The following is a 56,687-nucleotide window of genomic DNA, read 5'->3' on the forward strand; positions in this document are numbered from 1 at the left end:
CCCTATTCATAGGGGGTACAGAACTTCGTTAGGTTTTATATAAACTAAGGCAGGGTTTTAATAATTTTAATGTGTCTTTGTATGAGCATTGGTAGTGGGGACAAAGCAGAAGCGTTGCATTAGGTTTGTTTTAATGAAAAAGAAGGGAAAAATATGTCTGTACCTTTGGGGCTTTATTACGATTGTTTATCCTCCATAAAAAAAGCTCCCAACTAAATGGGAGCTTTTTCACTCAAAATAAAAATCGTTGTGAAGTCTATCGAAGTCTGTCTACAGATTTTACAAGCCTTTCGTCTTTCGCTATATACACATTTGCGATTAGCAAACATACAATAGAGATGAACGAAAATAGTGGCTCAATACCTTTCTCAGGAAAATCTATTCCTCCAGGTAAGTTTAGTAACCAGTAAATCAATACACCTATCAACAAAGCGTTTATAAAAATGCTGATACGGTTCAGCATCATTTGTCTTTTTCTATTTTTAAAACTGAAAATACTAAGGGGCAGAAGCACAGCTAATATCCCACATCCTAGTACAATAGGCTGGTTACCCATAGCCATAAACTCTACATCTTGAGATGAAACTAAAAGAAATACAGCCCCCATAGTAGCCAAAAACATCCAAATAGTTTGTATTCTCTGAAGCATTGGTATTTAGTATTGTTTTAAATTGTAGTGCAAAAGTAGTGATAATTTTTTGTATTTGTCAAAAATAATGTAGATTTGCAGTACAGATTCAGTATAAACTCTTACTCGACTCTTGAGTAGAGTTACACTTTTTAGATTAAATAATCCATTTTAATATTACAGAAATATAATTCAATTATGTTTGATATAGAAACCCTTGAGGCTAAATCTTCTGCTGAACTTACGAAGATTACTAAAGATTTAGGCATTAAAACAGGTAGAGGGGCTACGATGAAAGATAAAGTCTATGCTATTTTAGATTTTCAGGCCTCTAATCCACAACAAACCAAAGACTATTATAACGCTACGGAGACCGTTAGTGAAAAGAAAGAGAGTCATTCAGCTCAAGAACAAGAAACTCCTGAAGCGGTAGAGAAAAAAACAAATAGTAGAAAGAAAAGAACTGCTAAGACGAAGAACGAAGACAAAGGAGCAGTAGAGGGAAAAGAAACTGAAACTTCGCAAGTTGAAGAAACTGTTTTGCAAAATACTAAAGAGGAGCAACAAGAGGCTAATGCGCAGAGAAGAACTCAAAGAAAGCGAGTGAAGAAAAAAGCGGAGCAGTCATCAACATCTGATGATATGCAGGGGAATGCTACTCTAGTAGAAGCAGAGGCGAAAGAAGACAAGTCGCAACCACAACAGCCATCTAGAAATCCTAAAAATCAACCACAACCTAACACCAATCACAAGGAAAAGAACGAACAGGAAACAGAGAAGTCCTTTAATTTTGATAATTTAATTACTATAGAAGGAGTGCTTGAAATTCTGCCTGATAATTATGGTTTCTTGCGTTCTGCAGACTTTAACTACATTTCTTCTCCAGACGATGTTTATGTTTCTACTAATCAGATTAGAAATTATGGGCTAAAAACGGGAGATACGGTAAAAGGTACAGTAAGACTTCCTAGAGAGGGCGAAAAGTATTTCTCTTTACAAAAGCCATTGGAGGTTAATGGTAGAGACCTTAGTTTCATTAAAGACCGTGTGGCTTTTGAGCATTTAACACCGTTGTTTCCTCAAGAGAAATTCAATTTAACAGGGGCTAATGCTACTATTTCTACTAGAGTGGTAGATTTGTTCGCTCCAATAGGTAAGGGGCAAAGAGCTATGATTGTGGCTCAACCTAAGACGGGTAAAACAATGCTTCTTAAGGATATAGCGAACTCTATATCGGCCAATCACCCAGAGGCTTATATGATGATTTTGCTGATAGACGAGCGTCCAGAGGAGGTTACCGATATGCAAAGAAGTGTAAATGCCGAGGTGATAGCTTCTACTTTTGATGAGTCTGCAGAAAAACACGTAAAGGTGGCTAATCTAGTGCTTTCTAAAGCTCAAAGAATGGTAGAATGTGGGCACGATGTGGTGATTTTGTTAGACTCTATCACGCGTTTGGCTAGGGCTTATAATACAGTAACACCTGCTTCTGGTAAGATACTTTCTGGTGGGGTAGATGCCAACGCTTTACATAGACCTAAAAGATTTTTTGGGGCAGCAAGAAAGATAGAAGGCGGAGGCTCGCTTACCATTATTGCAACGGCTCTCATAGATACGGGCTCTAAAATGGACGAGGTGATTTTTGAAGAGTTTAAAGGAACAGGTAATATGGAGCTAGTTCTAGATAGAAAGATAGCGAATAAGAGAACCTTCCCAGCGGTGGATATTACGGCGTCTAGTACGAGAAGAGATGACTTGTTGCACGACGAAATTACCCAACAGCGTATGTGGATTTTGAGAAAATACCTTTCTGATATGAACCCAGTAGAAGCGATGGAGTTCGTTCAGAAGCAGATGAAGGGTACTCAAAGTAATGAGGAGTTCCTAATGTCTATGAATAAATAAATTAATTTTAAATAATATATTCGAAACCATCTTAGAGAAATATCCTAAGGTGGTTTTTTATTTTGATTGATGGAAGCTTTATGGCAAATTAAATTTCTGTATTTTTGCAGTTGATATACTTTTGCAGTGAAAAATATGTTTGTAAAGAATACGTTTTTATTGGTTTTATTGTGGTTTTTTGGCGGACTGTTTCATATCAAAGCCCAAAATAGAATGACAACACACCCGATGATATTTGTGGGATATAATTATCAAAATGCGAGTTTTGGAGAGGTGGGAGGAAGACTTCTATTCCTAAAAAAAGATAATGTTATGTACCGTTTGGGAGCTTCTGCTATGCTGGGGAGCCCTAACGGAAAGTTTGCAGTAATCCCTAAATTGCAGGGAGATATTTTATTTAACTTTCAGGAAGATAAAACGCTTAATCACTCATATTATGGTCTAATAGGCGTAGAAACTACCAACAAATATTTTGCTCCAAAGGTAGGGCTTAGTTTCTTCGGAATACTAGATTTTACCGTAGGATACGCTTTCCAAATTCCAAATCAAGCAGTTAATGATAAATCTTTAAAAGGGGTTAATATAGGGGTGAATCTAAATGTTCCGTTGTCAGTCTACCAAAAATAATCTCCTATCAACTGCATTGCAAAAGTCTGAAGTAATGCAATTAAAAATATATTTTGAACTACTTTCTCCTTTTTATATATAAGAGTAAGGGTAAGGTAAGGATATATATACATACAAGCTCTTGCAGTTTCTCCTGTTCCGTAAGCTCCCGTAGCAAACATTAGTAATAGTGTAAATAAAGCAATGAAAATGACTCCAGATAATTCTTTGGATACTATTGTTTTCCAAAAATTTATAGATAACATTAAGGCGAAGAAGGAGAAAGAAGAGAATAATAAAATCTCGCTAATGTCTTCTAGTCTTGTAAAAAAATAAACTAGAGGCTGGTGGAAGCCCATAAAACCGTTTGGATTTTCAGAGTGAGACGCCGTGAAGAAAGCCTTTATATGGTTGTAATCTATAAAGAAATACCAAGTTAGCATTATTATCCCAAAAGATATTATGCTAATGATAAAGGCTTTCAGTAGAAAATATTCTTTATGTTTTAATATATAGTAAAAGGATATAAAAAAGAAAAAAGCCCAAAAGAATGTACCGCTGAAAGATAAAGCATTGGTTAAGGTTATTCCTAGTATTATGGGTAATGTGTTTTTATAGGTTATACTTTTTTCTTTGATTAATCTTATTATGCCTAATAGAAATATTAAAGAAAAAGTGAGGAATATCCCATCTATGGAAACTATAGAATAAATATTGATAGCAGGGAGACACGCGAATGTTAATACAATTAGATTCTTATTTATTTTTGGAACGCAAAGCACCTCTAATATTCTTATCAGAGGGAATACGGCACACATACTTAAAAATGAAAATGTAAATGAAAGTATTAGTGGGGATTTAAACCATTCCCAAATTATAAAATGAAACCAAACTACGAATGGAGGGTGGGTTTTGGCGTGCATAGTTAAAGTTTCTTGTGTATTGTTGAAATTTTTAAGGAAATCAAGACCATCTTTTATACTAATAGCATCGTGGTAATATTGGAAATCGGTATCTAAAAAAGGTCTTAGAAAAGAATTGTGTAATGTTCCTTGAGAGAGATTACCTAGAATTATAAGTCCAAAGTAAAAAATAACCAACCCTAAATCAGATAGTTTAGAGTAGTTAAAAAAGCCAACTAATCCTAAAGTTAAAAATAGGCAAGAAAATAAAATACCCTCTAAATGGAATTCAGAAAAATACACCACACTCATAGGAAAGGTTATTCTTACACCTGTAAAATAACCATTATTTGTAAGGAAAAAATTCAAAAAAAGCATTATAATCCAACCTAGTATAAGGACTAATGTTTTTTTTAGAGGAGTATTTTTAATAGTATCTTTTAGAAGAGTTATCATAGTTTATGATGGCATTGATAGTTTCAAAGTTAAGAAAATCATAATAAAATTAAAAACAGGTTACTCTAGTGAGCAACCTGTTTTGTTTTATAGTGTCTAAAAATTTGATTAAGCATCAAAGTCTGCATCTTTTTCAGCAGAAACTTTTTCTTCTTTAGACTTTTCTTTTTCAGCTTTTCTTTGAGTTAACCCCTCTTTAATAGCTGCAGAAACTTGTCCTAAAATCATATCGATAGACTTAGAAGCATCATCGTTTCCAGGGATTACATAGTCTACTTTTCTAGGGTCAGAGTTTGTATCTACGATAGCAAATACAGGAATACCTAGTTTTTTAGCTTCTGTAACCGCAATGTGCTCTCTCATAATATCTACTACGAAGATAGCAGAAGGAAGACGCACCATATCAGCGATAGAACCTAAGTTCTTCTCTAGGTTAGCTCTTTGTCTATCAACTTGTAATCTTTCCTTTTTAGATAAAGTTTCAAAAGTGCCATCTTTCTTCATTTTATCAATAGCGTTCATTTTTTTTACCGCTTTTCTGATAGTAACGAAGTTAGTAAGCATACCTCCAGGCCATCTTTCAGTGATGTAAGGCATATTAAGCTCAGAAGCGTGTTTAGCTACAACCTCTTTAGCTTGTTTTTTAGTTGCCACGAAAAGCACTTTTCTACCTGCAGAAGTTATTTTTTCTAAAGCAGAGCAAGCCTCTTCTAATTTTACAGCTGTTTTATGTAAATCAATAATGTGAATACCATTTTTCTCCATAAAGATGTATGGAGCCATGTTAGGATTCCACTTTCTCGTCATATGTCCGAAGTGTACTCCTGCCTCTAAGAGGTCTTTTACATTTACTTTTGCCATTGTTTTAATGTTTGTTAGTTTACTTTCCGCTTTTTTGAGCAATCAACTATTTCTTAAGATGGGAGAAATGTTTGGATGCTAAACATAACGGGCAATTTTAATTTGTTGTGTAGCAGAACGTGTTTTTGCAATAAAATTGATTACAAAACCAAGCCATACCACAAAAATATTAACGCTTAGAGAATTGGAATTTCTTTCTAGCTTTCTTCTGTCCTGGTTTCTTTCTTTCCACCATTCTAGCGTCTCTAGTAAGAAGACCGTGTGGCTTAAGCACGGCTCTAAACTCTTCGTTAATTTCGCATAAAGCACGAGAAACCCCAAGTCTAATAGCTTCTGCTTGACCAGTAATACCTCCACCGAAAACATTTACAGTAACATCATACTGCTCTGCAGTTTCCGTAAGTAAGAAAGGTTGGTTTACTTTATATACAAGAACCTCTGTGTTGAAGTAGTCTTTTACATCTCTACCGTTTACTGTAACTTTACCTGCTCCAGGTTTTACATAAACTCTAGCTACAGAAGTTTTTCTTCTTCCTATTTTGTGTACTGTAGACATATCTTATTTTAATTCGTTAATGTTAATTACTTTCGGCTGTTGAGCTTCGTGCTTGTGCTCAGTACCTTCGTATAAGTAAAGGTTTTTAAGAATAGCAGCACCAAGTCTGTTTTTAGGAAGCATTCCTTTTACAGATTTTTCTAAAATTCTTAGGCTGTTTTTCTTTCTAAGCTCTTCTGCAGTCATAGACTTCTGTCCACCAGGGTATCCTGTATGCCAGATGTAAGTCTTATCTGCCCACTTGTTTCCAGAAAGTTCTACTTTCCCAGCATTCAAAACAATTACATTATCTCCGCAATCTACGTGTGGAGTAAAGTTTGTTTTGTGCTTACCTCTCAAAATCTTCGCAACTTTAGACGCTAGACGTCCTAATGGTTGCCCGGCAGCATCTACCACAACCCATTCTTTATTAGCGGTAGCTTTGTTTGCCGATACTGTCTTGTAACTTAATGTATTCACAATTTATCGTTTATGATTAAACATAGTTTTCCCTCTAAGGGTCTGCAAAGGTAAGAATATTTTTTTAATTGAAAAAATACAATGATGAAATTTTGAGCACTATAGCCGTTGATGAAATGCTTATACTGATAAATTTTGTTCTATTAAATAGATAAAGCCCTTTCAACGAAAAGGCTTTATAATTACAAATTTAGTTTTTTATAGCATTCCTAGTTCAAATCGAGCTTCTTCACTCATCATGTCTTTTGTCCACGATGGTTCAAATGTAAGTTCCAAATCAACTTCGGTTACGCCTTCTACTTCGCTAACTTTATCTTTTACTTCTTGAGGAAGAGTTTCAGCTACAGGACAGTTAGGTGTAGTAAGTGTCATAACTACTTTTACCTTGCCTTCGTCTGAAACTTGAACATCATACACTAGCCCCAATTCATAGATATCTACGGGGATTTCAGGGTCGTAGACTGTCTTGAGAGTCTTTATGATTTCTTCTCCTATCTCTGTGATTTGCTCATCTGTATATTTCATCATTTCTCTAAATAATCCGTTAGTCTTCTGACAAACTCAATAAATCTTCTTGTCTTAACTTTCTAAAAATATTCGCCAAAGTTAAAACATCTTTTTCACAATATTTAATAATTCTAGGTAAATCTTTTTCTTTGTAATAAATTTCGGCAACCATAGAGCCATCTATATCGTCTTTGGGAGTAGGAACGCCAAAAATATGAGCCATTAGTTCTAATGATATGAAACTTTTGTAATCGCCAAATTTCCATAATTCCAAAGTATCTAAATGCGGAACTTCCCAAGGTTTCTTTCCGAATAATTGAAATGGGGAAGGCGGCATCATACCATTAACTAAAAATCTTCGTGCAATCCAGGGAAAATCAAATTCTTTTCCGTTGTGTGCACATAGGATAACGTTGGTAAGGCGAGTGCTATTGAATATAGAACCAAATTCTTCTAATAATTTTTTTTCGTTGTCCCCTGCGAAACTTCTTATTTTAAGCGTTTCGTTTCGGTCTATCATTCCCACAGAAATACAGATTATTTTTCCAAATTCTGCCATTACGCCTGCCCTTTGATGATAGAAATCTTCTGCGGTTATCTCTTCCTTGCGTTGATGTAAGGTTTTTTTATTCCAAAGGTTTTGCGCTTCCGTTGGGAGATTTTGCCAGTCCTCCTCTTGAGGTACGGTTTCTATATCTAGGAATAGGATTCGTTCTATGGGGATTTGTTTAATCATATTCTATCCAAAAAATAAATAAGCTAATGTAATGGAAGTAATAATCCCTACTAAGTCTGCTAGAAGCATAGTGCCAACTGTGTAACGAGTATTTCTGATACCTACTGCTCCAAAATAAACAGCAATAACATAGAAAGTGGTATCAGAACTTCCTTGTAAAATTCCAGCCAATCTAGAAGGGAATGAGTCGGCTCCGAAGGTAGCCATCGTATCTACCATCATACCTCTTGCTCCAGAGCCCGAAAGTGGTTTTATGAGTGCGGTAGGAAGTCCATCTACAAATCTAGTGTCTAGACTTACCATATCAGCAATCCATTTCATTCCATCTATAATGATGTGGAATACTCCCGAAGTTCTCAAAAGAGAAATAGCAATGAGCATTCCTACTAAATAAGGTATGATTTTAACACATACTGAAAAACCTTCTTTGGCACCTTCTATAAAGGCATCAAAAATGTTAATTTTTTTATAAATACCTCCAAGCACAATAGCGAAGAATATTAAAAGGATAATACCATTACTTAAAACTTTACTGAAATTATCGAGTTCTTCTTTATTTAATTGAACAAGAAATAAGACCAATCCAGCTATAACAGCAGAAATACTTCCTAAATACATCAACACTACGGGTTGAAGTAAATTGATTTTCTGTCTTATAGAAACCAATATCATTGATGCCATAGTGGCTGCAAAGGTGGCTATCATACAAGGTAAGAATATATCCGTAGGTGTGGCAGAGCCCATAGATGCCCTTATAGCAATAATGGATACGGGAATAAGGGTGAGCCCACTAGCGTGCAGACAGAGAAACATAATCTGGGCATTACTGGCTTTATCTTTTTCTGGATTTAGAGATTGTAGACTATCCATTGCCTTAAGACCAAAAGGGGTGGCGGCATTGTCTAGCCCTAAAAGATTGGCGGAAAAATTAAGCATCATATGTCCAAATGCAGGGTGGTTTTTAGGAACTTCTGGGAAGAGTTTAGAGAAAAAAGGCTGTATCATTCTACTTAATAAGTTGATGCCCCCAGCTTTCTCGGCTATACTCATAAAACCCATAAAAAGGGTCATAATACCTATAAGACCTATACATATATCTACAGCGGTTTTGCTCGTGCCTATTACCCCATCGGTTTCTTGTATTCTGTAAACTTTAACATCATTACTGTTAGGTTGATATTCGTAATAGATACCATCGTTTACAAAAACAGGAGTCGTCTGAAAATTTTCTATAGCGTTAGGATGGAACTCGTCGATTGGTTTAGTAGTGATATTGATGGTATCTCCACCTTTGCCCACTACCATATCATTATAGATAGCTTTGTAGTTGTCTGATAATATATACTTTACTCCAGCTACCACGATGGCTACTAAAATAAATGCACTCCAAATTCTACTTAAAACCATAATCTGAAAAAAATTTGGGTAAAAGTAAGTGTTTTTAGCTAAATGAGAAAGAATAAATTAAATAGACTAGAGGTATTCTCAATCTGAGGTAAGTTCAAAAAACGATATTATATGTAACGAATGCAAATCTAGTTAAAGCAGAATATTATTGATATTTTGGTTATCTTTGTGCGGTAAATTTTACACAATATAGATATTATGAATATTACCATCGTGGGGACTGGCTATGTGGGGCTGGTTACAGGGACAACATTAGCAGAGTTAGGAAATACAGTTTATTGTGTTGATATAGATGAGCAAAAAGTAGAAGGAATGAAGAATGGTATCGTTCCTATCTATGAGCCTAATTTGGAGGAAATGTTCTTGAGAAATATCCAAGCACAGAGATTATTTTTTACGACTAATTTAAAGGAAGCGGTTGACCAAAGTGAGGTGGTTTATCTAGCTTTGCCAACGCCTCCAGGGGAAGATGGTTCAGCGGATTTATCCTACGTTCTTAAAGTTGCTAACGATATAGGCGATATTATTACAGAATATAAAGTTATTGTTAATAAATCCACAGTACCTGTAGGAACGGCAGATAAAGTTAGAAGTGCTATTGCTGCTAAAACTCAAATACCGTTTGATGTGGTGTCTAATCCGGAGTTTCTTAGGGAAGGTTTTGCGGTAGAAGATTCTATGAATCCTGCTAGAGTAGTGGTGGGAAGTTCTTCTGAAAAAGCGAGAGAGGTTATGGCAAAAATATATCAGCCATTTACAAATACGGGCGTTCCGATTATATTTATGGATGAAAAGTCTTCGGAGCTTACCAAGTATGCTGCTAATTCTTTCTTAGCGGTTAAAATCACATTTATGAATGAAATCGCAAACTTCTGCGAAAGAGTAGGTGCTGATGTAGATAAAGTGAGGCTAGGAATGGGTAGTGATGATAGAATTGGACATCGTTTCTTATTTCCAGGCATTGGGTATGGTGGTAGCTGTTTCCCTAAAGATGTAAAAGCATTGATAAAGTCTGGTAAAGAGACTGATTTTGACTTCCAAATATTAGAGGCAACAGAAAATGTAAATCAAAATCAAAAGGTGATTTTGGTGTCAGAAATAGAAAAATATTTTGGAGGAAATTTAAAAGGTAAAAAAATAGCACTTTGGGGCTTGGCTTTCAAAGCAAATACAGATGATATTAGAGAAGCCTCCTCCTTGGATAATATTGAAATTTTATTAGAAAAAGGAGCTACAATTACCGCTTATGATGCTATAGCAGAATCTAATGTAAAAAAAGTGTTAGGAGATAAAATAGCTTATGCGAGTGATATGTATTCCGCACTAGACGGAGCCGATGCCTTGTTGATAGCAACAGAATGGTCGGAATTTAAAAATCCTAACTTTGACCTAATGGCAGAAAAAATGAATGGTAAAGCTATTTTTGATGGTAGAAATATGTTCGCTTTAGAACAAGTGGAAGAAACAGGATTTTATTATAAAAGCATAGGTAGGAAAACTTTAGGATAAAACCTAATGCTTTTAATGACAACTATGATGTCCCTTGTCTTCAGGGGACATTTTGTTTTCTATGCTAAGAGCTTCTTTTTTGGGTGATAGATAAGGAATTCCTAATTCTAGCCCCCTCAATATAAATAATCCTCCTAAAATAAGCATTACTAAGGGCATTATTTTTAAGATTTTATTTCTGGTAGCTATGCTCAACATATTACCCAACAAAACAGTAGCAAACATAAAAGGAAAAGTACCTAATCCAAATAACATCATAAACAGCCCTCCCTGTATTGTTCCACCTGTTGCAAGAGAAGCTGCTAGTGCTACATAAACCATTCCACACGGCAAAAAACCATTAAGAACACCTGTTAAAAATCTTGATGAATAATCGGTTTTGGATAGTAGCTTACCTAAGTTTAGTTTTATTTTTAACAAAAATTTAGAGAGCCAAGGTATTTTAGAGGCGAAGTTTCCGTTTCCGAAAGAAAAGAACGCCATTATAATCAGAATGACTCCTGCAAAAATGGTAAGCCAGCTTTGAACTCCAGCTAACTGAAAGCCTTCGCCAATGAATCCCAATAAAATTCCTAATATAGAATAAGTGAAAATTCTTCCTAGTTGGTAGGTCGTGTTTTGAAGGTGGAAATTAACTTGTTGTTTCTTTGAAAGTCCTAAAGAAAGAGCTATTGGTCCACACATACCAATACAATGGAATCCCGTTGTGAAACCTAAAGTAAGTGCTGCTATAATGAAGGTTATTTCCATATCAAATCGTAATCTATCTGATAATTTTTGCTATCCTTTGTCCACATTAACTTTAAAATATAGCCACCAGGAACCAAAATGTTTTTAGGTATTAGAAAAGAGTTATTAGCGTCTAAAGTCATTTCCTTTTTTACATCTAACCTTTGGTCATCTATTCTGTAGAGAATAAACTTTATTCTAGTATTCTGATTATTATTTTCAGAAGGAAATGTAATGTAGATGCCGTTAGGTGTCTGTTGATACTGTGGCGTGTTTTCAATCGTGGAAGCATTTTTCTTAGCGTCTATCACACTTTGATAAGCAAGTTCATCTTCGTAATAATTGTTAGAAACCAACTCGGAATTTTGCTGCCCATGAGAGAACACAAATATAAGATAAAGAATGAACAGCACGAATGAACCCAATGCCGCCACAACTCCATGTGCCCAAGTAAACTTAAAGTTTTTCATTTAAAATTGTAAATTAAATTCTCCTTCAAAATAAGTTTCAAAAGTAGTGAGTAGTTTACCATCCTTATCATAGACCCCAATTACTAAATTCTGTTTAGAAAGCTTTATTTCCTTTTTCGGGAAACTAATATTTATAGTTCCCTTTTCCATTTTATCCCGTTTTAATTCTATTTTACTAGAACTTCCATACTTTATGACTCCATTAGCGGGTTCTAAAACTTTGAAAGTAACTGTGTAATCCTTGCTAGATTTATTAAGTAAGGTGTAGTTATAGGTATTGGTAATTTTGTCCCCCGATATAAAGAATGTACTTCCTGCAGGTTTGATAAACTTAGCTTCCATATCTCCTCTATTGTATAGAAGAAAAGATAAAAAAGCTATTAGTGCTATCAAAACAGCAGTATATGCCTTCATTCTAGAGGTAAATTTAAACTTTCTACCTTGTTCTATTTCATCTTCAGTGGCATACCTTATCAATCCTTTAGGTAAGCCTACTTTTTCCATAACTTCATTACAAGCATCTATACACGCAGTACAATTAATGCACTCAAGCTGTTGTCCATTTCTGATGTCTATTCCTGTTGGGCATACTACCACACACTGATTGCAGTCGATACAATCCCCTTTGCCTTCTGCAGCTCTATCCTCATTTTTACGCCATTTAGAGCGATTTTCTCCTCTCTTAAAGTCGTAATAAACATTGATGGTTTGTTTATCTATAAGAACACCTTGTAACCTTCCGTATGGACAAACAAGTGTACATACTTGCTCTCTAAACCAAGCGAATACTAAATAAAAGGCTGCAGTAAAAAGTAGCATTACCAAAAAGTTGGTAGGATATTCTATGGGACCATCTTTCATTATTCTAAAAACCTCCTCGTACCCCACAATGTACATAAACATAAAATGGGTTACCACTAAAGAAATAATGAAATATATCGTCCATTTAAGTCCTCTTTTTCTTATTTTTTCAGAGTTCCAAGGTTGTTGGTCTAGTTTTATCTGCTTGTTTCTATCACCCTCAATCCAATATTCTATTTTACGGAAGACATTTTCCATAAAAATGGTCTGCGGACAAATCCAACCACAAAATATTCTCCCAAACACGACGGTAAAAAGAATGATAAATACTATCGAAGTAATTGCTCCTAGAGCAAGAATGAAAAAGTCTTGAGGATAAAAGGGCTGGCCTACAATAAAGAATTCTCTATCAAGAATATCTATAAGAAGAAATGGATTATCATTGATTTTAATAAACGGAAGAATAAAAAATATGGCTAATAAAAAAATACTAACATAGTTTCTGTAATTAGTAAACCTACCTTTGGGCTTTTTGGGATAGACCCATTTTCTTTTCCCTGTGTTATCCATGGTTCCTACAGAATCACGGAAAGTGGTAGCTTCTATTACACTTCCTGTACCTTGTACTTTTTTATCAGCCATATATGTAATATTTTACTTTAGGGTATTAGTTCTCCCACTTCACTTCATCACCTTGAGGAGCAGCACCTCCTTCAGATTGAGTGATAGGAGCTTTTTCTTGATTGATATGATAAACATAAGCAGCTACTTTTTCGATATCAAATCCAGTAAGAACTCCATTTTTCCCCCAAGCCTGCATTGCAGGGTTGTTTGGAGAACCATTTTCTACCATATGGAATACTTCTCTGAATAGAGTAGGTTCTGTATGGTTAATCCAATACTTATCGGTAAGGTTTGGACCAATACCACCTTTACCACCGTCACCGTGACAAGACACACAGTTAGTTTTGAAAATTTCTTCCCCTTCTGCGATATTGTCTGCAGAGTATACGGCGTTATCAATTGTGGGAGGAGGAGTATCTTTCATCCATTGCTCTATGCTTGCAAGTTGCTCTTTATGTTCTACATCATACTCTTTATCTGGGTGTGCAAAGTCTGTGAAAGAAAAAGCGAAGATATAGATAACGAGATATGCAAATCCTAACCAAAAAAGACCTAACCACCATTTAGGTAGTTGGTTGTCTAACTCCATAATACCATCAAAGCCGTGGTCTATCATGATATCTTTCTCTTCAGAAGCGGATTGCTTTTTGAATGCACTATTCCAAAGTCTTTTCCAGTAAGGAACTTTCTTCTCTTCTAAGTAAGCTCTTTTAGCTTCGTCAGATAGTTTAGCAAATTTCTGATTTTCTATTAGATCTCCAATAGCCCCATGTATCATTGCTAAAATGATACTAATAACTACTGTTCCCCAAAAATAAGGTGAAGTAATAAAAGATGCATTTTGAACGAACATATAATATACAATAAAAAGTATTGTAAGTATTACTAAAATGTTCACATAAACGGGCGTTCTTTGTTTCATAATTTCTTAATTTTTAGAACTGTTTTGTATTTCATCATCTAAAGGAGCATTAGCTTCGTCTTGATAAAACTTTTTCGGTTTGCTCATAACATAGTATACCACCCCGATAAAAAATATGATAAACAATATGAGTGCTAAACTCTGGTAAAATCCAGTACCTTCAGTATTAGACAATATATCTTTAAAGTTTTGTGGTATCATTACTATATGCTCCTTTAGTGATAATATAATTTATTTTACACTTGCTGTTTTAATTTCAGTAGTCTTAATATCAGTACCTAATCTTTGTAGGTAAGCGATAAGAGCTACAATCTCTCTTTTTTCAAGAGGAACAAAATCAGCTCCTTCTTCTTGTTGTTTTTTAGCAAATGCCCTCTTAACATCATCAGCTTCAGAATAAATTCTGTCTACAATTCCTTTAGCTTGATTGTCCATCCACGCATCTACAGTATCTATTTCAGCTTTAGTGTAAGGTACACTAAATACATTCTTCATAAGTTCTAGCTTATCTTTAGTCTGTGAACGGTCTAATGTATTAGCTATTAACCAAGGATAACGAGGCATTATAGAACCTGCAGATGTAGCTCTTGGGTTTAACATGTGTTTAAAGTGCCAAGAATCAGGGTTTTTGCCACCTTCTCTATGTAAGTCTGGACCAGTTCTCTTAGATCCCCAAAGGAAAGGTCTATCATATACGAACTCTCCAGCTTTAGAATATTGTCCATTTTTACCATTAAATCTAACCACTTCGTCACGGAATGGTCTAATCATTTGAGAGTGACAAGCGTTACAACCTTCACGGATGTATAAATCTCTACCTTCTAATTCTAGTGGTGTATAAGGTTTAACAGAAGAAATGGTTGGTACATTATCTTTTACTGTAAGCGTAGGTATAATTTCAATAATCCCACCAACTGCCAACGTTAAGAACGCCAATACTGTTAAATAAAGAGGCATTCTTTCAATCCAAAGGTGAACTGTTTCACCTTCTTTTCTTGCATCACTAATTCTAGCTAGTGCAGGTGCTTCTGCAGGGACTTCTTTTTGGAAAGAGCCTTTTCTTACAGTAGCTACAACATTCACTGCCATAAGGATAGCTCCCACTAGATAAAGAACACCTCCGAAGAATCTCATCCAATAGTAAGGGATAATTGCAGTTACAGTATCTAGCCAGTTTTTATAAAGTAGAGTTCCATCTGGATTGAATTGTTTCCACATTAAACCTTGTGTAAATCCAGAGATATACATAGGTACAGCATATAGGATAATACCCAAAGTACCTAACCAAAAATGCCAGTTAGCTAGTTTTACAGACCATAGTTTGGTTCTCCACATAATAGGGACTAGGTAGTAAATCATACCAAAAGCCATAAAACCATTCCAACCTAGAGCTCCAATATGAACGTGACCAATTACCCAATCTGTAAAGTGTCCAATTTTATTTAATGTTTTAGTTGCTAATAGAGGCCCTTCAAATGTAGCCATACCATAACAAGTAACCGCTACCACGAAAAATTTGAGTATAGGATTTTCTCTTACCTTATCCCAAGCCCCTCTCAATGTTAATAAACCATTAAGCATACCTCCCCAAGACGGAGCGATAAGTGCAATAGAGAATCCTGTTCCTAATGCCTGTGCCCAAGCAGGTAGAGATGTGTACTGTAAGTGGTGTGGTCCAGCCCAAATGTAAACGAAGATTAGAGACCAAAAGTGGATTATAGAAAGCTTATAAGAAAAGACAGGTCTCTCTGATGCTTTTGGCAAGAAGTAATACATCAGACCAAGTACAGGGGTTGTCAAGAAAAATGCTACGGCGTTATGCCCATACCACCATTGTACTAAAGCATCTTTTACTCCTGAATATGCAGAATAAGACTTCCAACCAGTAAAAGAAAGAGGTACCTCTAGATTATTGAATACGTGTAGCATTGTAATACCTACCCAAGTACCAATGTAGAACCAAATAGCTACATAAAGATGTCTTACTCTTCTTTTAGCGATTGTACCAAACATATTGATACCAAAAATAATCCATACCACAGCGATAAGGATATCAATTGGCCATTCGTGTTCAGCATACTCTTTAGAAGTGTTGATACCCATGAAGAAAGTAATCACCACCGCTACGATAGTAATTTGCCATCCCCAAAAGTTAATCCAAGAAAGTGTATCACTATACATTCTTGCCTTCAACAACCTCTGTAATGAGTAATAAACCCCTGCGAAAATCGCATTTCCTACAAAGGCAAAAATTACTGCACTTGTGTGCAACATTCTGATTCTACCAAAACCAAAAGCTCCCTGGGTGTTGATAAGACCTTGTAAATCACCACTTCTTAAACTGGCGATTGTAGTGTCATCAGTACCAAATAAAAACTCTGGTAGTTCTGGATAGAAAAGCATTGCCGCCGCCGTAAGTCCAAGAATGAAACCAACTATCCCGAAGACGATGGTTGCATAAAGGAACGCACGCACAATGCTGTTGTCATAACTAAACTTTTGTGTTTCCATATTAACTAATCACTTTTATTGTTTTTCTCTTTATTTTCTTTGTTTTTAGCTTCGTCATCAAGGAGTATCCTCACAGCAGGAGATTCATCATCTTCAAACTGCCCTTTCTTAGCTCCGATAATAAATATTATCAAGAAAACAACAGCTAAAGACACACTGCATATGACCATCAAATATAGTATCTCCATACAGTTCGCAAATATAAAATTAAATTGTCCCCAAAATTAAGGAAAATATACTGACTTAAATCAGTAACTGTTAAAAATAGTTAATTTATAACATTTCTAAATAAGATAAAAAGGTCTAATTTGATTTTTTCTTAAAATATCTAGTTGATGCCAACCAAGTGGTAGTAGAGGTAAATGTAACAACACTTATAGAACTCAAAGGCATTAGTATGGCTGCTACCAAAGGGGATAAATGTCCTGTAACCGCAAACCCTAAGCCAACAATATTGTATAGGATGCTTATAATGAAAGTGGCGGATACTATCTTAATAGCATCTTTACTCAAGGCTAAATAGTCTGGTAAAAAGCTGATAAATTTACCGTCCATAATAACATCAGAAGAAGGTGTAAAGGAGTTGGTGTCATCAGATACGGCTATACCTACGTTACTTTGTTTTAATGCTCCTGCATCGTTAAGACCATCACCTAGCATAGCTACTTTTTGACCTAAGTTCTGAAGTTTTTGTATATAGTCCAATTTGTCTTCTGGAGTTTGGTTGAAACTCATATTGGCTACATTTGGAATTATCTTTTTGAGCTGATTGGTCTCGGAAGTATTGTCCCCACTAAGAATATGGATAGGATAGGTGTTGAGTTTTCTGTACATTTCAGAAAGCCCCTCTCTATACTCATTTCTGAATATGAACTTGCCTATAAATTCATTATTTTTACTGATGGAAACAGCAGTCTCTAGGTTTTTACTTTCTTGTCCTGTAAACGAAGCTGAACCAATTTTATAAATTTGACTTCTAATTTGGGCGGAGTATCCTTTACCAGCTATTTCTTGGAAGTTTTCTATTGGGAAATATTCATCAGTTATTTCTATATGTTCGTATAAATTTTTCGATAGAGGGTGATTAGAGTTTTTAAGTAAAGTTTTGATATTTTTTAAATCAAATTCACTAATAGTATTGCCTTCATATTTGATATTAGATTTAGTGTTGTAGGTAATAGTCCCTGTTTTGTCAAAGACGAGTGTGTTGATTTTGGCAAGTTTTTCTATGGTAAGAGTATCTTTAACATAGAATTTTTTTCTGCCTAATATCCTCATAATATGTCCGAATGTAAACGGAGCGGATAGAGCTAACGCACAAGGGCAGGCTACTATAAGTATTGCAGATATTACTTGGAACATTTTTTCTAAATCAATTCTGTACCAATAGATTCCTGCAATTAGTGTGATGCCTAATATGATGAATGTAAAATATTTACTTATCTTGTTGGTAAGATTATCTAGACCTGTTTCTTTTTGTTTAAAGGCTTCTTTGTTCCATAGTTGGGTAAGGTAGCTTTGGTCTACAGTTTTAATAACTTCTAGCTCCAAAATAGCACCTTGTTGCTTAGCACCTGCGAAAATTTTATCACCCGGTTGTTTAGGTATTGTAGCTGACTCTCCAGTAATAAAACTATTATCAATATTGCCTTCACCGCTAATAAGAATAGCGTCTACGGGAATAATCTCTTGATTTCGCACTAAAATTCTATCGCCTACTTTAATTTCAGATAAAAGAATATTTTTTTGTTTACCCTCAAAATCCACTTTGGTTACGGCGATAGGGTAGAAAGATTTATAATCTCTATCGTAGGACAGTGCAGTGTAGGTTCTTTTTTGGAAAAATTTTCCCATCAACATAAAAAATAGCAATCCACACAAGGTGTCAAAATAACCAGGTCCATAATCTGTGGCTATCTCGTAGATACTTCTTCCAAATAGAACGAGTATTCCTAAAACGATAGGTATATCTATATTTACAATGTTATTCTTAAGTCCATACCAGGCAGATTTGTAGTAGTCTGAAGCAGAATAAGAAACAACAGGAATGGAAAGTAATAGGGTTAGAAACCTAAAGAAAGGAGCAAATTGGTTAATCCAATAATCGTTCTCTTTTGTAATCCAAGAAAGATATTCAGGGAGGGCAAACATCATTGCATTTCCGAATGCAAATCCTGCTATGGCAAGTTTGATGATTAAATCTCGGTCTGTTTTTTCTATCTTTTTTTCACTTGTTTCCAGGTTGATAACAGGTTTGTATCCAAGATTTGTTAAAAACTTAGCTAGTTCACTTAACTTTAGTTCATTATGATTAAACGAAATTTGTAATGTTTTCTTTGTGAAATTAGCTTGAGAATAGCGTATTTGTGGATTGATGTCTTTGAGGCTTTCTAGTAACCATATACATGACGAGCAGTGTATTACGGGTATTTTAAAAGTTACTAAGGTAGAATTGCCTTCTGAAAAATCTACAATTTTGTTGAATACTTCAAGGGTGTCCAAGTAATCAAACTGTGAAGAACCGTCTGTGTTTGGTCGGATTCCGGCGTTTTTATTTAATTTATAAAAATCGTTTAACTGATTGATATTTAGTATTTCATAAACTGATTTGCAACCATTGCAACAAAAAGTCTTTTCATCAAAAGAAATTCTTTCTTTCTTTATTTCTAATCCGCAATGAAAACATTTTTCTGACATTACTAAGTGAAGTTTAACACGCAAAAATATAATAAAAAACTTGGCTATACATATTAAAAAGTAGTATTTTTGCTGATAAATATCAGTTAAATGTCGTTTGAAAAACAGTTAGAAATCGAAAAAAAGTTTCAAGAAGTCTTTAGTGAGGCATTCTTTCAGAAGAATCTTAAATCCGAAGATTTTGAGAAGTATACCTCAAGTAAGCAAGTTTTAAAGTATGATAAGGGAGATGTGCTTTTTGACGATGGGGAGCTACCTAAAGGAGTCTATTTTATAGAGAAAGGTACAGCAAAGCTCTCAAAATCTGGAGTGTATGGTAAAGATCATATCCTAAGAATAGTAAAAGAGGGAGATATATTAGGGTACCGTTCGTTGCTTTGTAACGAGAACTTTCAGGCTAGAGCAGAGGCAATGACGGAGCTAGAAACTACTTTTGTGCCTTCTGATATTTTTATGCAATTGCTTGAGGCAAATTCTAGATTGTCTTTTGCTATGATGCAAAAGATAGCTTTTGAGTTGGGAGAATCGTCTAATACCATTACTTTTTTAGCTCAAAAAACAGTTAGAGAAAGGTTGGCCGAAATTTTACTTTTACTAGAGCTAAAGTTAGGTACAGACCCAGAGGGCTTTATTAAAATATGTCTTACTAGGGAGGAGGTTGCTAATCTTATAGGTACAGCAACAGAGAGTGCTATTAGGCTTATTTCTGAGTTTAAAAATGATGGACTTATCGAAGTGGAAGGTAGAAATATCAAGATAAAAGACCACGATAAGTTGAAGAAAGTGGGGCATGTGGTTTTATAATTTTTAGAGATAAAGATATGTCTGTACATTCTGAAATAAAAAAGGTAACTGTTGAGACCTTGCGAAAAATGAAATTTAGCAAGGAAAAAATTACGATGCTTACGGCATATGATTTCACTACTGCAAAAATGGTAGATGCTGGAGGGGTAGATGCTATTCTAGTCGGAGACTCTGCAGCTAATGTAATGGCTGGATATGAAACCACATTGCCAATTACTTTAGACCATATGATATATCACGCACAATCGGTGGTTCGTGGGGTAGAAAGAGCTTTGGTAGTGGTGGATTTGCCATTTGGAACTTATCAAAGCAATCCTAAGAAAGCCTTAGAATCTGCGGTGAGAATTATGAAAGAGTCAGAAGCTCACGCTGTAAAATTAGAAGGAGGAGCAGAAGTTTCAGACGCGATAAAAAATATCATCAATGCAGGTATTCCTGTAATGGGACATTTGGGGCTTACACCACAATCAATCAATCAATTTGGAACTTACAAGGTAAGAGCAAAAGAAGAAGCTGAAGCTGAAAAGCTAGTTAAAGATGCTCAGCTGTTAGAAGAATTGGGCTGTTTTGCCGTTGTCTTAGAAAAAATACCGTCCGAGTTAGCTAAAAAAGTAACCGAAAGTATCTCTATTCCTACTATTGGAATAGGAGCAGGTGTTAATTGCGATGGGCAAGTTCTGGTTTATCAGGATATGGTAGGTATGAATCAGGGGTTTTCTCCTAAATTTTTGAGACGCTATTTGGAGCTTTATTCAGAAATTACAGGAGCGGTGTCTCAGTATGTTAAAGATATAAAAACATTAGACTTTCCTAATGAGTCGGAAAGCTATTAAAATTTAGTTATGGACAAAAGAACTTTACAGAGCATTGTTTCTGTTGCAGCGATATTGTGTATTGTAGTGGGTTGGGTTAATCCTTTTTCTCCAGAGATTAACTATACTATTTCTAGACAAGTATTTTACATCCTTGTTGGAGGAAGTTTTATTCTTATGGGAGGAATGTTGCCTAATAAAAGAAACACCTATCTAATGTATCTAGCAGCTGGGCTTTGTATTGTGGGGGCTTTTTTACCTATGGGTTCTTCTTTTGAGGTTATTAAAACCGCGGGTTTACTTCTTGGGGTGGTTATTTCGTTTGTTGGTCGTAGAGGTTAATGATTATTTATGATTCAAGAACAAATTCTTTATGAGGATAATCATCTGCTGGTCATAAATAAGAAGGCGGGGCAATTAGTACAAGGAGATAAAACAGGTGATGCCTCGCTACTAGAACTGATAAAAGATTTTATAAAGTCACGAGATAATAAGCCAGGTAATGTTTTTTTAGGGCTGGTGCATAGGATAGACCGCCCAACATCTGGGTTGGTAATTTATGCTAAAACATCTAAAGCGCTTACGAGACTTACCCAAATGATTAAAAATAGAGAAATAAAAAAAACTTATTGGGCGATAGTTCCTAAAGAAATGATTTCTCCTTCTCAAAAATTGGTTCATTATCTCAAAAAGAATGAAAAAAATAATAAGGCGATAGTTTTTACTAAACCCACGGAAGGTGCTAAACAAGCTATTTTATCCTATAATTTAATATTTAGTTTAGATAATTACTTACTCTTAGAGATCGATTTAGAAACTGGTCGCCATCACCAAATCAGGGCTCAGTTGTCTAAGATAGGAGTTCCTATAAAAGGGGATTTAAAATATGGAGCCTCTCGTTCTAATTCAGATGGAGGAATTTCTCTTCACGCGAGAAGGTTAGAGTTTATTCACCCTGTATCCAAAGAAAAAATAACCATTGTAGCTCCTGTGCCATCTCAAGATTCTGTTTGGCGAGTGTGTGAGGAAGGAATTGTACAGTAATTTATTTTCTAAAATTAGTCATATCTAACTTTAGGGAGAAAAAATTAGAATAGAAATGGCTCCCTCCAATGCCAGAATTGGTAATGGCATAATCTAAAGTTAAGCCTTTATAGCGAATACCCACACCTGCACTTGGTTGAAATGATAATTGTCTTTTTTGACTTTCAAGGTCTGTGATATTTTGAAATCGGTTAACGCCTAATCTCACAAAAATCATTTTTTGAAAAGAAAGTTCACCTCCTAGATAAGGAGTAATACTAGCAAAGTCAGTAGAAATAAGTGCTGCAGTTCTTGTAAAATCAATATTAAGACCTGTCTCTGGAAGAAAGTCAAAATCACGATTGAGTTCAAAGTTTTTGCTGACTCCCAAGTTTAACTTCGGCATTGATAGTTCCATTTTGTTTTTAGGTGCAGGGTTGAATTCTTCTCCATTAACCACGGTAGAAAGTTCTTTTTCGTTTATGGACCAAAAATTAACGGTAGTGGTAGCATCTCTAAGCATCACACCGTAATTCCACCCTTTGTCCGAATGATAGATAGCTCCTATATCAAACCCAAATCCAAATCCGTTAGCAAATTTCCCTACATTTCTATAAACCAGTTTAGCATTAACACCAACATCTAATTTGTGGTTTAGATGAAAAGCATAGGAGAGTAAGGCTGCATAATCGGCTTGAGAAAATTTTGTAATTCTATCATAATCTATATTGCCTTCGCCGTCTATCATTTGAGTAGTGTTGAGGATGTTATCTACGCCTAACCTTACTAAAGAGAATGCAAAAACACCTTTATTGTAATCCAAAGGCTTTGCAAATGCTATATAATCATATTTAGCAATACTTTCGAAATATTCGGCGTGCATAGCAGAGGCTTGCCAATCGTTTTCAATTTTTACTAATCCAGCAGGGTTCCACATTGGAGAATAAACATCATCTTGGTTTGAAATAACAGCACCTCCCATGGCGAGACCTCTAGCACCAGCCCCAATGTTTAAAAATTCATTAGAATATTTCCTAGCGATTTGGGCGATATTTAGATTGAAAATTAGTAGTGATATTAGGCTGATAGTTTTAAATAAAATCTTCATATATTATTTTAATGACTTGGTTTTAATTTTTTTTCGTTTTGCTTTTATAATACCATTGGCAATTATAGAAAGAATCATAATCCCTGCTCCTACATAAAACATAGGGTTCATATGTTCGGATTCGCCGAAAATAAGATAGGCTAAAATAATTCCATACACAGGTTCTAAATTTACAGTTAGTATAAGTGTGAATGGCGAAATCACTTTCATTAAGCTGGTGGATTCTATCATAGGATATGCGGTGAAGCCAATAGCGAGAATTAGTACTAGCAGAGCATCTTTAATTCCTACCACGTATATATTATCAAGAGTTCCATTGATACCTAATATAACACTTACGAGAAGCCAACCACCTATCATTTCATAAAAAATAATATGACTAGCAGAGGTTGTTTGTGATAATTTCCCATTGAGAATAGAAAAAATAGTTCCTAGTAAGGCGCAGGTAGCTCCGTAGATGATACCCTCTACATATCTAAATTCTGTTTTAAAAATAAGTCCCATTCCTCCTAGTATCACAATACCTATGGCAACTTCCGTCCAGTCTAATTTTCTTTTATAGACGATAGGTTCTATTATAGAAGCAAAAATAGTAGAAAGAGCTACGCAACTAAGGGCAATGGATACATTGGAAACCTTGATAGATTCAAAGAAAAAAAGCCAATGAAGTCCCATGATAATACCAATACCTAGTAGCTGTAATAGGCGTGTAGATGAGAGTTTAATGCTTTTTCTCCTAATAAACCTCAAGAATACAAATAGTACTAAAGCGGTAAGTCCCATTCGATAGAAAACGAGAGAGTAGGTGTCCAGACTAATCATTTTTCCAAGAATAGCCGTAAATCCCCACATAAATACAATAAGGTGTAATCTAAAGGTTGTATTATTCCACATTTTTAATCTTAAATTAAACTGCAAAGAACGAAAATAAATGCTGAAACATCAATTTTTTAGGTAAAAAAATAGGCTAAATTTGGAATATAAAAATTAAAACCTTACTTTTGCACCCGAAAATGAGATGTAAACTATGCTAATAATTCCAGTAAAAGATGGAGAAGCCATCGACAGAGCGCTGAAAAAATACAAAAGGAAATTTGACAAGACTGGTGTTGTACGTGCTTTAAGAGCAAGACAACAGTATGTTAAACCTTCTGTACTTAGAAGACAGCAGATTTTAAGAGCGGCTCACAAGCAAAGAGCTTTAAGCAAAGAGGAACAAGCATAAAGGTTTCCTACTTAAGGTTTAAGTCTAAAAATCACTTCCTAATTTCTTAAATTAAGAAGTGATTTTTTTATATATTTGATAGATGTTTTTTTAGTATGATTGAAAAATTTTTAGATTATATTAGAATTGAGAAAAGATACTCATTACACACACTTGCTAGTTATGGTAGAGATTTGCAGGATTTTTCTGATTTTGTGAAAGAAACTGAAGGGGCAGATACTTTGCTAGGTGTAGATAAAAAAATAATAAGAAATTTTGTGGTCTATCTTAGTGAAAACAACCTAAGTAAGCGAACCATCAATAGGAAATTATCTACGTTAAGGAGCTTTTATGTTTATCTTGTTAAGCTAGAAATAATTTCCGCATCTCCTATGGAAACGGTATCTTCTTTAAAATTTTATGGAGAAAAGCAAATTCCTTTTTCTCAAAAGGAAATGGAAAATTTGCAAAATCTCTTAAACGAAGAAAAGTTATTACTAAATAAACTTATTATAGAATTACTTTATCAAACAGGAATGCGTAAGTCAGAGTTGTGTGGGCTTACGTTGAAAGATGTGGATTTTACTCAAAATATTATAAAAGTTGTGGGCAAGGGTAATAAAATGAGGAATATACCTATTTCAGAAGATCTGAAAAAAGAACTAAAACGGTATCTTGTGAAAGAAAGAAAGCCTAAAGAAGAGAATGTGGATTGTTTTTTTGTTCGAGAAAGTGGTCAAAAACTAACGGGGAAATTTGTGTATTCTGTGGTAAATGACTATCTTAGTGTTGTAACTTCCAAAAAAAAGAAAAGTCCTCATATGCTAAGGCATAGTTTTGCGACACATGTTTTGGAAAATGGTGCAGAAATTGCTCAAGTTAAAGAAATTTTAGGACATGCGAGTTTGGCATCTACCCAGGTATATACATCAGCAGATGTTAATAAGTTGAAGAAGGTACTTAACGCGTTTCATCCTAGAGGGAAAAAATAGAAAAATAACTTTATAAAAATAACTTTATGAAAATTACAGTTCAAGCAATGGGGCTTACACCTCATCAGCCGTTAGAAGAGTATTTAGATAAAAAATTAAACAAATTAGATACCTTTTATGATAAAATTTTAGAGTGTCAAGTCTTTTTAAAGGTAGAAAATACATCAGAAAAAGAAAATAAAACAACGGAGATTATTTTGGCTGTGCCAGGAGATGATATTGTGGTAAAGAAGACTTGTGCTACATTTGAAGAAGCAATAGATAAATGTTATGATATTGCTAAAAAATTGTTAATCAAGAAGAAAGAGAAAAATTAAAATATTTTTTTATTTTTTTTAATAAAATATTTGTGTATTTCAAAAAAAGTGTTGTATATTTGCAACCGCAAAAGAGAACAGTTGTTTACTTGAAATATACGAATATTTGCCTCCATAGCTCAGTTGGCCAGAGCACGTGATTTGTAATCTCGGGGTCGTGGGTTCGAATCCCTCTGGAGGCTCATAAAAATTGTTGGGGAGATACCAGAGTGGCCAAATGGGACGGACTGTAACTCCGTTGTCGTGAGACTTCGCAGGTTCGAATCCTGCTCTCCCCACATTTTTAAAAAAAAAATATTTGAAATATTTGTGAGTTTGAATAAAAGTTTTTAAATTTGCACACCGTTACCAACAAAGTAATTAGAATTAAATGCGGAAGTAGCTCAGTTGGTAGAGCGTCAGCCTTCCAAGCTGAATGTCGCGGGTTCGACCCCCGTCTTCCGCTCTAAGAAATCACAACCATTTTGGCTTGTGATTTTTTTATAAGCCGATATAGCTCAGCGGTAGAGCGCTTCCTTGGTAAGGAAGAGGTCTCGGGTTCAAGTCCCGATATTGGCTCTGAATCTCTCAATAATGAGAGATTTTTTTGTTTTTATTAGTTTCTCATTGTAGGGTTTATTATTTTTGTAAATCTAATAAATCCTAATAAAAATGTATAAAACAGTCATTCGTCCGTTATTATTTCGTTTTGACCCAGAAGAGGTTCATCATTTTACCTTTAAGTTTATAAAAACTCTTTTTAAGATACCGTTTATTTCTTCTTTAGTGAGTTCTCGCTATGTGATAGAGGATCCTAAATTAGAAAGGGAGGTTTTTGGATTAAAGTTTAAAAACCCTGTGGGGTTAGCGGCTGGATTTGATAAGGATGCTAAATTATACAAAGAGCTTTCGTCTTTTGGATTTGGTTTTATAGAAATAGGAACTATTACACCTAAGCCTCAACCCGGGAATGATAAACAAAGATTATTTAGATTGAAGGAAGATGAAGCAGTTATAAATAGAATGGGATTCAATAATGGAGGAGTAGATGAGGCAGTAAAAAGATTGAAAAAAAATAAGGGAGTACTTATAGGTGGAAACATAGGAAAGAATAAAGTTACCAATAATAATCATGCAGAGAAAGATTATATTATATGTTTCAATGCACTCTATGATTATGTAGATTATTTTGTAGTGAATGTTAGCTCTCCTAATACCCCTAATTTAAGAGATTTACAGGAGAAAGAACCACTTACAAAATTATTGAAACTACTTCAACTAGAAAATCAAAAGAAAATAAAACAGAAACCTATTTTGTTAAAAATAGCTCCAGACCTTACAGATTCCCAACTTTTGGATGTGATTGATATTGTCAAGACGACAAATACAGCGGGGATTATAGCTACTAATACAACTTTAAGTAGGGAAAACCTGAAGTCAAATTTAAAACCTGAAGTTGGGGGACTGTCTGGTAAACCTCTTCGAGAAAGAGCAACGGAGGTAATTAAATTTCTATCAGAAAAAAGCGGAGGTGCTTTCCCTATTATTGGGGTTGGAGGTATTCATTCTGAAGAGGATGCTTTAGAAAAAATAAAAGCTGGAGCTACCTTGGTGCAGCTTTATACTGGTTTTATATATGAGGGTCCAGCTTTAGTGAAAAAAATAAATAAGAGGATTTTATCAGAACTATAGAAGTTATATATTTATATGTTTTTTGAAACTTAATTAGATAGTGGGAAAATACATATTAAAATTAGGATGATAAAATTTTAATGAAAATGTTTTTGTTTTCAAAAAAAATACTATATTTGCAGACCGAAAAGGGATAAAATTAAAAATTAGTAAAATTAAATATTAAAATCATGGCAAAGGAAACGTTTAATCGTAACAAACCGCACTTAAACATTGGTACTATTGGTCACGTAGACCACGGTAAAACTACCTTGACTGCGGCTATTTCTAAAGTATTAGCAGATAAAGGTCTTGCTGAAGTAAAAGATTTCTCTTCTATTGACTCTGCTCCAGAGGAAAAAGAAAGAGGTATTACAATCAATACAGCTCACATTGAGTATGAAACTGAAAACAGACACTACGCTCACGTAGACTGTCCTGGTCACGCCGACTATGTTAAGAACATGGTAACTGGTGCTGCACAGATGGACGGTGCTATCTTAGTAGTAGCTGCTACTGATGGTCCTATGCCACAGACAAGAGAGCACATCTTATTATGTCGTCAGGTAAATGTACCTAGAATTGTAGTGTTTATGAACAAAGTAGATATGGTTGATGATCCAGAGCTTCTTGAGCTTGTTGAGCTTGAAGTGAGAGATTTACTTTCTACTTACGAGTATGATGGAGATAACTCTCCTGTAATCCAAGGTTCTGCTTTAGGTGCTCTTAACGGAGAGGCTAAGTGGGTAGCTACTGTAGATGCTTTAATGGAAGCAGTAGACACTTGGATTGAGCAGCCAGTTAGAGATCAAGATAAACCATTCTTGATGCCAATCGAAGATGTATTCTCTATTACAGGTAGAGGTACAGTAGCAACTGGTAGAATTGAGTCTGGTGTTATCAATACTGGTGATCCTGTAGATATCGTAGGTATGGGAGATGAGAAATTAACATCTACTGTAACTGGGGTTGAGATGTTTAGAAAAATCTTAGACAGAGGTGAGGCTGGTGATAATGTAGGATTACTTTTAAGAGGTATCGAAAAAACAGATATCAAGAGAGGTATGGTTATCGCTAAACAAGGTTCTGTAACTCCGCACAAAAAATTCAAAGCAGAGGTTTATATCCTTTCTAAAGAAGAAGGTGGTCGTCACACTCCTTTCCATAACAAATATCGTCCTCAGTTCTATGTAAGAACTACAGACGTTACGGGTGAGATTTTCTTACCAGAAGGAGTAGAGATGGTAATGCCTGGTGATAACTTAACTATTACTGTAGAATTATTACAACCAATCGCTCTTAACGTAGGTCTTAGATTTGCAATTAGAGAGGGTGGTAGAACTGTAGGTGCTGGTCAGGTAACTGAAATCTTAGACTAATCCTAGTTCTAAAACAATAAATAAAAGAGCTTTCAGATGAATGAAAGTGTTTTTCTGGAAGCTCTTATTTTTTTATTAAAATTAACTTACGGGCATCGTCCAATGGTAGGATACCGGTCTCCAAAACCGTTGATCTGGGTTCGAATCCTAGTGCCCGTGCAAATTGTTTAAAATGAGTTCGTTAGTAAGCTTTTTAAAAGATTCGTATATAGAGTTTAAGGATAAGGTGGAATGGCCTAAGTGGATGGATTTACAGTCTTCCACTACGGTTGTAGCTGTATCTACCTTAATATTGGCTTTATTTACTTTTGGAGTTGATACTCTTTTTAGTAGGTCAGTCAATAATCTTTTTAGTTTACTTATTAACTTATTTAATTAATTTATAATTGTTTTTATCCGATGAGTGAGCTTAAATGGTATGTGCTGAAAGCAGTAAGCGGACAGGAAAATAAAGTGAAAAGCTATATAGAAAATGAAATCCAAAGATTTAAGTTAGAGGATTTTGTTTCTCAGATAGTTATTCCTATGGAGAAAACAATTCAAATGAGAAATGGAAAGAAGGTGCAGAAAGAGAAACCTTACTATCCTGGTTATTTAATGGTGGAAGCTAATCTTGCGGGAGAAGTGCCTCATATTATAAAGAATATACCAGGTGTTATCTCTTTTTTGAGTCTTACTAAAGGAGGAGATCCTGTTCCTATGAGAAAGTCTGAGGTAAATAGAATGTTAGGTAGAATGGATGAGTTGTCACAGTTTGCTACAGATGTTGATATTCCTTATGTGGTGGGCGAGAGTGTTAAGGTGATTGATGGACCATTTAATGGATTCAATGGAACGATAGAGAAAATTCACGAGGATAAAAAGAAATTAGAAGTTATGGTTCTTATTTTCGGTAGAAAAACGCCTCTTGAACTCAACTATATGCAAGTAGAGAAGATATAGATTTATATATTTTTAGGTTAACAATAAACCACTTCGTTGTTGCGAGGTGGTTTTAGTTTTAATAAAATGTAAATTTATTTGCGTGCTAAAAAAAATATATATAATTTTGCACCTCGTAATCTGAGGAGAAGTGTATTCAGGTGAGAGAATTACAGTTCTAATTAACTTAGGTTATTAACAAAGAATGCTTCCACATTTTTTATATTTTTAATTTTTTAAAAAACAAACATGGCAAAGAAAGTCTTTAAAATGGTTAAGCTCCAGGTGAAAGGTGGTGCTGCTAATCCTTCGCCTCCAGTAGGGCCTGCTTTAGGTTCTGCAGGGGTAAATATCATGGAGTTTTGTAAGCAATTCAACGGAAGAACTCAGGATAAACCAGGACAGGTATTACCTGTAGTGATTACAGTGTATGAAGATAAATCATTTGATTTCGTAATTAAAACTCCTCCTGCAGCTGTGCAGCTTTTGGAAGCTTCTAAAGTGAAAAAAGGTTCAGGACAGCCTAACAGAGAGAAAGTAGGTAGCGTATCTTGGGAGCAAGTACAGAAGATAGCAGAAGATAAGATGTCGGATTTAAACTGCTTCACTCTTGATTCTGCAATGAGTATGGTTGCTGGTACAGCTAGATCTATGGGATTAAAGGTAACAGGAACTAAACCTACTAACGCTTAAAATTAAATCAAATGGCAAGATTAACTAAAAAGCAAAAAGAAGTTTCTACTAAGATAGAAAAAAATAAGTTTTACACTCTTGAAGAAGCTTCGGCTTTGGTAAAAGAGGTAAGTACTGCAAAGTTTGATGCTTCTGTAGATATCGCTGTGAGATTGGGTGTAGACCCGAGAAAAGCGAATCAGATGGTAAGAGGGGTTGTTTCTCTTCCTCATGGGACTGGTAAAGATGTTAAAGTTTTAGCTTTAGTAACTCCAGATAAGGAGGCTGAAGCAAAAGAAGCTGGTGCAGACTTTGTAGGTCTTGATGAGTATCTAGAGAAAATCAAAGGTGGTTGGACAGATGTAGATGTTATCGTTACTATGCCTGCTGTAATGGGGAAATTAGGTCCTCTAGGTAGAGTATTAGGTCCGAGAGGTCTTATGCCAAACCCTAAATCAGGAACTGTAACTATGGAAGTAGGAAAGGCGGTTTCTGAAGTTAAGGCAGGTAAAATAGACTTTAAAGTGGATAAGTATGGTATCGTACATGCTGCTATAGGTAAAGTGTCTTTTGATGCTGAAAAAATTAAAGAAAATGCACAAGAATTGGTGCAAACTTTAATAAAACTTAAGCCTACAGCTGCTAAAGGAACTTATATGAAGAGTATTTATATCTCTCCTACAATGGGGCCTGGTATAGCAATCGATACTAAATCTGTAAACTAAAATCTGTAAGACAATGACTAAAGAAGAAAAAGTATTAGTAATACAAGAGATAAAAGAATTGCTACAAGATGCTAAGAATGTATATGTAGCAAGCCTTGAAGGAATGAATGCTTCTGCGACTTCAGATTTTAGAAGAAGAGCCTTCAAGAGTAATATTAAGCTAAAAGTAGTAAAAAATACTTTACTTAGAAAAGCAATGGAGCAAATGGAAGGAGTAGATTACTCTGAAATGTTTGCAACATTTAAAGGTAACTCTGCTTTAATGATTTCAGAGACGGCTAATGCTCCTGCTAAGCTGATTAAAGATTTTAGAAAAAATGCAGAGTTTCCTGCACTAAAAGCAGCTTATTTAGATGAAACATTCTATATTGGAGATGACAAACTAGGAGCTCTTGCGAGTCTTAAGTCTAAGGAAGAGATGCTTGGAGAAATCATTGGATTACTTCAGTCTCCAATCAGAAATATTCTTTCTGCTCTTCAAAATCAAGACAAAATGAAAGAAGAAGGTGCTGAGTAAGCCTTTTTCACTATTAACAAAGAACACTCAAAAAAATAATATAAATCGTTTAACAACAAAAACATTAAGAAAATGTCAGATTTAAAAAATTTAGCGGAAACGCTTGTAAACCTTACAGTAAAAGATGTAAATGAATTAGCTCAAATTCTTAAAGATGAGTACGGTATTGAACCTGCTGCTGCTACAGTAGTTGCTGCTGCTGGTGGTGCTGGAGAAGCTGCTGAAGAAAAAACTGAGTTTGATGTAATATTAAAATCAGCTGGTGCTTCTAAATTAGCTATCGTTAAGTTAGTAAAAGATTTAACAGGTGCTGGTCTTAAAGAAGCTAAAGACATCGTAGATGGTGCTCCTGCTCCAATTAAAGAAGGAGTTTCTAAGGACGAAGCTGAAGCTCTTAAGAAGCAACTAGAAGAAGCTGGTGCAGAAGTAGAGTTGAAATAATTACTTTAAATGGTATAATAAAAAAGGCTAAAGCAAATTTTTGTTTTAGCCTTTTTTTTGGATTTTAATTAAAAAAATAGTTTTTTTAGTTATTGACAAGCAAGTCTATAAATACCGTAACATTTAGGGTTTTGTGCTAGTTTAATCATAGCTCTCTTAATGTTACTATTAGAGAATTGCTGGTCTGTAGCGTGTACACCATCATCTATCACGAAGAAGTAGATAGGGTTTGTAGCGTTGGAATATTCTCTAAAATAGAAATCTTTGTCTGATGTGGCAGAACTTCCCTTTAGATATTTTATTTCTACAGGTTGGGAAAGTCCTAGATGAGAAGCCCACTTGTCAACGGTAGTTTTTATAGATTCAAAATTAGGAGCGATAATACCATACTTCCCGCTTCCACCCTGATAAGGTACGGTTTCGTCTGCTGTACCGTGAATAAATATCATAGGAACTTTAGAAGCTGTAGATGAAATGTTATGTCCGCTTTCAAAACTCATAGAACGGATAACAGCAGCTTTAAATAAAGAAGTTTCCTCTACCATAGCACCTCCGTTACTGAAACCATATACATATACTTTATCAGCATTGAACTTACTGCCTAATTTAGTTTTAATATCGTTGTAAACAGCAGTAATGTAGTTTACATCATCGCCAAAAAAACTTTTGGTAGTACCCCAAGAATTCCAAGCTCGTACCCCAAGTACACTGGTTCCTTCGGGACGAACGGAGATGTATTGTTGTTCATTGATGACATTTGGGTCATTCATTTGGGTTCTATCTTTATCAAAAGAGTGTAGCTCAAATACGATAGGGTATTCTTTAGTGGGGTTATAGTCAGATGGTGTTGTAACATCATAGCTTCGCCCCGAAACACTATAAGTCTGAACTCCTGCTGTTAGTTGTGCCAAGGCTAAGGTAGGTACTCCTAAAAATAATAAGATTTGTTTTCTCATAAGCTGATAACTTGTTACACAAATATACTAAAAATCTCCCGCCTAAGCGGAAGACTTTTGGGAGAAGATTACTTTTGTAAGAGTTTCTCTAATTTTTCTAGTCTTTCTTTGAGCTCTTTTACCTCTTTATCTTTTTCTAAAAGATGTAAATAAAGTTCTTCTATCTTCTCTACATTGGTCAGTTGAGTTGCCATAAGGTCTATATAACCTTGTTTTTTAATTTCTGCGGCAGATTGGTATCCTGGCAAATGCCCATTGGTCTTTACAAAGTTTTCTACTTGGCTAAGGGTTTTAAAGCTATAATCTGCTTTGAGGCTAGAAGTACCTGTATAATACTTTTGGAATACATAGTCTGGAAAGATAGTGGCTCCACTAGCTCCCATAAAAGCAGTGGCTTTTACTTTACCTGCTACTTCTAGTTTTTCAGTTGGGGATAGTGTGCCTATACCCATATTGCCTGTTTCTCCAAAATAAAAGTAATTATTAGGTTTATTTTGTCCCAATGCTCTAGTATAGATAATCAAATGAGCAGAAAAATCATCTTCCGAATTATAATTAGATATTTTGGCATCTATCCTCACTCCATCCGTTGCAGCTCCCTTAGACCTATCACTAGAATAAGTTCTAAACTCAAGCAAACCTAATTCATCATCAGTTTGTAATGGCTTTAAAGAAGAAAAACTGCCTCTTGCTCTTTCAAAAATTATTTTATTTCCTACGGCTGAATCTACCGCTCTAAACACGTTCAACCCTCCTGGAGTTACAGAAAACATTGCCTCTGTATTAACCGGTATAAGTGGCGTAACAGGACTAGTAGCTAAAGTCGTAAACTTTGCAGGGTAGAAATAATTCAAATTATAGTCATTTTGAGTACCTACATAAACTTGTCCATTATCCATTACAAAAAGGTTTTTATCATTTGTTCTAGGAACTACTCCATCTGATAAGTTGTTAATTTTTACAGTGGTATTTGCTATATCGTTTATCCAAATATTATTGTTTACTGTTGTACTCTTTACCCACTCTGTACCGTTGTAGTAATAGTAGCCTTTTTCGGTGATTTTAGTCACTCTGGCGTCTTTAGTACCATCGATGGTAGTAAAGCTCGTGTTATCTACATATACTAGTGTTCCTTCTTTAGGGGCGTCTGTTTGAGCCACTCTTTGTTTAGATAATTTAGGAGCGATGAATCCTTCATTGGTAGATCCTGCTAAATTAGTAGAGCTAGGCTGAACATCTAAAGTCGCTTCGGGATTGGAGGTGTTAATCCCCACCTTACCACTTTGTCCATAAACCGCTAATCCTAAGCCTAAAAAGGCTAACACACTTAATTTTGTAGTCTTTGTTTTCATAAAATTTATTTTAAAGTTGTTAGTGATTTCGTTTAATTTTTTCTTTGTTGTTCTTTGGGTTAAAATTCCCTAGCGTGGCGTTTAGAATTTCCTAACTAGGGAATTAAGATTTCCTAGCTTGAGAATTACCATTCCCTAGCTAGGAAATTTTTCGTGGGTGGCTAGGCTTTCTCAAACTTCAGCGTTTGTAGCATCTTTTTAAGGTCAGACCCTGGGGTAAACAATACTTTTGCTGACTTTATTGCTGCCGAAGTTATTTCCTCTTCCTTAGCTTTGCCCTCGCTGCTAAGGCTTACTCTCATACTGCCGAGTTCGCCTAGCCTTACAATCTGTCCGTCTGAAAGTGAATTTTGCATCACATCTACGAGGGCATAAAGCACCGCTCTAATGTCTGCCCCACTTACGGTGGAAATTTTCTCAATGTCCCTAGTCAGACCTGCTAAAGTTTTTTCGCTGACTACATTGGCAGAAGCGTAGTATTTTTTCTCGCCTCCACCGGCAACTCCTGGTTGCCCTTTCTGAATCACTTTGTACTTGATTGGCATATGTTTTAAGATTTAAGGTTCAATGTTTAAGATTTAAAGTTTAAAGTTTGAGGGTTGTAGTTCAATAGGTTCTGTTTGTTCCTTGAATATTTGAACTTTAAACCTTGAATTCATAAGAAAACGCCTTCCCTCTCTAAACACACACAAAACGAGAGGAAAGGCTAAGGCAGAAAGACAGCAAAAACTCCCTTTCTGAACGCTAAAAGCACCCAACAAGAACGACCAAGTTTTAAGACAAAACAATGGTGCTTTTAGCAAATATTGATGAAAGCTAAATTTAAAATGAGATAAACGAAAAAAGCCCCCAACAGAAATTGGAGGAACATTATTTATAATTAACGATAAAAATCTAGATAAAAAGTAGTATAATACGCGTACGCGTGTAACTATTCTGTGTGTGTGTGTTTACAAAATTATTTGGAACAGCCAAATAATTTTGCAACTTTTTTACATTTTTTTGTATGTGGTTGATAGTGTACTGCATAAACTGGGGCAAACATATCACCTTTTTTTTAAATATACAAATAGAAGTTGTATTTCATTGTCAGTAAAAAAATAAAATTGTACTTTTATCCTCCTAAAAATATAAAGTATGACAGTTTCGGATTTGTCTAGCCGTATGGCTTTAGGAATAGATATAGGAGGTACTAATACCAAGTTTGGTTTGGTAAATCATAGAGGAGAAATACTAGGAAAGGGCAGAATAAAAACAGACTACGATGAGATAGATGATTTTATAAACGCCCTCTATAAAGAGATAGAGCCTATACTAGAACGACATAATGCTAAAGACCAGTTTGCAGGCATAGGTATAGGAGCTCCTAACGGCAACTACTATAAAGGAACTATAGAAAACGCCCCTAACCTTAACTGGAAAGGCATAGTGCCTTTGGCAGAGAAAATAACGGCAAAGTTTGGGGTACCGTGTAAGGTAACCAACGATGCCAATGCAGCGGCTTACGGCGAAATGATGTTTGGTGCTGCTAGAGGAATGAAAAATTTTATTATGATAACTCTAGGCACTGGGGTCGGGAGTGGAGTTATTGCTAACGGTCAGCTAGTGTACGGTCACGATGGTTTTGCGGGGGAACTAGGGCATACCATCGTAAAGCCAGGGGGAAGAAAGCACTGGAGTACAGGCTCGGAAGGTAGTTTAGAGGCTTATGCATCTGCAACAGGCATTGCGATAACGGCTAAAAAGATGAGGGCAGAGTTTCCAGAATCTATGCTTAATAACTACCCAGAGGAACAGATTAACGCTAAAACAGTACACGAGTGTGCTTTGGCGGGAGACCCTACGGCAATAGAAGTTTTTAGATATACGGGTCAAAAGTTGGGGGAAGCATTGGCTAATTTTGTGATGTTCTCTTCTCCAGAGGCTATTTTATTATTTGGCGGAGTTATAAAGGCAGGAGATTTTATCCTAAAACCAACAAGGCTACATATGGAGAGAAACTTATTTCCTATATTTAGAGGTAAAGTAAAATTAGTTTTTAGCGAACTAGACGAAGCAGATGCAGCGATATTAGGAGCTAGTTCTCTAGTTTGGGAGAAGTAGCTCATATTATGTATAAGGTTGTGTTAATGGATGGTTATTATTGAGCCATCCATTATTATTCATAATTAAACTATCTTTGCAAAAAAATTGGGCTCCAAAAGTTGGAGTAACCCATTAATAATTTTTTATTAAACATTTTTTGATATGTCGAATATTGTAGCCATAGTGGGGCGTCCTAATGTAGGGAAATCCACTTTATTCAACAGGCTTCTAGAAAGAAGAGAAGCTATAGTAGATTCTGTAGCGGGAGTTACAAGAGACCGCCATTACGGTAAATCCGAATGGAACGGAGTGGAATTTACGGTAATAGATACAGGAGGATATGATGTAGGCACTGATGATATTTTTGAGGAAGAAATTCGTCATCAAGTGCAATTGGCAGTAGATGAAGCGACTTCTATTATATTTATGCTCAATGTAGAAGAAGGTTTAACGGATACCGACCAAGAAATTCATGAGCTGTTGAGAAGGTCTAATAAGCCTATTTATATTGTAGTAAACAAGGTAGATTCGGCTAAGGAAGAATTACCAGCAACGGAATTTTATCAGTTGGGTATAGAAAAATATTACACACTTTCTTCTGCTACAGGTTCTGGTACAGGAGATTTGTTAGATGCAGTGGTGGCTGACTTCCCAACAACTGAATACAAAGATCCTTTTGATGGTCTGCCTAGAATTACCATTGCAGGGCGTCCTAATGTGGGGAAATCTACGCTTACCAATGCTTTATTGGATAATAAAAGAAATATTGTAACAGATATTGCTGGGACAACAAGGGATAGTATAGAAACCATCTACAATAAATTTGGACACGAGTTTGTACTGGTAGATACGGCGGGTATGCGTAAAAAGTCCAAAGTGAGCGAAAACTTAGAGTTCTATTCTGTGATGCGTTCTGTTAGAGCGATTGAGCATTCCGATGTAGTGGTGATTATGGTAGATGCAACACAGGGTTGGGAGTCGCAGGATATGAATATATTTGGTATTGCACAGAAAAATAGAAAAGGCATTGTGATTTTGGTTAATAAATGGGATTTGGTGGAGAAAGAAACCAACACAATGAGAGATTTTGAGAATAATATCAAAAAGAGAATTGGTCAGTTTAGTGATGTACCTATTTTATTTATTTCTGCTCTCACCAAGCAAAGGATTTTGAAAGCGGTAGAAGTAGCTATGGAAGTCTATGAAAATCGTAAAAAGAAAATCAAAACTTCCAAACTCAACGAGGTAATGTTGCCTGTGTTTGAACATACGCCACCTCCTGCTATTAAAGGTAAATACATTAAAATTAAATATTGTGTGCAACTTCCTACACCATCACCACAATTTGTGTTTTTCTGTAATTTGCCGCAGTATGTTAAGGAGCCATATAAACGCTTTACAGAAAATCAGTTGCGTAAGGAGTTTGGTTTCACGGGAGTACCTATAGAAGTTTATTTCCGACAAAAATAAAATCATAAAAATAATAAAAAGAGTAGCGGTTATTAAATTGGCTACTCTTTTTGTGTGGAGTTAAATTTTAACATTTTTTTTAATATCAGATGATTTAAAGTGAGTCTAAATTTATATCTTTGTAAACTTAAATAATTTTATCACAAACACTACTAATAAAATGGGGTTATTTGATTTATTTACGCAGGAGATTGCGATAGATTTGGGTACAGCTAACACACTAATTATACATAATAACAAAATTGTTATAGACCAGCCTTCTATTGTGGCTATAGACCGACAGTCAGGACGACCTATAGCTGTGGGAGAACAGGCTAAACATATGCAAGGTAAAACGCACGAAGATATTAGAACTGTGCGTCCGCTTAAAGATGGAGTAATTGCAGACTTCCACGCTTCTGAGCATATGATAAAGGAGTTTATTAAGCAAATTCCAGGGATTAAAGGTAAACTATTTCAGCCTGCGTTGAAGATTGTAATTTGTATCCCATCAGGAATTACTGAGGTGGAGAAGAGAGCAGTAAGAGATTCTGCACAGAAGGTTAATGCTAAAGAAGTAAGGTTAATTTATGAACCAATGGCGGCTGCAATAGGTGTGGGGATAGATGTACAAAAGCCTGAGGGTAATATGATTATCGATATAGGTGGTGGTACTACCGAGATTGCAGTAGTGGCATTAGGAGGTATCGTTTGTGATAAATCTGTTAAGATTGCAGGAGATGTATTTACTAATGATATTGCTTACTATCTTAGAACACACCATAATTTATTCATAGGGGAAAGAACAGCAGAGAGAATTAAGATAGAAGTTGGTTCTGCCGTTGAAGAGCTTGATATAGACATAGAAGATATTCCAGTACAAGGTAGAGATTTAATTACGGGTAAACCTAAAGAAATTATGATAGGTTACAAGGAGATAGCTCGTGCCTTAGACAAATCTATCATCAGAATAGAAGACGCGGTAATGGAAACTCTTTCTATGACACCACCAGAACTAGCGGCTGATATTTATAAAACAGGTATCTATTTAGCAGGAGGTGGAGCATTGTTGAGAGGTTTAGCAGATAGGCTTCATAAGAAAACAGGACTTCCTGTATTTGTAGCTGAAGACCCTCTAAGAGCAGTTGTAAGAGGTACAGGGATTGCTCTTAAAAATATGGATAAGTTTAATTTTCTTATTAAATAATTAAAATTTAGAGTACTTCCTCTATGGGATATCTGCTGAGGTTTTTTTCTAAAAATGCTTTATTTGTATTTTTTGTTTTTTTACAAATAGTAGCCTTATTTCTTATTTTTACTCGGAATTCTATGCAACAGTCCTTTTTAGCAGGGCAGGTGGCATCGTTTAATTCTTGGATTTCTGGATATATAGATGAAGGGGCCAACTATTTAAAACTTAAACAAATAAATGATGAGTTAGTAGAGCAGAACAAAGCCCTAATGGAGCAGGTATATGGTAAAAACTATAAGAGTGTCCCTAGAAATATTAGAGTGAAAGACGTTGATAAAAATTCACAAATTTATCATATTATTGATGCTGATGTGATGAGCAACACCATCATTAGAAGAGATAATTATTTCACTATCAATAGAGGAAAAAATCAAGGAGTGCAGTCTAAAATGGGCGTTATCGCCTCAAATGGAGTAGCAGGTATTGTAATCAACAGTATGAATAATTACTCCATTGTACAGTCTGTGCTTAGTGTGAACAAAATGAGGGTGAATGCAGCTCTCAAAAATACAGGCTATTTCGGAACTCTTACTTGGAGAGGAGATGACTCTAGAGTGATGCATTTATCAGATATTCCTAAGTATGTGCCTATAAAAGTGGGAGATACAGTGGTAACTGATGGAAAGTCTGATGTTTTCCCAGCGGGGGTGTCTATTGGAACTATAGCAGGTTTTCAGGTAGATACTAAAACGGGATTCTGGGATATAAGCGTAGAGCTTGGTCAGGATATGGGGAATGTTAAAAAAGTATTTGTTGTAAAAAATCTACAAAAAGTGGAATTACAACAAGTTCAGGATAGTTTAAACGCTGTGATAAAGAAAGATGATAAGTAGAAATATTTTTACAGATATACTGTTTTCGGTTATCCTAGTAACAGCTCAGATATTTTTGTTTAATAAAATCTCTATAGTGGGGGCTTATACTCCTGTGGTTTACCCTGTACTTATTATGTTTTATCCATTCTATCGAAACCTTTATGTATTTCTAATGGTAGGTTTTCTTTTAGGGTTAGGAATAGATGCTTTTTTAGGAACCTGGGGTATCAATGCTTTAGCGATGACTATTATCGCTTACTTTAGGACACTTATTTTCAAAACCTCAATAGATAACGAGGCTACAGATAGTTTTTCATTTCAAAATATACAGTGGACACAGTTTTTAATGTATATTTTCTTTAGTATATTGATACATCAGCTACTGGTACAGTTTATAGAATTTTTTAAACTGAACAGAATTCTAGAAATATCCCTTAATGTTTTAATAACTTCGGTTATTTCATTTGTGTTTATTTTGCTGTATGTTTTAATATTTAAAATCAAGCAAAAAGTTTGAAGCCTTTTTACAAAATTAGTATCGTTTTATCACTTATCGCTGTCATTTTTATAGCGAGGTTGGCTTATTTGCAATTATTTACAGATAGATACGCATTAAATGCCGCGAATACTTCCATAAAAACAGAATATATTATCCCACAAAGAGGTATTATATTCGATAGGAATGGTAAAATTTTGGTTGGGAATAAACAATCTTATGAGATTTCGTTTACACAGGCACTTATGAAACCAGATTTTGATACTATTGGTTTCTGTAATTTGGTTAGAATTAGTAAGCAAGATTTTATAAAAAAAATTAAGGAGATAAAAAAAGACCAGTATTACTCCAAAGTACAGCCAATGACTTTCATAAAAAATCTTTCTAGAGAAGAAATGGCTAGAATTCAGGAGCTTATTTTTAAATACCCAGCGTTTAATATCGTTACTCGTCCACAAAGAAAGTATGAGGTAGCTACTTCGGGTAATTTACTTGGCTTTACTAATGAGGTTAATCAGGCGGATATTAAGAAGGATTCTTTGTACTATTTACCAGGGGATATCATAGGGAAATCTGGAGTAGAGAAGTCCTATGAAAAGGAACTTAGAGGAGAAAAAGGAGTACAATACATACAAAAAGATATTAAACTAAGAAGTATTGGACCTTACAAAGATGGAGAGTTAGATAAAGAAGTGGTTACAGGGAAAGATTTAACCCTTACCATAGATTATGATTTGCAAAGAATTGCAGAGGAAATGCTGGTAAACAAGCGTGGAGCAATAGTTGCCTTAGACCCTAAAACAGGGGAAATATTAGCTTTAGCAACAGGCCCAGATGTCGATCCTTCAGCTTTTACAGGTCCAGATAAAAATAAAAATATTTACAGGCTTCAGACCGATAAGTTTGATATGCCGATGTTTGACAGGTCTATCCAAGCGGCTTATCCACCAGGTTCTACCTTTAAATTAGTAACTGCTCTAGCAGCGATGCAAATGGGTGTGATGACTCCAAACACCGTATTCCCTTGTGGAGGAGGGTTTAATTATAGGGGATTAAGGATTAAAGGTCATGGTGGGGCAGACCCTCTGATTCCGTCAATACAAGTATCTAGCAACTGTTATTTTTCTTATGCTTACTTAGCAATTATTAACAAGTACCCAGGTAATCCGTCTAAAGGAATTGATGAATGGAAGGAAATTATGAATAGCTTTGGGCTGGGTGTGTATTTGAATAATGATTTGGCGGTGGGAGCAAAAGGGCAAATTCCTAGTGGGGAGTTCTACGAAAAAAGAATGGCTTCTATCTACAAAGCGAGTGGTAGAACTGGAGATGCTAAAAAGTGGGATCCTCTAGCTACGGGAGCTATTTTTAATGGAATGGGACAAGGAGATATACTTCTAACACCTTTACAAGTAGCTAATTTTACCGCAGCGATAGCCAACAAGGGTTGGTTCTATACACCTCACATTGTGAAGTCAGTGGACGGTAAACCTAATCCAGACCCTAGATTTAAAAAGAAACATAAAACTTTGGTTCAAAATAAAGCCTTTTATGATGCGGTTCTCAAAGGTATGGAAGCAGTGGTACTTAGAGGGACAGGTAGAGGTTTAAAGTCTAATAACTTTACCCAATTGGCAAAAACGGGTACAGCACAAGTACCTCAAGGTAAAGATAATTCTATTTATACTATGATAGCTCCTGCCGAAGATCCTAAAATTGTAGTGGCAGCAGTGATGGAACACGCAGGTTTTGGAGCGACGTGGGCAGGTCCAGCTTGTACAATTATAGCGGAAAAATATTTAACAGGAGAAATTAAAAGAGAACATCTTTATAGAAAAATGATTTCTTCTAGTTTTATGCCAGAGTATAGAAGACAATGGATACAAGATTTAAAGAGAAAAGGCTTGTATAAACCTAATGCAGATAGCCTAGCAATTGTGAAGTTGCAAGATAGTCTTAAGATTAATCTCCCAGAAAAAAAGAAACAAGAACTAAAACTAAAAATAGATTCTTTAAAACTTAAAAGCGTAAAAAATGAACAAGGCAGAAGGAATAGATAAACTTGGGATAGGGCTTTACATTCTTATCTGCATTTTTGCTATATTCAATATCAATAGTGTGGATGAAGGATTAGGAAAAAAACAATTTATTTTTTTTGGAATCTCTCTGTTTGTTGGGTTTATTATTTTCGTTACAAGGTCTAAGTTTTTTGAGAATTTATCGGGCATTTTCTACATACTTGGTGTTCTTTTGTTGATAGGATTGTTTCCGTTTGGAACCGAAATTTTAGGGCAGAAAAACTGGTATAAGTTTGGAGGTATAACGATGCAACCTGTAGAATTTGCTAAAATTGGTACAGCTCTGATGTTGGCTAATTATGCCTCGCACCCAGATTTCAATCTTAAAGATAAACGGTCGCTTCTCACGGCGTTTGCTATTATAGCGATACCGGGTGTGGTGGTGCTTATGATTCCTGATGTTGGGTCTTTACTTGTTTTTATGGCTTTTGTGATAGCTCTTTACAGAGAAGGGCTTACGGGGTGGTTTTTCGGTGGTATTGGTATTTTTGCGTTGGTATTTCTAGGCTCATTGTATTTGGAAATAAATTTGAAAATGGATCCTATTTATGCCGTTGTCATTACTTTTGCTTTTTTAGCTTTACTTTTATTTTTTAATCAGAATCAAATTAAATGGATACCCATTAATATTATTGCAATTTGTTTAGGATTTTTGGTATTGGGAGGAATGGCATACTCTTCCAAAATGGTACTAGATAAATTGCCTAAGCACCAAAAGGAAAGAATAGAAGTACTTTATAAGGGAGAAAAAGAATTTAGAGATACTTCGGGGTATAATTTATTGTATTCCAAAACGGCTATTGGTTCTGGAGGTTTTACTGGTAAAGGTTATAAACAAGGTTCGGTAACGCAAGGTAAATTTGTACCAGAGCAAGAGACCGATTATATCTTCTGTACCGTAGGCGAAGAATGGGGGTTTATAGGCAGTATTTTGCTAATTATTTTTTATGCCATTTATATAGGCAGAATATATTATTTAGCAGAACAACAAAAAAGCACTTTTAATCGGGTATTTGGCTACAGTTTTGCCTCTATTTTATTGTTGCATTTTACTATCAATATAGGGATGGTGATGGGGTTGTTTCCTACCGTTGGGATTCCGTTACCGTATTTTAGTTATGGTGGAAGTTCTTTGCTGGCGTTTTCAATTATGACAGCAATATTCTTTAAACTTAACTATACAGATAAGAATAGTTTGGTCTAGGCTTTGTTAATCTTGGTTAAAAAAAACTAGATTTCGTACAATTTTATTATCTTTGGAGAACTATTAAAAAATGATTAAGATGAAGTTTACAAAAATTTTAGCTGTTGGGGCAATGGCACTTGCAATGACCTCGTGCGTTAGCAAAAAACAATACGATGCCTTAAATCTTAACTATAAAGACTGTCTAGAAAGTGCAGCTGAACGTCAAAGAGAAATTCAGGATTTAAAATCCTCTAATGCAGGTTTAACAAGTCAGAATGACCTTCTGAACAGACAAAATGAAGCACTTAAATCTTCGTTAGATGCTTGTCTTTCTAATACAGGAAAATCTTCTGCAAATATTGATAAATTGGTTGGAGAGATTAACGCATCTAATGCTTATATTAAACAGCTTATTTCTACTAATGCAAGAAATGATAGTTTAAATTTAGCATTATCTAACAAACTTAAGCGTTCATTAGATAATGTGGCTGACCAAGATGTTCAGGTAAAGGTACTTAAAGGAGTGGTAATGATTTCACTTTCTGATAAAATGCTTTACAAATCAGGAGATTATAATATCCTTCCAGCGGCACAAGAAGTGCTAGGAAAGGTAGCTAAGGTAATTAACGACTACGATAAATACTCTGTTTTAATCGAAGGAAACACGGATAATGTACCACTTAACTCTGCGAGTTTACCAAAAGACAACTGGGATTTGTCTGCTTTAAGAGCGACTTCTGTGGCTAAGGTATTGCAAAATCAGTTTGGGGTAGACCCAAGTAGAATTACGGCTGGAGGACGTAGCGAGTATAACCCTAAGGCGACTAATATGAGCGTATCTGGGCGTGCAGAAAACCGTAGAACGGAAATCATCATTATGCCTAAACTAGATGAGTTTATGAAACTTATGGACATTGCTCCAGTGAAAAAATAAATTATCTCATATAAAATTTACAATGCCTCACTAATTTTATCTATATTAGTGAGGTGTTTTTTTAGTTAAAATTAAATTATTCAGAAACTTATGGGCTTTTTTGAAGAACAATGTCCCGAGATGGACCGCTATTTGGAACTGCATACATCTAGCGAACCCGAAATTCTTAGAAGATTGAGGAGAGAAACCTATCAGAAGACTACACAACCTCATATGATTTCAGGCATTCAGCAGGGGCGACTGTTGTCTATTGTTTCTCATCTTCTGCGTCCTAAATCAGTGTTAGAAATTGGGACATTTACAGGATATGCTACCTTGTCAATAGCTGAAGGCTTGCCAAGTAGAGGTAAAATTACTACGCTAGACATCAATGAAGATTTAGCCTATATCCCAAAGAAATATTTTGAAGAAAGCATCTATTCTGATAAGATAGATTTTAGGCTAGAAAATGCTTTGGACTATCTTAATTCAACCCAAGAAATGTTTGATATGGTGTTTGTAGATGCAGATAAGGGTAATTATGTTAATTATTTTAGTGCTGTGAAAGATAGACTAAATTCGGGTGGCGTTTTGATGTTTGATAATGTACTTTGGTATGGTAAGGTTTTAGAAGAAAATTCTAAAGATAAATCAACGCAAGTCATTAAAGAATTAAACGAAATCTTAGCAAAAGACCCCGATTTTGAAAATCTAATCTTACCTTTGCGAGACGGTTTAAATTTGGCAAGAAAAAAATAAAATCATGAGTAGAGCGGTTGCGAGTGTTTCGGTAGTACCAGTGCGTTTTGAGGGTTCTGATAGAGCGGAAATTATCACTCAAGTATTGTATGGAGAGTCTGTGGAGATACTTTCTCAAGAAGGAAATTGGGTACATATAAAAATGGATTTTGATGGCTACGAAGGCTGGGCTGATGCAAAACAGTTTAAAATAATTTCAGACGGAAATATTAGTGAAAGTAATACAAGTCTTGTTATGCAACCCTTTTTGGAGTATGGTTTTGGAGATGAAAAATTACTTTTGTCTATTGGCTCCGAAATAGAGTCTGATGTAGTGGAAACGGTGGTTGCAAATACTAGAGGTTTTATTGCAGATACCGCCCAAAAGTTTCTCAATGTACCTTACCTTTGGGGAGGGCGTAGTTTTTTTGGGATAGATTGTAGCGGTTTTACTCAAATTGTTTATAAGGTAAGTGGTATAAAAATTCCAAGAGATGCTTATCAACAAGCAGAAGTAGGGCAAGTGCTAGATTTTATAGAAGAAGCACAAGCGGGAGATTTAGCTTTTTTTGAAAATGAAGAAGGTCGAATTACCCATGTCGGCATTATGCTAGAAGACCGAAAAATAATTCACGCTCACGGTAAAGTAAGGATAGATGAGTTGGACTCCGTAGGGATTTTTAATAAAGACCAAAACAAACACACGCATAAACTCAGATTTATCAAAACACTTTTATAAATGTGGTTTAAAGGTTTAGATATTATAAATGTAATACTGTTGTTTTTACTTTTTGTAAGGGCAATAAAGGTCTATCCTAAACTACCTCAAAAAATACCCACCCACTTTAATTTATATTTAGAGCCTGATGCTTGGGGCTCTCGTGTGATGATATTTTTCCTACCAACTTTGGCAGGCATTATTTTGAGTTTGTTTATGCTAGTATTACCTGAATCTGAACCTAACCTTATCGTACCTATTACACCAAAAAATAGAGAAGTGCAGTTGTATATGGGAGATTTGATGATGAAGTTACTTTTGTTGGTAATTTTGTTTTTTAAACATTTTCTTCTTTCCATTACAATTTGTACAGAATCTGCGTGTAGAAAACAGTTTAAACCTTACATCATCATTTGCTTTATAAGCGTATTTGCTGTTCCTTTGGTTTATATGGTATTATCTTATATCTATAGATAAAAATGAAATTTTTATACTTCATATTTATACGCTTACTAATTATTGGTTTTAGGTTGGGAGCTATTTTCAACTCAAAAATAAAAAAGGGTTGGGAAGGACGAAAAAAAAGCAATATTATTGTTAAAAATGCCTTTTCTCCAAACGATAAAGTGATTTGGATGCACGCCGCCAGTCTAGGCGAATACGAGCAAGGCTTACCTGTATTGGAAGGATTAAAGAAAAAATATCCCGATTATAAGGTATTGGTTACCTTTTTTTCTCCTTCCGGTTACGAAAATGTAATTAAAAAGAAAACTATCGCAGATGCCATTTGTTATTTACCGTTTGACACTAGAAAGGGAGTAGCCTCTTTTTTAAATCACTTTCAGGTAGAGTTTTTCTTTACCGTAAAATACGACTATTGGTACAATCTACTTAGTGAACTTAAACAAAGGCAGGTAAAAACTTTCGTGGTTTCGGCATTATTTTATCCATCTCAAGTGTTTTTTAAACCTTATGGAAAATGGATGGTGGCGGAATTAAAAAAGAATATAGATTGGGTTTTCCATCAGACTAAAGATTCGTTGGCTTTGGCTCAAGGGATTGGCTTATCACAATCATCTCTTTCAGGAGACACGCGTTACGATAGAGTGAAGGCGACTAAAGCTAATTTTGAAGAAATACCATTGGTTAAAAAGTTCAAAGATCAAAGCCTATTACTCGTTTTCGGAAGCTCTTGGGAAGCCGAAGAAATCATCGCTGAAAAGGTTACAGAAGTTAACAATGAAGTTAAACTCATCATCGCCCCACACGATTTAAAACGAGTGCCTGTACTTAAGAAAAAATTTCCTCAAGCGTTGTTATATACAGAACTAAATGAGCAAGAGTTTGAGAACAATAAAGAAAATAATATCCTTATTATAAATACTATAGGGCTACTTTCTAGAATTTATGCTTATGCGGATATAACGGTGGTGGGCGGTGGTTTTCATAGTGCGGGACTGCACAATATTTTGGAATCGGCTGTTTTTGGAAATCCTGTTTTGTTCGGAGATAAATATCGTAAAAACCCAGAAGCCGACGCACTTATTGAGTATGGAGGAGGTAGGTTTTTTTCTACTCCAGAAGAGGTGGTTCAATTTATTCAATCTTTAATTTTAGATGAATCTTTGAGGGCAAGAATGGCTAATAGTGCAGAAGTTTTCATCTCTAATCAGCCTAAGGCTACGGAGCATATCCTGTCTAAATTTTAATTTATCTTGTTTTTTCGTTAAAAAATAAAGCGGAGGTTTTGTTGTTTTAAATATAATTGTTAGATTTGTCTAACTTTTTAAGAAGATAAATATAACTTTATATGAAACGAACATTATTTTTATTAGGTAGTTGCTTTAGTATAAGCGTTTTTTCTCAAGAGGCAGACTCTGCTAAATCTTCCAAGGATATAGAAGAAATCGTAATGACGGGGACACTAAAGGCGGTGAGTAGAGATAAAAGCCCTGTGCCAGTAGAAGTATTTTCCGCAAAATTTTTTGAAAAGAATCCCACTCCCAGCATTATGGAATCGGTGGAAATGATTAACGGTGTGCGTCCGCAACTTAATTGTTCCGTTTGTAATACGGGAGATATTCACATCAATGGGTTAGAAGGACCATACACTTTGATTTTAATTGATGGAATGCCGATTGTAAGCTCTCTTTCCACAGTTTACGGACTTAATGGTATCCCAAATAGTATGATAGAACGGGTGGAAGTAGTTAAAGGTCCAGCTTCGTCCCTTTACGGTTCGGAAGCAATGGGAGGTATCATCAATATCATTACTAAAAACGCACTTACTGCCCCGCGTTTAACGCTTAATCTTAACTCCACTTCTTGGGGCGAACACAATACAGACATTGGCGGTAAATTTAGATTAAACGATAAGGTGTCCTCTTTATTAAGCCTTAATTATTTCAATTTTCAAAATAAAATAGATAAGAATAAAGACAACTTTACAGATGCGGCACTGCAAAACCGAATTTCAGTATTTAATAAATGGGATTTCCAAAGAAATGAAGGAAGAGTGGCGAGTTTGGCTTTAAGGTATTTCAATGAAGACCGTTTTGGAGGCGTTTTGGAATGGGAGAAAAAACACCGAGGGAGCGATGAAGTTTATGGGGAGAGTATTTACACCAAAAGATTTGAAGCGATAGGGATTTATCAACTTCCGATAAAAGAAAAGGTGGTTACTCAATTTTCGTATAACTATCATCATCAAGATTCGTTTTATGGCGATGTGTTTTATTTGGCGAAGCAATCTACGGCGTTTGGACAAATCTATTGGGATAAGACGTTGGGTAAATCTGATTTTTTATTGGGAGCTACCGTCAAAAATGTGTATTACGACGATAATACGCCAGGGACACTTTCTAAAGATGGAACAACCAATCAACCTCAAAACGATTGGCTGCCAGGTATTTTTGCTCAAAATCAATGGAATATCAATGATAAAAATACTTTATTGGTAGGCTACCGATTAGATTGGTCTAAATTTCACGGAGCGATACATTCACCAAGAGTGGCGTATAAATGGAGTTTGGCTCCACAGACTAATTTGAGGGCGAGTTTCGGGACAGGGTTCCGAGTGGTCAATCTTTTTACAGAAGACCACGCTGCTCTTACGGGGTCTCGGGAAGTGGTGATTTCGGAAGCCTTGAATCCCGAACGCTCCTACAACGGAAACCTTAATCTTACGCACAAAATTTACACTTCTGGTGGCTATATCAATTTTGATATGATAGGATTTTACTCTCATTTTACTAATAAAATCATTGGGGATTTTGATACTAATCCCAATCAAATTATTTATCAAAATTTGAAAGGCTATGCTGTGAGTAAAGGCGTTTCGCTGAATACAGAATTAAAATTAGGTTCGCCACTTACCGTTAATTTGGGAGCGTCTTATATGGAAGTGTATCAGAAATACGAAGAAGATGGGCAAACGGAAACCCTACAACAGTTATTCGCTCCCAGATGGTCGGGAACTTATGCTATCAGCTATAATTTTCCAAAGGAATGGAGTGCAGATTTTACGGGGGCTTTTTATGGACCGATGCGTTTGCCTGTGTTGCCTGATGATTTCAGACCAGCCCATTCGCCTTGGTACACTTTAGCGAATATTCAGATTAGAAAACATTTTTCTAAACTCGGCATAGAGGTGTATGGTGGTGTGAAAAACTTGTTTAATTTTACACCGAAAAATCCTATTATGCGACCGTTTGACCCGTTTGATACAAAAGTTTCGGAGCCGAGCAACCCGTATGGTTATACTTTTGATACCGAATATGGCTATGCTCCAATGTTGGGCATCAGAGGGTTTGTAGGATTGAGGTATAACATTAAATAAAACACAACATCAAATGCTGAAAAACATCTTACGGATTCAAATGACACTTTTTATAACGGTGTTTTTCCCCAAGGCACAGCAGCTTCCTTTTGTGTCTTGGGAGGCATTTGATACTTTGAGGCTTTCTCGACCCAGAAATACTTTGGTATTTGTTCGTACCGATTGGTGTTCGGTCTGTAAGAAACAGATTAAAGATTTAGAACAAGCCTCTTCTTTACTTCGTTTACTCTCGGAGCGTGTTTACCTCTTGGATTTGAATGCAGAAAAAGAGAAACGAAGTCTTTCGTTTTTTGGTAAAACTTACCGTTATTATACCAGTGGAAGCACATCAGGGCTACACGAACTTGCGCATTATTTTTCGCCTCGCAGCCAAGTTTATCCTTTGTGGGTATTGTTGGATAAAGATGGAAGTATCTTAACAACCTATGAGGGCTATTGGTCTAAGGAGCAGCTTTCGGAACTTGTGGCATCATATTGAGGGGAAGACATCGTCTAGGTGCTCCATTCTCATCATCACAGCACGAGCGTAGGAGCAATGCGGATAGATAGTCCATTGGTGTTCTCTAGCGAAGCTAATGGCTTCTTTTATTAGAGCTTTTCCTAAGCCTCGCCCTTCAAACTTCGGAAAAATGTTTACAAATGAAATGATGAGTTGTTGTTTCTCTGGTAGAATGGTGTAGGTTAGTCGTCCTATTTCTTCGGTGTCGTTAGACATACTTATAAATCCGCCATTTCCTGTTTGGTTGTTCTTAAAATTCATTGTGTTTGTTTTTTTTTATTTTTTTGGTAACATCTGCACTGAAAAAAATAATTAAATGTTTAGTATAACTATTTTTTTTTAAATAGCTATCTCTTTAGTATAAGAACTAGGTCTAATAAAATTTATAAAAATCTACTCCTAAAGGTTCCTGTTTTATAACATTTGATAGTACTCTAAATAATTTTAATTTAATTTCTTCGCTGTAGTCTTCTTCATTGATAATAGAAAATATGAGTTCATATAGAAATTCTTTATCCACTATATTATCGGCGACAAGTACGACTATATTTTCCATTTCGATGATAAATTTATCAATACAGTATTCAAAACCATTTATTTGTAAGAAGTAGGCTCCAATGGCAATAGAAGTTCTTTTGTTACCATCGTTAAATGCGTGAAACTTGTTAATAGAGAAAACCAGATGAGTTAGTTTTTCTTCAAAAGTAGGGTAATAATCATCATTATCTAAATGGCTAAGAGGGCTGTCTAAATTTCCAAAATTTTTAATTCCAGGTTGTCCTCCGGAAATTTCAATTATTTTATCGTGAATTTTGATAGCGTATTTTGTTGGGATTTTTAAAACATTCATAATTATCTATCTTTTAGTCTTATGAATACTTCTTTGTTTTCTTCTAATCTTTCTTCTAAAGACTTGCTATTTTCGCCTAAAAACTTTTCAAAGTCTTCAGAGCTTACTTCAGAAATGTATTCTTTTAGTTTTTCGTGGAGGGCATCTCTAAATGCTAAATCTCTTGACGCCATCAGGCTTCTTGCTTTCTCCTTTAATGGCAGCAGTGTTGAACTCATTAAGGTATCGTATTCATTGAATAGAAGATGAGCTTCGGACAAGGTGAGTTTTCTATTTAGTTTATTAAATTCTTTTTTTAAATAGTCCGAAAATCCATTTTCATATGATGCAATTAAGTCTAAGACTTCAGAATACAGGGTACTTCTTATACTGTCTTTTGCGTTTAAGTTTAGTATTTGTTTGTATTCTTTTGCGTTTTCTTTGAATATGCTTTTGTAAATCTTATCGGTTAATTGGGCATATTTAAACTTGTTACTTACGATGCACTCATCAAGTCCGTTTGTAAACTCTTGCCTGTAGTTGTACTCTCGGATTGCACTTGGGATAAATTCTTCTTCTCTTTGATTGATGAATTTTGTTTTTCCTCCGATTTTTTTGTTCAGAAAATCAATTACAATATCCAGAATTATAGACCTTAATCTTTGGGCGTTTTCCGAATCTGTTAGGAGCATACCAATATTTAGAAATGCTTTATAGGTAAAGGTCCCTAGAACGGAAGTTTTGTTCAAATTATCTATCTCATTTTCATATAATTGTTTTATGGTAACGACATCAATGTCGTTACCATCGTCTTTAGTTAAGAAAGATAAAATATGCTCTTTAAATTGTTTCAATTTGATACCATTATAGACTTCATATCCACTATGGTTAAGCTCTTCTTTGTGATTTTCCAAAATTCTATCAATAGTTCGGATATCAACATCAAAATACTTTGCCACCTGATTTTTAGTAAACCGATATTTGTTTTCAAACATAAGACCATAAAACCCCAAATTTTTGTAAATCTCTTCGATGGCTTGGTTGTTATTTAGTATATTTTTTCTTTCAATGCTTGAGTTGGTTAAATCTTTCATAACGATAGAATAATTAGAATTATCGTTTAACAAAATTAGTGAAAATAGACCAATGCTTCAAAGTATAAGTTTATAATGGCTTGTTTTAAAATTCACTCGTTTTCACACGGTTATTTAGTAGCTTATCTTTAATCTGTAATAACTGGTGGAGTCCCAATTTAGTTTCTATACTTTAAGGAGGTATTCGTTTTTTTATCCGCCACATTCCTGCGGGGGCTTTCCGTTTGGTAAATAATATTTGTTTAAATTTGTAGCCAAATAAAAAGAAATTATTATGTATCCACAAGAATTAGTAATGCCAATGAAGGCAGAATTGACAGATAACGGGTTTAAAGATTTAACCACTCCCGAACTGGTAAACGAGGCTCTGAAGGCTTCTGGGACTACATTGCTTATGGTGAACTCGGTGTGCGGTTGTGCGGCGGGGGCTGCTAGACCAGGGGTGTTGTACTCTCTGAACGGAGATAAAAAACCAGATAATTTGGTAACTGTTTTTGCGGGGTTTGACCTTGAGGCAGTCGTGGAGGCGAGAAGACACTTGGCGCCATTCCCACCATCATCGCCTTGTGTGGCTTTGTTCAAAGACGGCGAATTGGTGCATATGATAGAAAGACACCACATAGAGGGCAATCCGGCAGAAGCTATTGCAGCTAATCTGCAAGCGGCTTATGAAGAATATTGTTAAAGGAAATAAAAAAAACATTTGACTAAAAAGAGTTATACTAATATAGAGTATAGCTCTTTTTATTTTTAGTAGGATTTTTTATCACGCAGAAAAATGCGACGGGGCAGAGTTTTTTTAGTGTTTAGAGTTTAACTCTTTTTTTATGTTCCTCTCGTAGAATAGAAATAATTAGAATTTTTATTTCACTTAGGGTTAAATCTATTTTATCCGTTATGAGAAAGGGAACAGCCGTTTTGAATTTCGTTAAAAGTGATTCTTAACCTAAAGTTTTTGGTTTTAAATAAAGCAATTATTTTTAGGAGCAAATTTTACTCAAGATTAAATACAATTTGCTAAAAACCTAAAAATCATTAGCTAGGCTATTGCAAGTTTGCAAAAAATAACTATCTTTGGAGGGCGAGGCAGGAGGAGATACAAATAGTCTTGTTGAAATCTTAATTCAGATAGGTAGGTACTTAATACCAGTTGGGGGAGAATTGTTTTAGTCCTGTTTGCCCTTAATACCAGTGGAGGTTTTGTAGTTGCAGCGTTGTTTTACCTTTATCACAAGTGAGGTTTTAAAGAAACAAGTCAGATTCTATTCAAAATCAGTGGAGGGTTGGTTCAAACAGCAATGTTTGTTTTAAAAACATAGCGTTTTTGTATTGTTTAGGGGTTAAATGTTATTTTTTGTCTAATAAAAAAGTGAAATAGTTATGAAAATTACATTGAGAAAACTTAATACTAAAGATTTAGCCACTCTGGCTCAAAGAGTCATAAACTCTTCTACCAATGGCAAATATAAGATTGCGGAGAGCCTCCCTTTGCTCACAGAACTAGAGGAGATGTACCAAATCTACGATGGAGCTTATACCAAACTCACCTTTAGTGGCAAAGGTAAAGCGGTGGCTCAAGCCGATAAGGAGCGAGATGAGATTTATAAAAACCTAAAAGCCTTTTTGGTAGGGTACAGAAGACTTGCCCTAGCTCCTCATAGTGCAGATGCAGACGCACTCTACAAAGTGCTAGAAGGTTTTGGGATAGATATAGACCGCCTAAGCTATTCGGCAGAAACGGCACAAATGAAGAAGCTCATAGAAGCTCTCGACGAAAAAGAAAACAAAGACCGTTTGGGGAGGTTGGGGATTTCGGCAGTGCTAGACGATATGAAAGCCAAACAAACCGCTTTTGAAACACTGTTTGCCGAACAGGCAGAAGCCAATGCCGAACTTAGACAAGTGGCAAGTGCATCTTCTCTTAGAAGAGATTTAGAACAAAGGCTAAAGACTTATCTAGATTTTGTTACTATAATGAAAAAAAGAGCAGAATGGTCTGCTCTCTATGCCGATTTAAACGAGCTGGTAAAAGCCGCTAAAAATAGTACTCTTGCGACTTCGGCAAAACCAGAAACGCCTAAAAATTAGTTGGTAACCTACTAATTGTTTTTTCATTTACTTTTTTTGCCCCCTAGACACTGTTATAGTTCTAGGGGGATTTTCAGTTTATTCTTTCCAATCTACCACCGCACGAACAAAGGCTTCGGCGTTTTCTACTGGGATATTAGGTAAGATACCGTGCCCTAGATTTACAATGTAGCGGTCTTTGCCAAATCGGCGTATCATATTATCTACCATTTTTCTGATGGTTTCTGGAGTCGAATGCAAACGAGCAGGGTCAAAGTTACCTTGCAGTGTCATCGTGTGATTGGTGTAAGTTCTTGCCAATTCGGGAGTGATGGTCCAGTCTACTCCCAAAGCAGAGGCTTTAGAGAGCGTCATTTCCTCCAATGCAAACCAGCATCCTTTACCAAATACTACCACGTGGGTTAAAGGGCTAAGTGCCTCTACAATCTGCTGAATATACTGCCACGAAAATTCCTGATAATCTTCTGGAGAAAGCATACCACCCCAAGAATCAAATATTTGAACGGCAGATACGCCCTTCTCTACCTTTCTTTTAAGATAAGCAATGGTGGTATCCGTAATTTTTTGTAACAGCAAATGTGCCGCCTCGGGTTGTTGGAAACAGAAAGACTTAGCCACATCAAAGGCTTTACTGCCTTTGCCTTCTACACAGTAGCAAAGTATCGTCCAAGGGCTTCCTGCAAAGCCTATAAGCGGAATTTCATTATCTAGTTTTTGTAATGTGAGTTCTATGGAATCAAAAACATAGCTCAGACGCTCATTAACATCAGGTATCTCTATAGCTTCTACTTGTTCCTTAGTTCTTATAGGCGTTTCTAGCCAAGGTCCCACACTTTCTTTCATTTGGAAATCTAAGCCCATCGCTTGAGGTACTACCAAAATATCCGAGAACAAAATGGCAGCATCTAGCGGAAATCTTTTAATAGGCATTAAAGTAATGTCCGACGCTAATTCTGGCGTTTGGCATCTAGTGAAGAAATCATACTTATCTCTCAAGGCACGAAATTCAGGCAAAAATCTCCCTGCCTGTCGCATCATCCACACAGGAGGTCTTTCTACCGATTCTCCACGCAAGGCTTTTAGATATAAATCGTTCTTTATCATCATATTTTTATTCATTTTTAAAGTTGGTTAGACTACCGATTTTACTAGACTAAGCAAATCGTTGAGGTTTTGCTTGGTGCTAATTATAGGTTTCTGTGAGGTGTATTTTGCCACTTCCAAAGCGGTGGTATTTCCTATACAAAAGACCATTTCATCGGTTATAGAATTATTTTTTACAAAGCTACGAACTCCACTTGGACTAAAAAAAACTAAAGCATCATATTTTTTGTTAAGAGTAGGGTGTAGAAGTTCGGTTTCGTAAACTATTTTCTTTATATAATTCGCATTGTGATTAGCGATGCTTTTTTCTAAAGTATCCAATGCAAGGTTGCCACAAAAGTGAACAAAATCAGGATTATCCCATTGCTGTTGAAGTATAAACGAGGCTAATTCTTCGGCATTCTTAGCCGTATGTAGAGTTTTGATGCCTTTTTCTGCAAGTTTGCTTTCAGTTTTGCCACCTACACAAATCACAGATGAATGAGGTGCATCAAAACCGTTTTTAAAAAAGCCTTCCACCCCATTTGCACTAGTGAATATAAGTGTTTTATTACGCAGACTAATCTTTTCGGTATTGATGAATTTAATTCTAATAAAATCTTTGGTATCAACCTCTAGTCCTTTGTTTAAAAGGAGTTGGCGTTTTTCAGGATTGATTTCCTTAGTCAAGAGAATAGAACTAGCCATTAAAAAAGAGTTTAAAGTTCTTTTTTAATTTGGTCCATTATGGCTTTACCTCCATTAGCTAGGAGTTTATCGGCGAGTTCATTACCGAAGTTTCTTCCTTGTTTCCACGCAAAAGTTTCGTTAAGTTCAAGGCATTCTTTTCCGTTCAATGAGCATAATCTCCCTTGGAATTTAATTTCTTCCTCATTAAACTCTGCAAAAGCTCCGATTGGTGCTGTACAACCGCCTTCTAATCTGTTCAGAAATTGGCGTTCTATTTCCACGCATACTTGGGTCTGATGGTGGTTGATGGTTTTCACAATTTCGTTGATTTCGGTATTATCAGTGTGTCCTGCTACGGTAACCACCCCTTGCGAAGGAGCCGAAATCATAAAAGGTAAATGCTCGTACGGAATATCTAATGCCATTCTTTTAAGACCGGCTAAAGAAAACAGCGTTGCATCTGCGATGCCGTCTTCTAGTTTTTGCAGTCGGGTTTGTACATTACCTCTGATGTCCGAAAATTTGGTATTTGGGAATTGTTTCAACCAAAAGGCTCTTCTACGAAGGCTGCTAGTTGCTATTGTGAGTTCTTCTAGCGGTTGGTCTTTAGCGTTGCTACTTCTTACCAAAACATCTTGCGGATAATCTCTTTCTAAGTAGGCTATCAGCGCTATATT

Annotated in this window: 61 protein-coding genes and 5 tRNA genes (1 of these 66 running past the window's edge); 39 read left to right on the plus strand and 27 right to left on the minus strand. The window is 35.5% G+C overall.

Going from position 1 to position 56,687, the window contains the following annotated elements:
• Positions 1–256: 256 nt before the first annotated feature.
• Positions 257–649 carry a DUF4293 family protein gene (locus D1003_RS03490; RefSeq protein ID WP_038693502.1) on the minus strand — a complete coding sequence of 131 codons (393 nt, stop codon included), beginning with the start codon at positions 647–649 and terminating at the stop codon, positions 257–259.
• Between the two features lie 177 nt (positions 650–826).
• Here D1003_RS03490 and rho point away from each other — a divergent pair, with 177 nt between their 5' ends.
• A complete protein-coding gene (gene rho / locus D1003_RS03495) occupies positions 827–2,533 on the plus strand; it encodes a transcription termination factor Rho (protein WP_153935744.1) in 1,707 nt (568 codons plus the stop codon).
• 135 nt (positions 2,534–2,668) lie between these two features.
• Complete coding sequence (locus tag D1003_RS03500; RefSeq protein WP_153935745.1) at positions 2,669–3,160, plus strand: hypothetical protein; 492 nt, start codon at positions 2,669–2,671, stop codon at positions 3,158–3,160.
• Here D1003_RS03500 and D1003_RS03505 read toward each other — a convergent pair.
• The 7 genes from D1003_RS03505 to D1003_RS03535 form a co-directional block, all read right to left on the minus strand.
• Positions 3,148–4,497, minus strand: coding sequence for a hypothetical protein (locus D1003_RS03505; RefSeq protein ID WP_260393308.1), 1,350 nt, complete (start codon positions 4,495–4,497; stop codon positions 3,148–3,150). The two genes, D1003_RS03500 and D1003_RS03505, sit on opposite strands and share 13 nt — an antisense overlap.
• Positions 4,498–4,605: 108 nt before the next feature.
• Positions 4,606–5,358: a 30S ribosomal protein S2 gene (gene rpsB, locus D1003_RS03510; RefSeq protein ID WP_004916689.1), complete on the minus strand. Its 753-nt coding sequence runs from the start codon at positions 5,356–5,358 to the stop codon at positions 4,606–4,608.
• Positions 5,359–5,527: 169 nt separating this feature from the next.
• Positions 5,528–5,914, minus strand: coding sequence for a 30S ribosomal protein S9 (rpsI, locus tag D1003_RS03515; protein ID WP_004916691.1), 387 nt, complete (start codon positions 5,912–5,914; stop codon positions 5,528–5,530).
• 3 nt (positions 5,915–5,917) lie between these two features.
• On the minus strand, positions 5,918–6,373 hold the full coding sequence (gene rplM, locus D1003_RS03520) for a 50S ribosomal protein L13 (RefSeq protein ID WP_014937448.1): 456 nt from the start codon (positions 6,371–6,373) through the stop codon (positions 5,918–5,920).
• 198 nt (positions 6,374–6,571) lie between these two features.
• The gene (locus tag D1003_RS03525; protein WP_153935886.1) at positions 6,572–6,898 is read right to left on the minus strand and encodes an SUF system Fe-S cluster assembly protein; all 327 of its coding nucleotides are present in this window, start codon (positions 6,896–6,898) and stop codon (positions 6,572–6,574) included.
• A 19-nt stretch (positions 6,899–6,917) separates the two neighbouring features.
• Positions 6,918–7,616, minus strand: a complete 699-nt coding sequence (locus D1003_RS03530; protein ID WP_153935746.1) for a 3'-5' exonuclease — start codon at positions 7,614–7,616, stop codon at positions 6,918–6,920.
• Between the two features lie 3 nt (positions 7,617–7,619).
• Complete coding sequence (locus tag D1003_RS03535) at positions 7,620–9,023, minus strand: nucleoside recognition domain-containing protein (protein ID WP_153935747.1); 1,404 nt, start codon at positions 9,021–9,023, stop codon at positions 7,620–7,622.
• A 198-nt stretch (positions 9,024–9,221) separates the two neighbouring features.
• Here D1003_RS03535 and D1003_RS03540 point away from each other — a divergent pair, with 198 nt between their 5' ends.
• On the plus strand, positions 9,222–10,532 hold the full coding sequence (locus D1003_RS03540) for a UDP-glucose/GDP-mannose dehydrogenase family protein (RefSeq protein WP_153935748.1): 1,311 nt from the start codon (positions 9,222–9,224) through the stop codon (positions 10,530–10,532).
• Between the two features lie 12 nt (positions 10,533–10,544).
• Here D1003_RS03540 and D1003_RS03545 read toward each other — a convergent pair whose 3' ends face one another.
• The 8 genes from D1003_RS03545 to D1003_RS03580 all read right to left on the minus strand — a co-directional run bounded on the left by D1003_RS03545 (position 10,545) and on the right by D1003_RS03580 (position 19,286).
• Positions 10,545–11,282 (minus strand): sulfite exporter TauE/SafE family protein, encoded by a 738-nt coding sequence (locus D1003_RS03545; RefSeq protein ID WP_153935749.1) that lies wholly within the window; start codon positions 11,280–11,282, stop codon positions 10,545–10,547.
• Positions 11,273–11,731: a FixH family protein gene (locus D1003_RS03550; protein WP_153935750.1), complete on the minus strand. Its 459-nt coding sequence runs from the start codon at positions 11,729–11,731 to the stop codon at positions 11,273–11,275. Before D1003_RS03550 ends, D1003_RS03545 begins: the two co-directional genes overlap by 10 nt.
• Entirely contained in the window at positions 11,732–13,174 is a 1,443-nt protein-coding gene (gene ccoG / locus D1003_RS03555; RefSeq protein ID WP_153935751.1) for a cytochrome c oxidase accessory protein CcoG, read from the minus strand.
• Positions 13,175–13,199: 25 nt separating this feature from the next.
• Positions 13,200–14,078, minus strand: a complete 879-nt coding sequence (locus tag D1003_RS03560; RefSeq protein WP_153935752.1) for a c-type cytochrome — start codon at positions 14,076–14,078, stop codon at positions 13,200–13,202.
• Between the two features lie 6 nt (positions 14,079–14,084).
• On the minus strand, positions 14,085–14,279 hold the full coding sequence (locus D1003_RS03565; RefSeq protein WP_064969780.1) for a CcoQ/FixQ family Cbb3-type cytochrome c oxidase assembly chaperone: 195 nt from the start codon (positions 14,277–14,279) through the stop codon (positions 14,085–14,087).
• A 30-nt stretch (positions 14,280–14,309) separates the two neighbouring features.
• Complete coding sequence (gene ccoN / locus D1003_RS03570; protein WP_153935753.1) at positions 14,310–16,589, minus strand: cytochrome-c oxidase, cbb3-type subunit I; 2,280 nt, start codon at positions 16,587–16,589, stop codon at positions 14,310–14,312.
• A 5-nt stretch (positions 16,590–16,594) separates the two neighbouring features.
• Positions 16,595–16,777, minus strand: coding sequence for a cbb3-type cytochrome oxidase assembly protein CcoS (gene ccoS, locus D1003_RS03575; RefSeq protein WP_052911647.1), 183 nt, complete (start codon positions 16,775–16,777; stop codon positions 16,595–16,597).
• A 115-nt stretch (positions 16,778–16,892) separates the two neighbouring features.
• On the minus strand, positions 16,893–19,286 hold the full coding sequence (locus D1003_RS03580; RefSeq protein ID WP_153935754.1) for a heavy metal translocating P-type ATPase metal-binding domain-containing protein: 2,394 nt from the start codon (positions 19,284–19,286) through the stop codon (positions 16,893–16,895).
• Between the two features lie 90 nt (positions 19,287–19,376).
• On the opposite strand from D1003_RS03580, the gene D1003_RS03585 reads away from it, so the two are divergent.
• The 4 genes from D1003_RS03585 to D1003_RS03600 are packed head-to-tail and all read left to right on the plus strand — an operon-like array spanning position 19,377 to position 21,946.
• The gene (locus D1003_RS03585; protein ID WP_153935755.1) at positions 19,377–20,090 is read left to right on the plus strand and encodes a Crp/Fnr family transcriptional regulator; all 714 of its coding nucleotides are present in this window, start codon (positions 19,377–19,379) and stop codon (positions 20,088–20,090) included.
• A gap of 17 nt (positions 20,091–20,107) precedes the next feature.
• Complete coding sequence (gene panB / locus D1003_RS03590; RefSeq protein ID WP_153935756.1) at positions 20,108–20,923, plus strand: 3-methyl-2-oxobutanoate hydroxymethyltransferase; 816 nt, start codon at positions 20,108–20,110, stop codon at positions 20,921–20,923.
• 9 nt (positions 20,924–20,932) lie between these two features.
• On the plus strand, positions 20,933–21,244 hold the full coding sequence (locus tag D1003_RS03595) for a hypothetical protein (RefSeq protein WP_153935757.1): 312 nt from the start codon (positions 20,933–20,935) through the stop codon (positions 21,242–21,244).
• A 9-nt stretch (positions 21,245–21,253) separates the two neighbouring features.
• Positions 21,254–21,946, plus strand: coding sequence for an RluA family pseudouridine synthase (locus tag D1003_RS03600; protein ID WP_153935758.1), 693 nt, complete (start codon positions 21,254–21,256; stop codon positions 21,944–21,946).
• A 1-nt stretch (position 21,947) separates the two neighbouring features.
• Here the strand turns inward: D1003_RS03600 and D1003_RS03605 are convergent, their stop codons facing one another.
• Both D1003_RS03605 and D1003_RS03610 read right to left on the minus strand, forming a co-directional pair.
• Positions 21,948–23,033: a PorV/PorQ family protein gene (locus D1003_RS03605; protein ID WP_153935759.1), complete on the minus strand. Its 1,086-nt coding sequence runs from the start codon at positions 23,031–23,033 to the stop codon at positions 21,948–21,950.
• Positions 23,034–23,036: 3 nt separating this feature from the next.
• Positions 23,037–23,927, minus strand: coding sequence for a DMT family transporter (locus D1003_RS03610; RefSeq protein ID WP_260393309.1), 891 nt, complete (start codon positions 23,925–23,927; stop codon positions 23,037–23,039).
• Between the two features lie 133 nt (positions 23,928–24,060).
• On the opposite strand from D1003_RS03610, the gene rpsU reads away from it, so the two are divergent.
• From rpsU to rplL, 16 genes are all read left to right on the plus strand, one after another.
• A complete protein-coding gene (rpsU, locus tag D1003_RS03615) occupies positions 24,061–24,258 on the plus strand; it encodes a 30S ribosomal protein S21 (protein ID WP_079207552.1) in 198 nt (65 codons plus the stop codon).
• Positions 24,259–24,353: 95 nt separating this feature from the next.
• The gene (locus D1003_RS03620; protein WP_153935760.1) at positions 24,354–25,229 is read left to right on the plus strand and encodes a tyrosine-type recombinase/integrase; all 876 of its coding nucleotides are present in this window, start codon (positions 24,354–24,356) and stop codon (positions 25,227–25,229) included.
• Between the two features lie 26 nt (positions 25,230–25,255).
• Positions 25,256–25,546, plus strand: a complete 291-nt coding sequence (hpf, locus tag D1003_RS03625; RefSeq protein WP_014937427.1) for a ribosome hibernation-promoting factor, HPF/YfiA family — start codon at positions 25,256–25,258, stop codon at positions 25,544–25,546.
• A gap of 108 nt (positions 25,547–25,654) precedes the next feature.
• Positions 25,655–25,728: transfer RNA gene (locus D1003_RS03630), tRNA-Thr, on the plus strand.
• 13 nt (positions 25,729–25,741) lie between these two features.
• Positions 25,742–25,824, plus strand: a tRNA-Tyr gene (locus D1003_RS03635).
• A 94-nt stretch (positions 25,825–25,918) separates the two neighbouring features.
• Positions 25,919–25,991 (plus strand) — tRNA-Gly (locus tag D1003_RS03640).
• Positions 25,992–26,032: 41 nt separating this feature from the next.
• A tRNA-Thr gene (locus D1003_RS03645) sits at positions 26,033–26,104 on the plus strand.
• A 93-nt stretch (positions 26,105–26,197) separates the two neighbouring features.
• Positions 26,198–27,217: a quinone-dependent dihydroorotate dehydrogenase gene (locus D1003_RS03650; RefSeq protein WP_153935761.1), complete on the plus strand. Its 1,020-nt coding sequence runs from the start codon at positions 26,198–26,200 to the stop codon at positions 27,215–27,217.
• Positions 27,218–27,387: 170 nt separating this feature from the next.
• Entirely contained in the window at positions 27,388–28,575 is a 1,188-nt protein-coding gene (gene tuf, locus D1003_RS03655) for an elongation factor Tu (RefSeq protein ID WP_004916760.1), read from the plus strand.
• Between the two features lie 88 nt (positions 28,576–28,663).
• A tRNA-Trp gene (locus D1003_RS03660) sits at positions 28,664–28,734 on the plus strand.
• 13 nt (positions 28,735–28,747) lie between these two features.
• Complete coding sequence (secE, locus tag D1003_RS03665; protein WP_153935762.1) at positions 28,748–28,954, plus strand: preprotein translocase subunit SecE; 207 nt, start codon at positions 28,748–28,750, stop codon at positions 28,952–28,954.
• A gap of 20 nt (positions 28,955–28,974) precedes the next feature.
• Complete coding sequence (gene nusG, locus D1003_RS03670) at positions 28,975–29,517, plus strand: transcription termination/antitermination protein NusG (RefSeq protein ID WP_153935763.1); 543 nt, start codon at positions 28,975–28,977, stop codon at positions 29,515–29,517.
• A gap of 228 nt (positions 29,518–29,745) precedes the next feature.
• Positions 29,746–30,189, plus strand: a complete 444-nt coding sequence (gene rplK, locus D1003_RS03675; protein ID WP_004916770.1) for a 50S ribosomal protein L11 — start codon at positions 29,746–29,748, stop codon at positions 30,187–30,189.
• Positions 30,190–30,200: 11 nt separating this feature from the next.
• Positions 30,201–30,893 (plus strand): 50S ribosomal protein L1, encoded by a 693-nt coding sequence (gene rplA, locus D1003_RS03680; RefSeq protein ID WP_004916771.1) that lies wholly within the window; start codon positions 30,201–30,203, stop codon positions 30,891–30,893.
• A gap of 13 nt (positions 30,894–30,906) precedes the next feature.
• Positions 30,907–31,410 carry a 50S ribosomal protein L10 gene (gene rplJ, locus D1003_RS03685; protein ID WP_052911657.1) on the plus strand — a complete coding sequence of 168 codons (504 nt, stop codon included), beginning with the start codon at positions 30,907–30,909 and terminating at the stop codon, positions 31,408–31,410.
• Positions 31,411–31,482: 72 nt separating this feature from the next.
• Positions 31,483–31,851, plus strand: coding sequence for a 50S ribosomal protein L7/L12 (gene rplL, locus D1003_RS03690; protein ID WP_013447123.1), 369 nt, complete (start codon positions 31,483–31,485; stop codon positions 31,849–31,851).
• 89 nt (positions 31,852–31,940) lie between these two features.
• Here the strand turns inward: rplL and D1003_RS03695 are convergent, their stop codons facing one another.
• The 3 genes from D1003_RS03695 to D1003_RS03705 form a co-directional block, all read right to left on the minus strand.
• Positions 31,941–32,807 carry a PHB depolymerase family esterase gene (locus D1003_RS03695; protein WP_153935764.1) on the minus strand — a complete coding sequence of 289 codons (867 nt, stop codon included), beginning with the start codon at positions 32,805–32,807 and terminating at the stop codon, positions 31,941–31,943.
• Positions 32,808–32,875: 68 nt separating this feature from the next.
• A complete protein-coding gene (locus tag D1003_RS03700) occupies positions 32,876–34,159 on the minus strand; it encodes a hypothetical protein (RefSeq protein ID WP_153935765.1) in 1,284 nt (427 codons plus the stop codon).
• A gap of 161 nt (positions 34,160–34,320) precedes the next feature.
• Positions 34,321–34,704 (minus strand): HU family DNA-binding protein, encoded by a 384-nt coding sequence (locus D1003_RS03705; protein ID WP_153935766.1) that lies wholly within the window; start codon positions 34,702–34,704, stop codon positions 34,321–34,323.
• Between the two features lie 592 nt (positions 34,705–35,296).
• Here D1003_RS03705 and D1003_RS03710 point away from each other — a divergent pair.
• The 14 genes from D1003_RS03710 to D1003_RS03775 all read left to right on the plus strand — a co-directional run bounded on the left by D1003_RS03710 (position 35,297) and on the right by D1003_RS03775 (position 50,205).
• Complete coding sequence (locus D1003_RS03710) at positions 35,297–36,262, plus strand: ROK family protein (RefSeq protein ID WP_153935767.1); 966 nt, start codon at positions 35,297–35,299, stop codon at positions 36,260–36,262.
• A 144-nt stretch (positions 36,263–36,406) separates the two neighbouring features.
• A complete protein-coding gene (gene der, locus D1003_RS03715; protein ID WP_079207398.1) occupies positions 36,407–37,714 on the plus strand; it encodes a ribosome biogenesis GTPase Der in 1,308 nt (435 codons plus the stop codon).
• A 160-nt stretch (positions 37,715–37,874) separates the two neighbouring features.
• Complete coding sequence (locus tag D1003_RS03720) at positions 37,875–38,900, plus strand: rod shape-determining protein (RefSeq protein WP_004916356.1); 1,026 nt, start codon at positions 37,875–37,877, stop codon at positions 38,898–38,900.
• Positions 38,901–38,923: 23 nt separating this feature from the next.
• Positions 38,924–39,778, plus strand: a complete 855-nt coding sequence (mreC, locus tag D1003_RS03725; RefSeq protein ID WP_079207399.1) for a rod shape-determining protein MreC — start codon at positions 38,924–38,926, stop codon at positions 39,776–39,778.
• Positions 39,768–40,277 carry a rod shape-determining protein MreD gene (locus D1003_RS03730; RefSeq protein ID WP_153935768.1) on the plus strand — a complete coding sequence of 170 codons (510 nt, stop codon included), beginning with the start codon at positions 39,768–39,770 and terminating at the stop codon, positions 40,275–40,277. The genes mreC and D1003_RS03730 overlap by 11 nt, the downstream gene beginning before the upstream one ends.
• A complete protein-coding gene (locus D1003_RS03735) occupies positions 40,274–42,316 on the plus strand; it encodes a penicillin-binding protein 2 (protein WP_153935769.1) in 2,043 nt (680 codons plus the stop codon). The genes D1003_RS03730 and D1003_RS03735 overlap by 4 nt, the downstream gene beginning before the upstream one ends.
• Entirely contained in the window at positions 42,291–43,538 is a 1,248-nt protein-coding gene (rodA, locus tag D1003_RS03740) for a rod shape-determining protein RodA (protein ID WP_153935770.1), read from the plus strand. Before D1003_RS03735 ends, rodA begins: the two co-directional genes overlap by 26 nt.
• 79 nt (positions 43,539–43,617) lie before the next feature.
• Positions 43,618–44,454, plus strand: a complete 837-nt coding sequence (locus D1003_RS03745; protein ID WP_153935771.1) for an OmpA family protein — start codon at positions 43,618–43,620, stop codon at positions 44,452–44,454.
• 90 nt (positions 44,455–44,544) lie between these two features.
• Entirely contained in the window at positions 44,545–45,192 is a 648-nt protein-coding gene (locus D1003_RS03750; RefSeq protein ID WP_153935772.1) for an O-methyltransferase, read from the plus strand.
• Positions 45,193–45,196: 4 nt separating this feature from the next.
• The gene (locus D1003_RS03755; RefSeq protein WP_153935773.1) at positions 45,197–45,910 is read left to right on the plus strand and encodes a C40 family peptidase; all 714 of its coding nucleotides are present in this window, start codon (positions 45,197–45,199) and stop codon (positions 45,908–45,910) included.
• On the plus strand, positions 45,911–46,366 hold the full coding sequence (locus D1003_RS03760; RefSeq protein ID WP_153935774.1) for a DUF1648 domain-containing protein: 456 nt from the start codon (positions 45,911–45,913) through the stop codon (positions 46,364–46,366).
• Positions 46,367–46,368: 2 nt separating this feature from the next.
• Complete coding sequence (locus tag D1003_RS03765) at positions 46,369–47,598, plus strand: 3-deoxy-D-manno-octulosonic acid transferase (protein WP_153935775.1); 1,230 nt, start codon at positions 46,369–46,371, stop codon at positions 47,596–47,598.
• 101 nt (positions 47,599–47,699) lie between these two features.
• Positions 47,700–49,727 carry a TonB-dependent siderophore receptor gene (locus D1003_RS03770; RefSeq protein ID WP_153935776.1) on the plus strand — a complete coding sequence of 676 codons (2,028 nt, stop codon included), beginning with the start codon at positions 47,700–47,702 and terminating at the stop codon, positions 49,725–49,727.
• Between the two features lie 40 nt (positions 49,728–49,767).
• A complete protein-coding gene (locus D1003_RS03775) occupies positions 49,768–50,205 on the plus strand; it encodes a thioredoxin fold domain-containing protein (RefSeq protein ID WP_153935888.1) in 438 nt (145 codons plus the stop codon).
• Here D1003_RS03775 and D1003_RS03780 read toward each other — a convergent pair.
• The 3 genes from D1003_RS03780 to D1003_RS03790 all read right to left on the minus strand — a co-directional run bounded on the left by D1003_RS03780 (position 50,197) and on the right by D1003_RS03790 (position 52,149).
• Positions 50,197–50,487, minus strand: coding sequence for a GNAT family N-acetyltransferase (locus D1003_RS03780; RefSeq protein ID WP_052911677.1), 291 nt, complete (start codon positions 50,485–50,487; stop codon positions 50,197–50,199). The genes D1003_RS03775 and D1003_RS03780 overlap by 9 nt on opposite strands.
• 112 nt (positions 50,488–50,599) lie before the next feature.
• Complete coding sequence (locus tag D1003_RS03785; protein WP_014937562.1) at positions 50,600–51,076, minus strand: type II toxin-antitoxin system death-on-curing family toxin; 477 nt, start codon at positions 51,074–51,076, stop codon at positions 50,600–50,602.
• Between the two features lie 2 nt (positions 51,077–51,078).
• Entirely contained in the window at positions 51,079–52,149 is a 1,071-nt protein-coding gene (locus D1003_RS03790) for a hypothetical protein (protein WP_014937561.1), read from the minus strand.
• Positions 52,150–52,423: 274 nt separating this feature from the next.
• Between D1003_RS03790 and D1003_RS03795 the strand changes: the two genes are divergently transcribed.
• Both D1003_RS03795 and D1003_RS03800 read left to right on the plus strand, forming a co-directional pair.
• A complete protein-coding gene (locus tag D1003_RS03795; protein ID WP_004916385.1) occupies positions 52,424–52,834 on the plus strand; it encodes a BrxA/BrxB family bacilliredoxin in 411 nt (136 codons plus the stop codon).
• A gap of 695 nt (positions 52,835–53,529) precedes the next feature.
• Entirely contained in the window at positions 53,530–54,237 is a 708-nt protein-coding gene (locus D1003_RS03800) for a DUF6261 family protein (protein ID WP_052911560.1), read from the plus strand.
• A 78-nt stretch (positions 54,238–54,315) separates the two neighbouring features.
• On the opposite strand, the gene hemE is transcribed toward D1003_RS03800, so the two are convergent.
• The 3 genes in view from hemE to hemC are tightly spaced (at most 27 nt apart) and all read right to left on the minus strand, a layout consistent with a single transcriptional unit that may run on beyond the window.
• Positions 54,316–55,341, minus strand: coding sequence for a uroporphyrinogen decarboxylase (gene hemE / locus D1003_RS03805; protein ID WP_004916387.1), 1,026 nt, complete (start codon positions 55,339–55,341; stop codon positions 54,316–54,318).
• A gap of 27 nt (positions 55,342–55,368) precedes the next feature.
• Complete coding sequence (locus D1003_RS03810) at positions 55,369–56,028, minus strand: uroporphyrinogen-III synthase (RefSeq protein WP_153935777.1); 660 nt, start codon at positions 56,026–56,028, stop codon at positions 55,369–55,371.
• A gap of 11 nt (positions 56,029–56,039) precedes the next feature.
• On the minus strand, positions 56,040–56,687 hold the 3' portion of the coding sequence (hemC, locus tag D1003_RS03815; protein WP_052911562.1) for a hydroxymethylbilane synthase. The gene runs 273 nt beyond the window's last position; the window shows 648 of its 921 coding nt (coding positions 274–921); the start codon falls outside the window, past its right edge; its stop codon occupies positions 56,040–56,042.

Origin of the sequence: Riemerella anatipestifer, from assembly GCF_009663465.1 — a bacterium.
In the GTDB taxonomy this organism is placed as follows: domain Bacteria; phylum Bacteroidota; class Bacteroidia; order Flavobacteriales; family Weeksellaceae; genus Riemerella; species Riemerella anatipestifer_C.

Excerpts from the sequence above, each read along its gene's own strand:
- D1003_RS03490 (WP_038693502.1), bottom strand. The coding sequence starts at position 649 with ATGCTTCAGAGAATACAAACTATTTGGATGTTTTTGGCTACTATGGGG.
- rho (WP_153935744.1), top strand. The coding sequence starts at position 827 with ATGTTTGATATAGAAACCCTTGAGGCTAAATCTTCTGCTGAACTTACG.
- D1003_RS03500 (WP_153935745.1), top strand. The coding sequence starts at position 2,669 with ATGTTTGTAAAGAATACGTTTTTATTGGTTTTATTGTGGTTTTTTGGC.
- D1003_RS03505 (WP_260393308.1), bottom strand. The coding sequence starts at position 4,497 with ATGATAACTCTTCTAAAAGATACTATTAAAAATACTCCTCTAAAAAAA.
- rpsB (WP_004916689.1), bottom strand. The coding sequence starts at position 5,358 with ATGGCAAAAGTAAATGTAAAAGACCTCTTAGAGGCAGGAGTACACTTC.
- rpsI (WP_004916691.1), bottom strand. The coding sequence starts at position 5,914 with ATGTCTACAGTACACAAAATAGGAAGAAGAAAAACTTCTGTAGCTAGA.
- D1003_RS03525 (WP_153935886.1), bottom strand. The coding sequence starts at position 6,898 with ATGAAATATACAGATGAGCAAATCACAGAGATAGGAGAAGAAATCATA.
- D1003_RS03530 (WP_153935746.1), bottom strand. The coding sequence starts at position 7,616 with ATGATTAAACAAATCCCCATAGAACGAATCCTATTCCTAGATATAGAA.
- D1003_RS03535 (WP_153935747.1), bottom strand. The coding sequence starts at position 9,023 with ATGGTTTTAAGTAGAATTTGGAGTGCATTTATTTTAGTAGCCATCGTG.
- D1003_RS03540 (WP_153935748.1), top strand. The coding sequence starts at position 9,222 with ATGAATATTACCATCGTGGGGACTGGCTATGTGGGGCTGGTTACAGGG.
- D1003_RS03545 (WP_153935749.1), bottom strand. The coding sequence starts at position 11,282 with ATGGAAATAACCTTCATTATAGCAGCACTTACTTTAGGTTTCACAACG.
- D1003_RS03550 (WP_153935750.1), bottom strand. The coding sequence starts at position 11,731 with ATGAAAAACTTTAAGTTTACTTGGGCACATGGAGTTGTGGCGGCATTG.
- ccoG (WP_153935751.1), bottom strand. The coding sequence starts at position 13,174 with ATGGCTGATAAAAAAGTACAAGGTACAGGAAGTGTAATAGAAGCTACC.
- D1003_RS03560 (WP_153935752.1), bottom strand. The coding sequence starts at position 14,078 with ATGAAACAAAGAACGCCCGTTTATGTGAACATTTTAGTAATACTTACA.
- D1003_RS03565 (WP_064969780.1), bottom strand. The coding sequence starts at position 14,279 with ATGATACCACAAAACTTTAAAGATATATTGTCTAATACTGAAGGTACT.
- ccoN (WP_153935753.1), bottom strand. The coding sequence starts at position 16,589 with ATGGAAACACAAAAGTTTAGTTATGACAACAGCATTGTGCGTGCGTTC.
- ccoS (WP_052911647.1), bottom strand. The coding sequence starts at position 16,777 with ATGGAGATACTATATTTGATGGTCATATGCAGTGTGTCTTTAGCTGTT.
- D1003_RS03580 (WP_153935754.1), bottom strand. The coding sequence starts at position 19,286 with ATGTCAGAAAAATGTTTTCATTGCGGATTAGAAATAAAGAAAGAAAGA.
- D1003_RS03585 (WP_153935755.1), top strand. The coding sequence starts at position 19,377 with ATGTCGTTTGAAAAACAGTTAGAAATCGAAAAAAAGTTTCAAGAAGTC.
- panB (WP_153935756.1), top strand. The coding sequence starts at position 20,108 with ATGTCTGTACATTCTGAAATAAAAAAGGTAACTGTTGAGACCTTGCGA.
- D1003_RS03595 (WP_153935757.1), top strand. The coding sequence starts at position 20,933 with ATGGACAAAAGAACTTTACAGAGCATTGTTTCTGTTGCAGCGATATTG.
- D1003_RS03600 (WP_153935758.1), top strand. The coding sequence starts at position 21,254 with ATGATTCAAGAACAAATTCTTTATGAGGATAATCATCTGCTGGTCATA.
- D1003_RS03605 (WP_153935759.1), bottom strand. The coding sequence starts at position 23,033 with ATGAAGATTTTATTTAAAACTATCAGCCTAATATCACTACTAATTTTC.
- D1003_RS03610 (WP_260393309.1), bottom strand. The coding sequence starts at position 23,927 with ATGTGGAATAATACAACCTTTAGATTACACCTTATTGTATTTATGTGG.
- rpsU (WP_079207552.1), top strand. The coding sequence starts at position 24,061 with ATGCTAATAATTCCAGTAAAAGATGGAGAAGCCATCGACAGAGCGCTG.
- D1003_RS03620 (WP_153935760.1), top strand. The coding sequence starts at position 24,354 with ATGATTGAAAAATTTTTAGATTATATTAGAATTGAGAAAAGATACTCA.
- hpf (WP_014937427.1), top strand. The coding sequence starts at position 25,256 with ATGAAAATTACAGTTCAAGCAATGGGGCTTACACCTCATCAGCCGTTA.
- D1003_RS03650 (WP_153935761.1), top strand. The coding sequence starts at position 26,198 with ATGTATAAAACAGTCATTCGTCCGTTATTATTTCGTTTTGACCCAGAA.
- tuf (WP_004916760.1), top strand. The coding sequence starts at position 27,388 with ATGGCAAAGGAAACGTTTAATCGTAACAAACCGCACTTAAACATTGGT.
- secE (WP_153935762.1), top strand. The coding sequence starts at position 28,748 with ATGAGTTCGTTAGTAAGCTTTTTAAAAGATTCGTATATAGAGTTTAAG.
- nusG (WP_153935763.1), top strand. The coding sequence starts at position 28,975 with ATGAGTGAGCTTAAATGGTATGTGCTGAAAGCAGTAAGCGGACAGGAA.
- rplK (WP_004916770.1), top strand. The coding sequence starts at position 29,746 with ATGGCAAAGAAAGTCTTTAAAATGGTTAAGCTCCAGGTGAAAGGTGGT.
- rplA (WP_004916771.1), top strand. The coding sequence starts at position 30,201 with ATGGCAAGATTAACTAAAAAGCAAAAAGAAGTTTCTACTAAGATAGAA.
- rplJ (WP_052911657.1), top strand. The coding sequence starts at position 30,907 with ATGACTAAAGAAGAAAAAGTATTAGTAATACAAGAGATAAAAGAATTG.
- rplL (WP_013447123.1), top strand. The coding sequence starts at position 31,483 with ATGTCAGATTTAAAAAATTTAGCGGAAACGCTTGTAAACCTTACAGTA.
- D1003_RS03695 (WP_153935764.1), bottom strand. The coding sequence starts at position 32,807 with ATGAGAAAACAAATCTTATTATTTTTAGGAGTACCTACCTTAGCCTTG.
- D1003_RS03700 (WP_153935765.1), bottom strand. The coding sequence starts at position 34,159 with ATGAAAACAAAGACTACAAAATTAAGTGTGTTAGCCTTTTTAGGCTTA.
- D1003_RS03705 (WP_153935766.1), bottom strand. The coding sequence starts at position 34,704 with ATGCCAATCAAGTACAAAGTGATTCAGAAAGGGCAACCAGGAGTTGCC.
- D1003_RS03710 (WP_153935767.1), top strand. The coding sequence starts at position 35,297 with ATGACAGTTTCGGATTTGTCTAGCCGTATGGCTTTAGGAATAGATATA.
- der (WP_079207398.1), top strand. The coding sequence starts at position 36,407 with ATGTCGAATATTGTAGCCATAGTGGGGCGTCCTAATGTAGGGAAATCC.
- D1003_RS03720 (WP_004916356.1), top strand. The coding sequence starts at position 37,875 with ATGGGGTTATTTGATTTATTTACGCAGGAGATTGCGATAGATTTGGGT.
- mreC (WP_079207399.1), top strand. The coding sequence starts at position 38,924 with ATGGGATATCTGCTGAGGTTTTTTTCTAAAAATGCTTTATTTGTATTT.
- D1003_RS03730 (WP_153935768.1), top strand. The coding sequence starts at position 39,768 with ATGATAAGTAGAAATATTTTTACAGATATACTGTTTTCGGTTATCCTA.
- rodA (WP_153935770.1), top strand. The coding sequence starts at position 42,291 with ATGAACAAGGCAGAAGGAATAGATAAACTTGGGATAGGGCTTTACATT.
- D1003_RS03745 (WP_153935771.1), top strand. The coding sequence starts at position 43,618 with ATGAAGTTTACAAAAATTTTAGCTGTTGGGGCAATGGCACTTGCAATG.
- D1003_RS03750 (WP_153935772.1), top strand. The coding sequence starts at position 44,545 with ATGGGCTTTTTTGAAGAACAATGTCCCGAGATGGACCGCTATTTGGAA.
- D1003_RS03755 (WP_153935773.1), top strand. The coding sequence starts at position 45,197 with ATGAGTAGAGCGGTTGCGAGTGTTTCGGTAGTACCAGTGCGTTTTGAG.
- D1003_RS03760 (WP_153935774.1), top strand. The coding sequence starts at position 45,911 with ATGTGGTTTAAAGGTTTAGATATTATAAATGTAATACTGTTGTTTTTA.
- D1003_RS03765 (WP_153935775.1), top strand. The coding sequence starts at position 46,369 with ATGAAATTTTTATACTTCATATTTATACGCTTACTAATTATTGGTTTT.
- D1003_RS03770 (WP_153935776.1), top strand. The coding sequence starts at position 47,700 with ATGAAACGAACATTATTTTTATTAGGTAGTTGCTTTAGTATAAGCGTT.
- D1003_RS03775 (WP_153935888.1), top strand. The coding sequence starts at position 49,768 with ATGACACTTTTTATAACGGTGTTTTTCCCCAAGGCACAGCAGCTTCCT.
- D1003_RS03780 (WP_052911677.1), bottom strand. The coding sequence starts at position 50,487 with ATGAATTTTAAGAACAACCAAACAGGAAATGGCGGATTTATAAGTATG.
- D1003_RS03785 (WP_014937562.1), bottom strand. The coding sequence starts at position 51,076 with ATGAATGTTTTAAAAATCCCAACAAAATACGCTATCAAAATTCACGAT.
- D1003_RS03790 (WP_014937561.1), bottom strand. The coding sequence starts at position 52,149 with ATGAAAGATTTAACCAACTCAAGCATTGAAAGAAAAAATATACTAAAT.
- D1003_RS03795 (WP_004916385.1), top strand. The coding sequence starts at position 52,424 with ATGTATCCACAAGAATTAGTAATGCCAATGAAGGCAGAATTGACAGAT.
- D1003_RS03800 (WP_052911560.1), top strand. The coding sequence starts at position 53,530 with ATGAAAATTACATTGAGAAAACTTAATACTAAAGATTTAGCCACTCTG.
- hemE (WP_004916387.1), bottom strand. The coding sequence starts at position 55,341 with ATGATAAAGAACGATTTATATCTAAAAGCCTTGCGTGGAGAATCGGTA.
- D1003_RS03810 (WP_153935777.1), bottom strand. The coding sequence starts at position 56,028 with ATGGCTAGTTCTATTCTCTTGACTAAGGAAATCAATCCTGAAAAACGC.